The 55,426-nt window shown below is 70.1% G+C and carries 61 protein-coding genes and 1 tRNA gene (2 of these 62 running past the window's edge); 42 read left to right on the top strand and 20 right to left on the bottom strand.

Translation table 11 applies throughout. The features are described from left to right. Both CLV67_RS08720 and CLV67_RS08715 read left to right on the top strand, forming a co-directional pair. Positions 1-116, top strand: partial view of a phage tail fiber protein gene (locus CLV67_RS08720; RefSeq protein WP_106316665.1) — the 3' end only. It extends 274 nt beyond the left edge of the window; only the last 116 of its 390 coding nucleotides appear in the window; its start codon lies beyond the left edge, outside the window; its stop codon occupies positions 114-116. Positions 117-192: 76 nt separating this feature from the next. Continuing rightward, the gene (locus tag CLV67_RS08715) at positions 193-636 is read left to right on the top strand and encodes a hypothetical protein (protein ID WP_146169017.1); all 444 of its coding nucleotides are present in this window, start codon (positions 193-195) and stop codon (positions 634-636) included. A 152-nt stretch (positions 637-788) separates the two neighbouring features. Here CLV67_RS08715 and CLV67_RS51740 read toward each other — a convergent pair whose 3' ends face one another. Next, positions 789-1,019 (bottom strand): hypothetical protein, encoded by a 231-nt coding sequence (locus CLV67_RS51740; protein ID WP_170153786.1) that lies wholly within the window; start codon positions 1,017-1,019, stop codon positions 789-791. Between CLV67_RS51740 and CLV67_RS08710 the strand changes: the two genes are divergently transcribed. The 15 genes from CLV67_RS08710 to CLV67_RS08645 are packed head-to-tail and all read left to right on the top strand — an operon-like array spanning position 955 to position 13,198. Next, positions 955-2,703 carry a DUF4082 domain-containing protein gene (locus CLV67_RS08710; RefSeq protein ID WP_307833861.1) on the top strand — a complete coding sequence of 583 codons (1,749 nt, stop codon included), beginning with the start codon at positions 955-957 and terminating at the stop codon, positions 2,701-2,703. The two genes, CLV67_RS51740 and CLV67_RS08710, sit on opposite strands and share 65 nt — an antisense overlap. A gap of 16 nt (positions 2,704-2,719) precedes the next feature. Continuing rightward, positions 2,720-3,400, top strand: coding sequence for a hypothetical protein (locus CLV67_RS53220; RefSeq protein WP_239166252.1), 681 nt, complete (start codon positions 2,720-2,722; stop codon positions 3,398-3,400). Further along, on the top strand, positions 3,397-3,744 hold the full coding sequence (locus tag CLV67_RS08700; RefSeq protein WP_106317104.1) for a hypothetical protein: 348 nt from the start codon (positions 3,397-3,399) through the stop codon (positions 3,742-3,744). The genes CLV67_RS53220 and CLV67_RS08700 overlap by 4 nt, the downstream gene beginning before the upstream one ends. A gap of 2 nt (positions 3,745-3,746) precedes the next feature. Continuing rightward, positions 3,747-4,112 (top strand): minor capsid protein, encoded by a 366-nt coding sequence (locus tag CLV67_RS08695; RefSeq protein ID WP_106316662.1) that lies wholly within the window; start codon positions 3,747-3,749, stop codon positions 4,110-4,112. 1 nt (position 4,113) lies between these two features. Beyond that, positions 4,114-4,566: a minor capsid protein gene (locus CLV67_RS08690; RefSeq protein ID WP_106316661.1), complete on the top strand. Its 453-nt coding sequence runs from the start codon at positions 4,114-4,116 to the stop codon at positions 4,564-4,566. A 9-nt stretch (positions 4,567-4,575) separates the two neighbouring features. Next, entirely contained in the window at positions 4,576-5,328 is a 753-nt protein-coding gene (locus CLV67_RS08685; protein WP_106316660.1) for a phage tail tube protein, read from the top strand. A gap of 1 nt (position 5,329) precedes the next feature. Beyond that, positions 5,330-5,839 carry a DUF7426 family protein gene (locus CLV67_RS08680; protein WP_106316659.1) on the top strand — a complete coding sequence of 170 codons (510 nt, stop codon included), beginning with the start codon at positions 5,330-5,332 and terminating at the stop codon, positions 5,837-5,839. Between the two features lie 20 nt (positions 5,840-5,859). After that, positions 5,860-6,051: a hypothetical protein gene (locus CLV67_RS08675; RefSeq protein ID WP_239166251.1), complete on the top strand. Its 192-nt coding sequence runs from the start codon at positions 5,860-5,862 to the stop codon at positions 6,049-6,051. Between the two features lie 9 nt (positions 6,052-6,060). Beyond that, complete coding sequence (locus CLV67_RS08670) at positions 6,061-8,520, top strand: hypothetical protein (RefSeq protein WP_106316657.1); 2,460 nt, start codon at positions 6,061-6,063, stop codon at positions 8,518-8,520. A gap of 14 nt (positions 8,521-8,534) precedes the next feature. Further along, positions 8,535-11,288, top strand: coding sequence for a hypothetical protein (locus CLV67_RS08665; protein WP_106316656.1), 2,754 nt, complete (start codon positions 8,535-8,537; stop codon positions 11,286-11,288). 10 nt (positions 11,289-11,298) lie between these two features. Next, positions 11,299-11,820, top strand: a complete 522-nt coding sequence (locus CLV67_RS08660; RefSeq protein WP_106316655.1) for a hypothetical protein — start codon at positions 11,299-11,301, stop codon at positions 11,818-11,820. A 10-nt stretch (positions 11,821-11,830) separates the two neighbouring features. Next, the gene (locus CLV67_RS08655; RefSeq protein ID WP_106316654.1) at positions 11,831-12,169 is read left to right on the top strand and encodes a hypothetical protein; all 339 of its coding nucleotides are present in this window, start codon (positions 11,831-11,833) and stop codon (positions 12,167-12,169) included. Next, positions 12,166-12,294 (top strand): hypothetical protein, encoded by a 129-nt coding sequence (locus CLV67_RS54185; RefSeq protein ID WP_275414896.1) that lies wholly within the window; start codon positions 12,166-12,168, stop codon positions 12,292-12,294. Before CLV67_RS08655 ends, CLV67_RS54185 begins: the two co-directional genes overlap by 4 nt. A 1-nt stretch (position 12,295) precedes the next feature. Then, positions 12,296-12,967 (top strand): M15 family metallopeptidase, encoded by a 672-nt coding sequence (locus CLV67_RS51735; RefSeq protein WP_170153784.1) that lies wholly within the window; start codon positions 12,296-12,298, stop codon positions 12,965-12,967. Positions 12,968-13,000: 33 nt separating this feature from the next. Further along, positions 13,001-13,198 carry a hypothetical protein gene (locus CLV67_RS08645; RefSeq protein WP_106316653.1) on the top strand — a complete coding sequence of 66 codons (198 nt, stop codon included), beginning with the start codon at positions 13,001-13,003 and terminating at the stop codon, positions 13,196-13,198. 23 nt (positions 13,199-13,221) lie between these two features. Here CLV67_RS08645 and CLV67_RS08640 read toward each other — a convergent pair whose 3' ends face one another. Further along, complete coding sequence (locus CLV67_RS08640) at positions 13,222-13,500, bottom strand: hypothetical protein (protein ID WP_106316652.1); 279 nt, start codon at positions 13,498-13,500, stop codon at positions 13,222-13,224. 121 nt (positions 13,501-13,621) lie between these two features. Here CLV67_RS08640 and CLV67_RS08635 point away from each other — a divergent pair, with 121 nt between their 5' ends. Together CLV67_RS08635 and CLV67_RS08630 are read left to right on the top strand one after the other, a co-directional pair. Continuing rightward, complete coding sequence (locus tag CLV67_RS08635) at positions 13,622-13,870, top strand: hypothetical protein (protein WP_146169016.1); 249 nt, start codon at positions 13,622-13,624, stop codon at positions 13,868-13,870. A gap of 113 nt (positions 13,871-13,983) precedes the next feature. After that, positions 13,984-15,150, top strand: a complete 1,167-nt coding sequence (locus CLV67_RS08630) for a helix-turn-helix domain-containing protein (protein ID WP_106316650.1) — start codon at positions 13,984-13,986, stop codon at positions 15,148-15,150. A gap of 187 nt (positions 15,151-15,337) precedes the next feature. Here the strand turns inward: CLV67_RS08630 and CLV67_RS08625 are convergent, their stop codons facing one another. Beyond that, positions 15,338-15,556 carry a DNA-binding protein gene (locus CLV67_RS08625; protein WP_239166250.1) on the bottom strand — a complete coding sequence of 73 codons (219 nt, stop codon included), beginning with the start codon at positions 15,554-15,556 and terminating at the stop codon, positions 15,338-15,340. Between the two features lie 212 nt (positions 15,557-15,768). Here CLV67_RS08625 and CLV67_RS51730 point away from each other — a divergent pair, with 212 nt between their 5' ends. From CLV67_RS51730 to CLV67_RS08615, 3 genes are read left to right on the top strand one after another with little or no spacing between them, the layout of a single operon-like run. Continuing rightward, positions 15,769-15,921: a hypothetical protein gene (locus tag CLV67_RS51730; RefSeq protein WP_170153783.1), complete on the top strand. Its 153-nt coding sequence runs from the start codon at positions 15,769-15,771 to the stop codon at positions 15,919-15,921. Next, positions 15,918-16,169, top strand: coding sequence for a hypothetical protein (locus CLV67_RS08620; protein WP_146169015.1), 252 nt, complete (start codon positions 15,918-15,920; stop codon positions 16,167-16,169). Before CLV67_RS51730 ends, CLV67_RS08620 begins: the two co-directional genes overlap by 4 nt. Continuing rightward, positions 16,166-16,462, top strand: a complete 297-nt coding sequence (locus CLV67_RS08615) for a hypothetical protein (RefSeq protein ID WP_146169014.1) — start codon at positions 16,166-16,168, stop codon at positions 16,460-16,462. The genes CLV67_RS08620 and CLV67_RS08615 overlap by 4 nt, the downstream gene beginning before the upstream one ends. Here CLV67_RS08615 and CLV67_RS08610 read toward each other — a convergent pair. Together CLV67_RS08610 and CLV67_RS08605 are read right to left on the bottom strand one after the other, a co-directional pair. After that, positions 16,414-17,988, bottom strand: coding sequence for a type IV secretory system conjugative DNA transfer family protein (locus tag CLV67_RS08610; RefSeq protein WP_239166249.1), 1,575 nt, complete (start codon positions 17,986-17,988; stop codon positions 16,414-16,416). The two genes, CLV67_RS08615 and CLV67_RS08610, sit on opposite strands and share 49 nt — an antisense overlap. 155 nt (positions 17,989-18,143) lie before the next feature. Further along, complete coding sequence (locus CLV67_RS08605; protein ID WP_239166248.1) at positions 18,144-18,947, bottom strand: ABC transporter permease; 804 nt, start codon at positions 18,945-18,947, stop codon at positions 18,144-18,146. A gap of 126 nt (positions 18,948-19,073) precedes the next feature. Between CLV67_RS08605 and CLV67_RS08600 the strand changes: the two genes are divergently transcribed. Beyond that, positions 19,074-19,310: a helix-turn-helix domain-containing protein gene (locus tag CLV67_RS08600; RefSeq protein ID WP_106316646.1), complete on the top strand. Its 237-nt coding sequence runs from the start codon at positions 19,074-19,076 to the stop codon at positions 19,308-19,310. Positions 19,311-19,385: 75 nt separating this feature from the next. Here CLV67_RS08600 and CLV67_RS08595 read toward each other — a convergent pair whose 3' ends face one another. From CLV67_RS08595 to CLV67_RS08570, 6 genes are all read right to left on the bottom strand, one after another. Continuing rightward, on the bottom strand, positions 19,386-19,745 hold the full coding sequence (locus tag CLV67_RS08595; protein ID WP_106316645.1) for a hypothetical protein: 360 nt from the start codon (positions 19,743-19,745) through the stop codon (positions 19,386-19,388). A gap of 215 nt (positions 19,746-19,960) precedes the next feature. Continuing rightward, positions 19,961-20,911, bottom strand: a complete 951-nt coding sequence (locus CLV67_RS08590) for a tyrosine-type recombinase/integrase (RefSeq protein ID WP_106316644.1) — start codon at positions 20,909-20,911, stop codon at positions 19,961-19,963. 175 nt (positions 20,912-21,086) lie between these two features. Further along, a tRNA-Val gene (locus CLV67_RS08585) sits at positions 21,087-21,158 on the bottom strand. Between the two features lie 48 nt (positions 21,159-21,206). Next, positions 21,207-21,665, bottom strand: a complete 459-nt coding sequence (locus tag CLV67_RS08580; RefSeq protein WP_106316643.1) for a peroxiredoxin — start codon at positions 21,663-21,665, stop codon at positions 21,207-21,209. A 94-nt stretch (positions 21,666-21,759) separates the two neighbouring features. Further along, positions 21,760-22,191 (bottom strand): DUF3052 domain-containing protein, encoded by a 432-nt coding sequence (locus CLV67_RS08575; RefSeq protein ID WP_106316642.1) that lies wholly within the window; start codon positions 22,189-22,191, stop codon positions 21,760-21,762. 111 nt (positions 22,192-22,302) lie between these two features. After that, on the bottom strand, positions 22,303-24,534 hold the full coding sequence (locus tag CLV67_RS08570; RefSeq protein ID WP_106316641.1) for a transketolase C-terminal domain-containing protein: 2,232 nt from the start codon (positions 24,532-24,534) through the stop codon (positions 22,303-22,305). Positions 24,535-24,721: 187 nt separating this feature from the next. On the opposite strand from CLV67_RS08570, the gene CLV67_RS08565 reads away from it, so the two are divergent. Both CLV67_RS08565 and aceE read left to right on the top strand, forming a co-directional pair. Beyond that, a complete protein-coding gene (locus CLV67_RS08565) occupies positions 24,722-25,126 on the top strand; it encodes a YjbQ family protein (protein ID WP_106316640.1) in 405 nt (134 codons plus the stop codon). Between the two features lie 169 nt (positions 25,127-25,295). After that, on the top strand, positions 25,296-28,034 hold the full coding sequence (aceE, locus tag CLV67_RS08560; RefSeq protein ID WP_106316639.1) for a pyruvate dehydrogenase (acetyl-transferring), homodimeric type: 2,739 nt from the start codon (positions 25,296-25,298) through the stop codon (positions 28,032-28,034). A 42-nt stretch (positions 28,035-28,076) separates the two neighbouring features. Here the strand turns inward: aceE and CLV67_RS08555 are convergent, their stop codons facing one another. Continuing rightward, positions 28,077-28,616 (bottom strand): dihydrofolate reductase family protein, encoded by a 540-nt coding sequence (locus tag CLV67_RS08555; RefSeq protein ID WP_106316638.1) that lies wholly within the window; start codon positions 28,614-28,616, stop codon positions 28,077-28,079. Between the two features lie 95 nt (positions 28,617-28,711). Between CLV67_RS08555 and CLV67_RS08550 the strand changes: the two genes are divergently transcribed. The 3 genes from CLV67_RS08550 (at position 28,712) to CLV67_RS08540 (ending at position 33,247) form a co-directional block, all read left to right on the top strand. Beyond that, positions 28,712-30,817: a methyl-accepting chemotaxis protein gene (locus tag CLV67_RS08550; protein WP_239166247.1), complete on the top strand. Its 2,106-nt coding sequence runs from the start codon at positions 28,712-28,714 to the stop codon at positions 30,815-30,817. Between the two features lie 26 nt (positions 30,818-30,843). Then, entirely contained in the window at positions 30,844-32,250 is a 1,407-nt protein-coding gene (gene gltX / locus CLV67_RS08545; RefSeq protein WP_106316636.1) for a glutamate--tRNA ligase, read from the top strand. A 331-nt stretch (positions 32,251-32,581) separates the two neighbouring features. Then, positions 32,582-33,247: a hypothetical protein gene (locus tag CLV67_RS08540; RefSeq protein WP_239166246.1), complete on the top strand. Its 666-nt coding sequence runs from the start codon at positions 32,582-32,584 to the stop codon at positions 33,245-33,247. Here the strand turns inward: CLV67_RS08540 and CLV67_RS08535 are convergent. Together CLV67_RS08535 and CLV67_RS08530 are read right to left on the bottom strand one after the other, a co-directional pair. Next, complete coding sequence (locus CLV67_RS08535) at positions 33,228-33,830, bottom strand: TetR/AcrR family transcriptional regulator (RefSeq protein ID WP_106317099.1); 603 nt, start codon at positions 33,828-33,830, stop codon at positions 33,228-33,230. The genes CLV67_RS08540 and CLV67_RS08535 overlap by 20 nt on opposite strands. A 69-nt stretch (positions 33,831-33,899) precedes the next feature. Beyond that, the gene (locus tag CLV67_RS08530; RefSeq protein WP_106316635.1) at positions 33,900-34,124 is read right to left on the bottom strand and encodes a hypothetical protein; all 225 of its coding nucleotides are present in this window, start codon (positions 34,122-34,124) and stop codon (positions 33,900-33,902) included. A gap of 313 nt (positions 34,125-34,437) precedes the next feature. Here CLV67_RS08530 and CLV67_RS08525 point away from each other — a divergent pair, with 313 nt between their 5' ends. The 5 genes from CLV67_RS08525 to fabF all read left to right on the top strand — a co-directional run bounded on the left by CLV67_RS08525 (position 34,438) and on the right by fabF (position 39,198). Beyond that, positions 34,438-35,592 carry a PucR family transcriptional regulator gene (locus CLV67_RS08525; protein ID WP_239166260.1) on the top strand — a complete coding sequence of 385 codons (1,155 nt, stop codon included), beginning with the start codon at positions 34,438-34,440 and terminating at the stop codon, positions 35,590-35,592. A gap of 201 nt (positions 35,593-35,793) precedes the next feature. Next, the gene (locus CLV67_RS08520) at positions 35,794-36,723 is read left to right on the top strand and encodes an ACP S-malonyltransferase (protein ID WP_106316634.1); all 930 of its coding nucleotides are present in this window, start codon (positions 35,794-35,796) and stop codon (positions 36,721-36,723) included. Then, the gene (locus tag CLV67_RS08515) at positions 36,720-37,670 is read left to right on the top strand and encodes a beta-ketoacyl-ACP synthase III (protein ID WP_106316633.1); all 951 of its coding nucleotides are present in this window, start codon (positions 36,720-36,722) and stop codon (positions 37,668-37,670) included. Before CLV67_RS08520 ends, CLV67_RS08515 begins: the two co-directional genes overlap by 4 nt. Positions 37,671-37,727: 57 nt before the next feature. After that, the gene (locus CLV67_RS08510) at positions 37,728-37,970 is read left to right on the top strand and encodes an acyl carrier protein (RefSeq protein WP_106316632.1); all 243 of its coding nucleotides are present in this window, start codon (positions 37,728-37,730) and stop codon (positions 37,968-37,970) included. 1 nt (position 37,971) lies between these two features. Then, complete coding sequence (fabF, locus tag CLV67_RS08505) at positions 37,972-39,198, top strand: beta-ketoacyl-ACP synthase II (protein ID WP_106316631.1); 1,227 nt, start codon at positions 37,972-37,974, stop codon at positions 39,196-39,198. 1,351 nt (positions 39,199-40,549) lie between these two features. Here fabF and CLV67_RS08500 read toward each other — a convergent pair. Together CLV67_RS08500 and CLV67_RS08495 are read right to left on the bottom strand one after the other, a co-directional pair. Next, the gene (locus tag CLV67_RS08500) at positions 40,550-42,280 is read right to left on the bottom strand and encodes a glycoside hydrolase family 3 protein (protein WP_106316630.1); all 1,731 of its coding nucleotides are present in this window, start codon (positions 42,278-42,280) and stop codon (positions 40,550-40,552) included. A gap of 92 nt (positions 42,281-42,372) precedes the next feature. Beyond that, on the bottom strand, positions 42,373-42,864 hold the full coding sequence (locus tag CLV67_RS08495; protein WP_093611019.1) for a DUF3145 domain-containing protein: 492 nt from the start codon (positions 42,862-42,864) through the stop codon (positions 42,373-42,375). 245 nt (positions 42,865-43,109) lie between these two features. On the opposite strand from CLV67_RS08495, the gene CLV67_RS08490 reads away from it, so the two are divergent. After that, complete coding sequence (locus CLV67_RS08490) at positions 43,110-43,436, top strand: hypothetical protein (RefSeq protein ID WP_106316629.1); 327 nt, start codon at positions 43,110-43,112, stop codon at positions 43,434-43,436. Positions 43,437-43,511: 75 nt separating this feature from the next. Here CLV67_RS08490 and CLV67_RS08485 read toward each other — a convergent pair whose 3' ends face one another. Beyond that, positions 43,512-44,129, bottom strand: a complete 618-nt coding sequence (locus CLV67_RS08485) for a carbonic anhydrase (RefSeq protein ID WP_203737041.1) — start codon at positions 44,127-44,129, stop codon at positions 43,512-43,514. A gap of 180 nt (positions 44,130-44,309) precedes the next feature. Here CLV67_RS08485 and CLV67_RS08480 point away from each other — a divergent pair, with 180 nt between their 5' ends. After that, positions 44,310-45,251, top strand: coding sequence for an alpha/beta fold hydrolase (locus CLV67_RS08480; RefSeq protein ID WP_106317096.1), 942 nt, complete (start codon positions 44,310-44,312; stop codon positions 45,249-45,251). Positions 45,252-45,455: 204 nt separating this feature from the next. Further along, entirely contained in the window at positions 45,456-47,579 is a 2,124-nt protein-coding gene (locus tag CLV67_RS08475) for a HelD family protein (protein WP_106316628.1), read from the top strand. Between the two features lies 1 nt (position 47,580). Here CLV67_RS08475 and CLV67_RS08470 read toward each other — a convergent pair whose 3' ends face one another. Beyond that, entirely contained in the window at positions 47,581-48,507 is a 927-nt protein-coding gene (locus CLV67_RS08470) for an SMP-30/gluconolactonase/LRE family protein (RefSeq protein ID WP_106316627.1), read from the bottom strand. 132 nt (positions 48,508-48,639) lie between these two features. Here CLV67_RS08470 and CLV67_RS08465 point away from each other — a divergent pair, with 132 nt between their 5' ends. The 3 genes from CLV67_RS08465 to surE all read left to right on the top strand — a co-directional run bounded on the left by CLV67_RS08465 (position 48,640) and on the right by surE (position 51,485). After that, positions 48,640-49,557: a cation diffusion facilitator family transporter gene (locus CLV67_RS08465; protein ID WP_106316626.1), complete on the top strand. Its 918-nt coding sequence runs from the start codon at positions 48,640-48,642 to the stop codon at positions 49,555-49,557. A 120-nt stretch (positions 49,558-49,677) separates the two neighbouring features. Further along, positions 49,678-50,622: a PfkB family carbohydrate kinase gene (locus CLV67_RS08460; RefSeq protein ID WP_239166245.1), complete on the top strand. Its 945-nt coding sequence runs from the start codon at positions 49,678-49,680 to the stop codon at positions 50,620-50,622. 26 nt (positions 50,623-50,648) lie between these two features. Further along, positions 50,649-51,485 (top strand): 5'/3'-nucleotidase SurE, encoded by an 837-nt coding sequence (surE, locus tag CLV67_RS08455; RefSeq protein WP_106316625.1) that lies wholly within the window; start codon positions 50,649-50,651, stop codon positions 51,483-51,485. Between the two features lie 55 nt (positions 51,486-51,540). On the opposite strand, the gene CLV67_RS08450 is transcribed toward surE, so the two are convergent. Next, on the bottom strand, positions 51,541-51,885 hold the full coding sequence (locus CLV67_RS08450) for an STAS domain-containing protein (protein WP_106316624.1): 345 nt from the start codon (positions 51,883-51,885) through the stop codon (positions 51,541-51,543). Between the two features lie 286 nt (positions 51,886-52,171). On the opposite strand from CLV67_RS08450, the gene CLV67_RS08445 reads away from it, so the two are divergent. The 3 genes from CLV67_RS08445 to CLV67_RS08435 all read left to right on the top strand — a co-directional run bounded on the left by CLV67_RS08445 (position 52,172) and on the right by CLV67_RS08435 (position 54,890). Next, positions 52,172-52,549 carry a hypothetical protein gene (locus CLV67_RS08445; protein WP_106317094.1) on the top strand — a complete coding sequence of 126 codons (378 nt, stop codon included), beginning with the start codon at positions 52,172-52,174 and terminating at the stop codon, positions 52,547-52,549. Positions 52,550-52,655: 106 nt separating this feature from the next. Continuing rightward, entirely contained in the window at positions 52,656-54,119 is a 1,464-nt protein-coding gene (locus CLV67_RS08440; protein ID WP_106316623.1) for a serine/threonine-protein kinase, read from the top strand. Between the two features lie 147 nt (positions 54,120-54,266). Further along, a complete protein-coding gene (locus tag CLV67_RS08435) occupies positions 54,267-54,890 on the top strand; it encodes a sulfite exporter TauE/SafE family protein (protein WP_106316622.1) in 624 nt (207 codons plus the stop codon). Positions 54,891-55,000: 110 nt separating this feature from the next. Here the strand turns inward: CLV67_RS08435 and CLV67_RS08430 are convergent, their stop codons facing one another. Then, positions 55,001-55,426: the 3' end of a bifunctional metallophosphatase/5'-nucleotidase gene (locus tag CLV67_RS08430; protein ID WP_106316621.1), read on the bottom strand. Its footprint extends 1,359 nt past the window's final position; 426 of the gene's 1,785 nt are visible here — the last part of the coding sequence; its start codon lies beyond the right edge, outside the window; it ends in the stop codon at positions 55,001-55,003.

The following is a 55,426-nucleotide window of genomic DNA, read 5'->3' as shown; positions in this document are numbered from 1 at the left end:
CCCTGACCTCTGGGAACTTCCAGATTTCGGGGCCGCTGGGGGCGAACAAGACGGTGGCAAACGGGGATACGCTGTCGATCACGCCGACGGCGACGCAGGGCGGGCTGGCGGCCTGACGTGCTCGGGACGATTGTTCTGACGCCGGGGGCGGCGACGCTCCCGGACGGGTCTGCCAGCAACCTGGCGCCGGGCATGAGCGTGACGAAGTCGTCGGCAACCGCGCCGGGTGTCTACACGCTCAAGCTGCTTTTCGACGCCAGCAGCGAAGAGTGGTGTGTCTGGCAGTTTCGGATGCCGGACGACTACGCGTCGACGCCGGTCGCGAAGCTGCAATGGCTGGCCGCGAGCGCCACGAGCGGTGCGGTGGTCTGGGACGTGCGGATCTCCGCGACCAGCCCCGGCGACTCGACGGATGTGGACGCCCAGGACTTCGGGTCGGCGAACACCGGGACGACGACGGTGCCGGGAACGGCCGGGTACCTCGCCGAGACCAGCATCACGCTGACCAACGCGGACTCGTTGGCGGCCGGGGACCTGGTGGTGGTGCGGGTGGCTCGGGCAGCAGCTGACGGCTCCGACACGGCCACTGGCGACGCCGAACTTCTGGCGGTGGGGCTCAGCTACACCACAAGCTAGGGGGCCTGAGTGGCACGGACATTCTCCAACGGAGAGGTCATTCTGACCGCCGGAACGTTCGGGTTCACCGACGGGTTCGCTGCGGCCATCATGGTGCGCTTCACATCGACCTCCGGCACCCAATATCCGTACTCCTCCGCCGGCGCATCTGATCAGGCCGTCAACATCCGGATTGCGGGCGGGGGTGCATTCACCGCCCGCATCAACGCTTTCGACAGGTCCCCAAGCTCTGCCATCACGCTGGCCATCAACACCTGGTACCTGTTGGTTGTCAGCAAGACGGCGGGCAATACACCAGCTCGGTTCCACGCGCTCAACATGAGTACAGGCGTATGGACACGTTCAAACTCGGTGTCCTTCACGATCACGCCGATGGCGATCACAGGCCTAGGGCTGGGGGACTGGGTTTCGGGTGTAGCACGCCTAGTTGGGGACATGGAGTGTGCTGCCGCTTGGACCCGCGCGCTCTCTGACGACGAGGTATCGACGCTTGCGGCCTCACTGGGGGCCTGGCTATGTACCGGTCCGGCTGGGTTTTGGGTACTTGACCAGGCGGCCGTTTCTATTCCTGTACGCGACTGGACCGGTGGTGGCGCGAACCAGGTTTCGACGGTCGGGACCTCCGTCTCGGCTAACTCGGTCCCGATCGGCTACGGCCATCCGATCGGCCCGCCCACCAGGGCGTCCGGCGCGGAGCATCTGTTCCGTAACCAGACCCCGGCGGTTATCAACGCGTCCGACGGCACGCCTGGCATCACCGTCGCTACGACGATGCGGTTCGCCGCTGACGGTCAGGTCACCGCGATCCGCTGGTTCGCCACCACCACCGTCTCCGGCGTCTACACCGTCGCCCTCTGGTCCGTAGACACCAGCGACCCCGGCACCGGCACGCTGCTCGCCAGCGCCACCATGGGCAGCGCCCCGAACCCGGGCACGTGGAACACGGTTCCGATCGGCCCGGTCTCCGTCACCGCCGGAACCGCGTACCGGGCCAGCGTGTTCTCCGGTGACGGCCGGTACGTCGCCACCACCAGTTTCTTCGGCAGCGACCTGGTCAACGGCAACATCACCGCCGACGCCGACGGAGACACCGTCGCCGGGAAAACCATCTCCCAGGGCACGTTCCGGATCAACGCGTCGGCGGGCTACCCGAACAGCCCCGGCAGCCAGACCAACTACTTCGTCGACGTCGACTACACCGCCGGGGCGGGCGGCCCGGTCACCCACAACGCCGACGCCACGCTGGCAGCCACCGGCACCCTGTCCGGGGCGGCGACCCGCGACACCAGCACCACCGCCACCCTGGCCGCCAACGGCACCCTCACAGGCACCGCTACCAAGACCACCAGCGGCACAGCCGCCCTGGCGGCGACCGGCACTCTGGCGGCAACCGGCGTCCGCACCCAGGACGCCACAGCCACCCTCGCCGCAACCGGCGGCCTCTCCGGCACCGGACTCCGCACCACCGACACCACGGCCACACTCGCCGCCACCGGAGCACTCACCGGCACCGCCGCCCGCACCCAGGCCACCACGGCGGCCCTGGCCGGGCTCGGCGAGCTCACCGCCACCGGCACCACCGGCGGCGACCAGACCGCCACCCTCACCGCCACCGGCAGCCTCACCGCCGCCGGCGAACGCACCGCAGCCACGACCGGCACCCTGAGCGCCACGGGGGCACTCACAGCCACCGGCACCACCACTCGCCTCGGCACGGCGGTTCTGTCCGCCACCGGGACACTCACCGCGGCAGGCGACGTCACACCACCAGGCGTCGAAACCGCAACACTCTCCGGCACCGGCGCACTCAGCGCCACGGCAGTGCGCACTGCCGTCGACACCGGCCTCCTCGCCGCTGTTGGTGCCCTCACCGGCACCGTCGCCCGCGCCACCTCGGCCATGGCGACCCTTGCTGGTCTCGGCAGCCTGACTGCCACGGCGATCATCGTTCCGCCTGACGGGGCCACCTCCGCGCCCACCAGCGCGCTCCGCACCACCACGAGGCCAACCGTCCTGGCGACGGTCTCCCGGCCGCTGGTTCTCCGCACTGGCCGACCACCCACCTGACCGCCTGGAGGCGCCCGTGCCCAGATACCTGCTCGGCCAGGGCGTCAACCTGGAGCACACCGTCTACGACCGGGACGGCGCCCTGGCCGCCGCGACCGTGGTGTTCACTGCCACGCCCACCGTCGGCAGCCCGGTCATCCCATCCGTCGCCTCGCCGAGCCTCGGCATCTACCGGGCCGCCACCTTCGAACCCACAGACCTCGGCCAGTGGACCTACAAGGTGGCCGTCACCGGCCCCGTCACCGACGCCCGCTTCGGCGCCTTCCAAGTCGTCGACGGCTCCACCCTGGCGGTCCCGCCGACCGGCGCGTACGCGTCCCAAGCCGACCTGTCGGACATCCTGTCCCCGCTGCCCGACAACGCCGACCAGCTGCTCATCCGCGCCGCCCGGGAGATCGACCGGGCACTCCTCGCCGCCGTCTACGACATCACCGACCCGGTGTACGTCGAGGCGCTGCGGCAGGCCTCGCTCGAGCAGATCGCAGGCAACGCCCAGGACGGCGACTCCACTGGGCTCGGCGGCATCCTCACCACGATCACCAGCTTCACGATCGGCAAGCTCCAGGGCACCAAGGCCGCGACGCCCACCAGCCCGGTCCCGCGCACCAACGGGCTCGTCGACCAGGCCTGGCTCACCCTGCAGGCCGCCGGCCTCACCGGTGGCCAGCCCGGCGAACCGTGGGGGTACTGCTGGTGACCTGGGAAGAGTTCCTCGCCTCCGTCGGCCTCACCCCGCACACCGTCACCGTTCAGGCCTGGACCGGCTCTGGCGCCTACGGCGACACCTTCGCGGCCGCCACCAGCCTCAGCCCCTGCTACATCGAGGACGTCCGCCGTGCCGTGACCGTGCAGACCGTCGACGCCTACGGCAGCGAGCACCTGAGCAGCACCACGGTGTTCGCCCCGCTCGACCCGGAGATCAAGCCGGGGTCGCTCGTCACCGTCCCCTGGCGGTCCCGGCCAGCCCGCGTGCTCGCCGCCGCCCGGCTGACCGCCCCCGGCCTCGCTCTTCCCGAGCACCAAGAGATCAACCTGGAGTAGCCGTGGACCGTGAGGCAAGCGACGGGTACCGGCTCGCATGGGACGACGACCGCATCCTCGCCGCCATCCGCGGCGCCTCCATGGAAGGCCTCGAACTCGCCGCCGAACACCTGCTCCAGGCGTCCTCCGTCCTCGTGCCGCTCGAAGAGGGCGACCTGGAGCGGTCCGGCGAAGTGTCCACCGATGCCGACGACCAGGCCGCCGCCGTCTCCTACGACCGCCCCTACGCCGTCCGTCAGCACGAGGAACTCACCTGGCGCCACGACGCAGGACGGCAGGCGAAATACCTCGAGCAGCCCATGACCGAGGAACGCGACACGATGCTGCAGCTGCTCGCCGGCCCGCCCCGCGACCTACTCGGAGGCTGACATGGCGATCGGCGACGGCTTCACCAGCCGGCTACTCGGCGGCCTTGCCGAACACCTCCAGGACGCGGGCATCGGCACCTGGGATCCCACCGGCGCCGCCTACTCGAGCAACGCGACGGCGATCGTGATCCGGGACATCCCCGCCCAGCCGGACCGGCTCATCACGCTCGCTGCGTACCCGCTCGGCACGAACCTGCCGGGCATGGCCGACCACCGGCTCGGCGTGCAGATCCGGCTGAGGGCCGGCCAGGACCCACGCGACTGCGACGACCTCGCCGACCAGATTTTCGACCTGCTCGACGGCGCATCCGGGCTCACCTGGGGAGGCATCCCCGTCAAGGACATCGTCCGCTCCTCGTACACGTCGATGGGCCGCGACGGCTCCCGGCGCTGGGAGCGGTCGGAGAACTACCACGTGGACGCCATGCGTCCGACCAGCAACAACACCGACTAGGAGGTCCGCATGGCCACCACACCCAGCACCCGCGTCACCGTCCTCGCCCGCAAGTACCGCATCGACCTGGACACCGCCACGTTCCCCGCCAGCAGCTACTTCCAGCTGATGGGTGTGGAAGAGGCGAAGCTGACGGAGACGCTGCGCACGGAAGACGACGAGGCGTACGAGGACGGTGGCGCCGCCCGCGACGCGGTCACCGGCTACAGCTGGCAGATCGAGGGCAAGATCGCCTTCTCGACGAACGCGGCCGGATCGGCTGTCGACACGCAGCACGCCTTCCTCCGGACCAAGTACAAGGCCCTCCGATCCGCGAGCGCCCAGGCCTCGGAGTTCGGGGTGCGGTTCTACAACCGCGACGGCCTCGACGACGGGCACAGCTCCGAGGGCCGCGCGTACGTCAAGGAGTGGAAGCAGTCCGGCGGCAAGGGCCGCGAGGTCATCGACTTCGTCCTCATGGGACAGGGGCCGCTCGCCGACATCGCCAATCCGCTCGCCTCCGCGCTCCCGGCCATCACCAGCCTGTCCCCGGCCGCGGCCGGAACCGCCGCGGGTGGCCTGATCCAGATCTTCGGCCAGAAGTTCACCGGCGCCACCGCGGTGACCTTCGGCGGCGTCGCCGCAACCACATTCGTCGTGAACAACGACGGGCTGATCACCGCGCAGAAGCCCGCGCTCACCGCCGGCACCCGGGACGCCGTGGTCACGACACCGGCCGGCGCCAGCCCGAACACCGCCGCCGACGACCTGGTGATCAGCTGACGTGGCATTCGAGGAACTCACCAACTACCTCGTCGCCGAGCCACTGAAGCTGCCCGTCAAAGGCCGGACGTACGAGGTCCCGCCCGCGTCGGCGGAACTCGGCCTGTGGTGCCGCTCCATCTACTCGGCTGGCGTCGCCGAGGACGAGGACGAGGAGCGCGAGGCGAGGGCCCTGGCGCCGAAGCTGCCGGGAAGCATGACGCTCTCGCAGCGGGTCCTCGGCCCGGTCTGGGACGCCATGGTGCGTGACGGTGTCGAGGACGAGTACATCGAGTTCTGCGGCAGCACGGCGTTCATCTGGATCGTCCGGGGCGAGGAAGCCGCCGAGCTGTTCTGGAAGTCCGCTGGGGACCCGGGAAAACTGCAGAGCCCGGCGAACCGCCAGGAGCGTCGGGCAGCGGAGAGGACTGGCGCGACCAGTACGGGCGGGGCCAGCGAGACCCCGTCACCGGGCTCTACGAGTGGTACGAGATCCCGCCGGAAGTCCAGGCGCGGGAGTCGGCCCCGGTAACCACCTGGGCCGACCTGCTCGTGCACTGGGCCGCGATCGAGGCCGACCTGCATTCGGAGTATGGCATCGACGTCGAGGACCCGGGGCTGATGGCGTCCCGGTCCTGGCGCTGGCTCCAGACCCGGATCGTCGGCCTGCTCAGCATGCCCAAATCCAGGCTGTCTCTCGCGATGAAACCCCCACCTGAGCACGAGCCCGTGCCCGACGAGTAGGAGGCCGGGATGGCGCTGAAGCTGGGCGAGCTTGTCGCCATCCTGAAGACCGACGACCGGCCCTTGGAGAAAGGGTTGGGCGACGGCAGGCGCAAGGTTCGTGCGGCTGGGCAGGCGATGCAGGCCGACGCCGCGACCACGGCGGCCGGGATCGCCCGTAACTGGGGCTCTGCTGGTGCCCGGGGTGCGGACGCGTTCACCCGCGACGCCGGCGGGCGGCTCCGGGACACGAAGGGCCGGTTCGTCACCGCTGCCGAGCAGGCTGCGATCGAAGCGGCGATCGCCATGGGCCGTGCCGGCCGGGAGGGCGGCGAGGGCTTCACCCGGGACGCGAACGGCCGGCTACGTGACGGCCGGGGCAAGTTCGTCAGCGAAGGCCGCAACCTGGGTGGTGCGGCTGCCGAAGGCATCGGCGGTGGGATCCGGGGCGGGTTCGGCGTCGTCAGCGGCGCGATGTCGTCGTTGATGGGTGTGATCGCACAGTCCGGCGGGCCGATCATCCAGACGCTGGCGTGGTTCGCTGCTCTCGGTGCGGCGGCGGCCAGCTCGGCTTCCGCGATCGGTGTCCTCGGTGGTGCGCTCGGTTCGCTGCCCGGCCTGATCGGCGGCCTCGGTGCCCTCACCGGCGTCCTCGGGCTCGGGTTCATGGGGCTCGACGACGCCTTCAAGAAGGTCGGCGGTGGGGGCGGATCCGGTGCGGCGATGGTCGACCGGGCTTACCAGATCGCCCAGGCCGAGCGCCGGGTCCGGGACGCGAACGAAGAGGTCACGGCCAGCCAAGAGAACCTGACTCGCGCCCGTGTCCGTGCCAAGGAGGCACAGGAAGACTTGGCCCGCGCGGAACGGCGTGCGGCCGAGAACCTTCAAGATCTCAGCCGGGATCTGGCCGGGGCGAAGCTCTCCCAGGAGTCAGCTGCGCTCCGCGTGACGGAAGCTGAGGTCGCCTACCAGGAAGCGCTGCGCCGTCCGTGGGAGCCGCTCGCCATCCAGCGCGCCGAGCTCGCGCTCCGGGAGGCTCAGCACGCGGCCGAGGAGTCCAAGGACCGCGTCGAGGACCTGGGCGAGGAGCACGCTGAGGCGGCCAAGAAAGGTATCAAGGGCAGCGACGAGGTCAAGGCCGCGCAGGAGCGGCACCGGGCCGCTGTCGACGAGGTGGCGGCTGCCCGTAAGCGGGAACGTGCCGCGGTCGAGGGTGTCGCGGATGCCGAGCATGCGCTGCAGCAGGCACGCAAGCCCGTCGGTGGTGGCGGGGGCGGTGGCGCGGGTCAGGAGATCACAAAGCTCGCGCCGGCTGCTCAGGCCGCCGTTGACGCGATCAAGCGGCTCAAGCCCGCCTTTGAGGATCTTCGTCTGGCCGTTCAGGAGCGGCTGTTCAAGGGCGTGGGTGACCGGATTACCTCGGTCGCTGAGAAGTGGAAGGGCACGCTCAAGTCGCGGCTGACCTCCATGGCCGGCATGGTGAACGGGCTGTTTCACAACCTCGGCGAATCGGTCTCTAAGAAGTCGTTCATCAAGAACATGGATGCCGGGATGGCGTCCTTTGAGCGCATGATCGGCCGGATCGGTGAGGCCATCACGGGCCCGTTCATGGACGCCTGGGGGCGGCTCTCCGCGAAGGCGGGGCCCTTCATGGAGCGTTTCGGTGTACGGCTGGCCAACACCGTCGAGAAGTTCTCGGAATGGATCCGCAAGGCGGACGAGTCCGGCGCGCTGAAGAAGTTCTTCGAGGACAGCGCCGAGACGATGGAGAAGATCTGGGTCGTCGGTGAGGACATCGTCGAGGTCGTCGGGAAATTCCTGGCCATCATTTTCCCGGACGCCAAGGGTGCCACGGATTCGGTGCTCGACGGGGCGCACGTCACCCTGGAGCGGATCTCCGCGTGGCTGGACCGGCCGGAGAACCAGCAGAAGATCAAGGACATCATCGAGCAGGTCAAATCCTTGGTCAGGTGGTTCGAAAAGGCCGGTGAAAAGGTCGGCAGCTGGTACAACACGGCCAAGACCACCTATGACCGGATCAAGGCTGGTGGAAACGCCTTGATCACCTGGGTGCGCGGGCTCCCTGGCCGGATCTCTTCCGCCGCGTCGGGCATGTGGAACGGGCTCAAGGAGAGCTTCAAGGGGGCCGTGAACTGGGTGATCGCGAGGTGGAACAACCTCTCCTTCAGCCTGCCCTCCGTCAGCACGCCGTTCGGTGTCATCGGCGGCGCCCGCATGGACACCCCCAACATCCCGTACCTCGCCCAGGGCGGCATCGTGCCGGCCACCCCCGGCGGCCGGCTCGTCGGCGTCGCTGAGGGCGGCGAGGACGAGGCCGTCATCCCGCTCAGCAAGCTTCGGGACCTAATGGGCCGCACCGTGCTGGAACTCCGCTCGTCCGGCGCCGCCATCGACGACCTACTCGTCGAGATCCTGCGCGGCGCGATCAAGTGGCGCGGCGGCGACGTCCAGGTCGTCCTCGGCCAGTAACAGGGGAGGCGCTCGTGGCCGACTTCGGTGCCCAGATCCAGATCGACGGGGACTGGATTGACGTCTCCGTCCTCACCTCCGACCCGGCCCGGATCACCGGCGGCCGGCAGAAAAACGCGGTGGTCGGTGATCCGACCCGGTGCTCGTTGACGCTGCGCAACGACGACGGCGACCTCAGCTCCCGGAACCCGAGGTCGCCGTACTTCGGCTACCTCGGCCGGTCCACGCCGATGCGCGCGTGGGCGCGAGACGACACTCACCTGTGGATCAGCGTCTCCGGTGACATCGCCTCGACCCCGGACGCCGCGGCCCTGGATATCACCGGGGACCTGGACGTGCGGATCGACGTGGAGCCGCTGACCTGGGACCTCGACTCCATCCTCAGCCTGTGCGGGAAGTACAACACCACCGGGAACCAGCGGTCGTGGGCGCTGTGGATGCGCTACCTCGCCCCTACCTTCCGCTGGTCGCCGGACGGCACGCTGGCGTCGGCGATCACGGTCGAGGCGACGGAGAACATCGTCCCGGCTGGGTCCGGGCGGTGCGCGATCCGCGTGACCTTGGACGTCAACAACGGCAGCGGCGGCTGGACCGTGGTGTTCTACACCTCCGACACGATCGGCGGCACGTGGACGCAGCTCGGCGATCCCGTCACCGGTGTCGGGGTCACGAGCGTGTACTCCGGGACTGCGCCGCTGCGGGTGGGCTACAACGACCTGGCCTCGGCGGACGGGACCGGCCGCTATCACGCGATGCAGCTGCGTAACGGCATCGCTGGCTCGGTGGTGGCCAACCCGGACTTCACGGCCCAGACGCCCGGGGCGACGTCGTTCGCGGACTCCACCGGCAAGACCTGGACGCTCACCGGTGCCGAGCTCCGCAACTTCGACGTCCGCGTCTGCGGCGAGGTCGCCGACTGGCCCGTCCGCTGGGTCACCTCCGGCCGGCGCAAAACCGCGCCGGTGGAAATCGGCGGCTGGCTGCGCCGCCTGCAACAGCCGTCCGAGCCGCTCCGGTCCCCGCTCTACCGCGAGGCCACCGCCGCGGCGAACCTGCCGCTGATGGTCGGCTACTGGCCCTGCGAGGACGGCTCCGACGCCACCAGCATCGCCTCCGCCCTCGCCGGCGGCACCGCCATGACCATCACCGGAGAGCCGGACCTCGGCTCGTCCGAAGCCATCCCCGGCAGCGCCCCGCTACTCGGGTTCACGTACGGCACGACGCTGACCGGCAAGCCGAACACCCACACCGGCACCGGCGTGATCGCGATGCGGATGGTCGCCGACGCCCCTGCCACCGGTTGGCTCGCCGACGCCGTCCTTGCCGAGGTCCGGGCTGTCGCCGGATCCGCCACGCGGTGGGTTCTCGAGGTCAGCAGCACGGGCCAGCTGCGGCTGCGTGGCCTGGACTCCACCGATACGGAGATCGCCGACACCCTCTACATCAACTTCGACGTGCTCGGCCGCCGTCAGATGATCGGCTGGCAGCTCACCCAGACCGGCAGCGACATCTACTGGCAGGTCTTCGTCCGGCGTATCAACGCCGACCTGACGGTGACCGAGCTTGGGCTCGACGGGACCTTCAGCTCCCGGACGGTGGGCCGGTCCTCGCAGGTTCGGATTTCCCCGAAGGGCGAGCTGGAGGGCGGAGGTGCCGGGCACGTCATGCTCGGCACCTCCGCCACCCTGGCCGCGGGCATCGACACGGCGATCGTCGGCAACGACGGCGAAACCGCCGGCCGGCGCCTGCTTCGTCTCGGCGAGGAGCTCGGCATCCCGGTCCGGATCATCGGCGACCCGGACAACACCGAGCGGATGGGCCCGCAGCAGCCCGGCAAGGCGCTTGAGCTGTTCACCTCGTGCGCGGCCGTCGACCGCGGCCTGCTCGGCGAGGCCCGCGACGCGATGATGCTCGAGTACCGGACCAGGTACAGCCTCTACAACCAGGTGCCGCGGGCAACGCTGGAGTACGGGCAAGAGGGCGAGTCCCCGCACCTGGAACCCGACGAGCCGACCGAGGACGTTGTCAACGATTACACCGCCGAACGTCGGGCGGGCAGTAGCTACCAGGCGACGGCGACGGCCGGCAGGCTCAGCATCCAGGAACACCCCGTCGGCGTCGGCCGGCGGCCCGGCAGCGACACCCTGGACCTCGAGACCGACGACCAACTCCACGACGTCGCCTGGTGGGAGGTCCACCTCGGCACGTGGGACGAGTACCGGTACCCCGTCGTCCGGATCCCGCTGACGCGGCTGGTCGACGCGGGGAAACCGGAGGTGGCGCGGGCGATCGCGGCCGCCGGACCGGGCGACCGGATCGTGATCACCGATCCGCCGGATTGGCTGCCGCCGTCGCCGATCGACCTGCAGGTCCACGGCTGGGCCGAGACGATCCGCCCCCGGCGTCGGGAGATCCAGTTCAACACGGTGCCGCACGGACCGTGGGTGGTCGGCGTGGCGGGTGTGGACCTGGCCGACTCCGACGGCACCACGCTCGTCTCCGGCCTGGCGGTGGTCACCCCCGGCACGTCCCAGGCCGTGAGCGTTGCCGTGGTGGGCACGCCGTGGTCGCTGGCCTCGGTGGTGCCGATGGTGATGTGGGTCCTGCACCCGTCCGGCGCGAAAGCAGAGCGCGTCACCGTGACGGCGGTCAGCGGGGCCACCAGCCCGCAGACGTTCACGCTCACGCGCGGCCTGGACGGCTACACCCTGGCGCACTCTGCTGGCGCCGCTCTCGTGCTTGACCAGCCGTTGCGCTGGGCCCGATAGGAGGACGTCTGTGGCCATCATTCCCGGCCTGCCGGTCACACCGTCCAGCCTGGACGACATCGACGAGCGCATCCCGGCCACGACGGTCAAGACCACCTCGGAGACGAGGACGTCGACGACCACGCTGGCCAACGACGGCGAGCTGTTCGGCATCACCCTCACACCGGGCATCTGGGAAGTCGACATGCTCCTGGCGATGATCGGCGGCGCGGGCGCGATCGCGATCAAGACGCGGTGGAGCTTCACGGGCACGTGGAACGTGCCCGTCCGCTACGTCACGGGCCCGACCGCCGCGAACACGACCGGCCCGAACGGCGCCGTCTCCACCCAGACAGCGCTCTACGCCGCGAACGTCGACGCCGTCTACGGCCTCACGTCGTCGGCGATCTGGCAGGGCGTCCGCGAGCAGTCCCGCTGGGTGGAGGTCACCGTCACCGGGCTCCTGTCCCTGCAATGGGCACCGAACGTCTCCTCGGCCACCTCTGGCGGGCTCCGCCAGAGCTCCACTGTCACCGTCCGCAAGATCTCGTAGGAGCAGCTTCATGTCCAAACTCACCTGGCAGGCCGTGGGCCTGACCGCCGTGATCGGCGCTCTCGGCGTCGCCCTGGCCACGCTGGCCGCGTGGCCGGCCAGTGACGTCATCGCCGTCTGTGCGGTTCTGGCCGGGATCAGCGGCGGAGCGCTCGCCGGCACCGCAGCGGTGAGTGGTGTTCAACAGCAGGTCGCCGCGGTACATGCCGAGACGACCGCGCAGACCGGCACGCTCCAGACGATCGAGCACCGAACGAACGGGGAGCTGGACGCCCGGATCCGCGCCGGCTCGCGTGACGCTGCGGACCAGGTGCTCGCCGAGCTCCGCGAGCAGGGCGTGATCCGATGACCGCCGCAGACGTCGGTGCCCTGCCGCCGGTCGACCTGGTCGAGGTTGCCCCAGACTCGGCCGACCAGGTTGGTCCGCCGCCGCACTGCCCGGGCCACGACGACGAGGACCAGGAGGAGGCCTGAGATGGCGACGCTGCTCGGCTTCACCGTCCCCGCGCCCGGCGCCGCGGTGGCCACGTACTTGGTGCCCGGCACCAGCATCAAGCTGACCCTCGCGCGTGAGGTCGCGCCGCTGCTGCTCGGCCTTGCCAGGGATTTCGACCGTGAGGTGGAGGAGTTGATCCCGGGCCAGTGTGGGGGCTTCAACCCGCGCCGGATCGCCGGTACGTCGTCCTGGTCGCGGCACGCGATCGGTGCCGCGGTGGACCTGAACTGGCTGGTGCACCCGCAGGGGCGGCGGAACACTTTTACCCCGTCGCAGCGGGCCAAGATCCGGGCCATTCTGGGTCGGTACTCGCACAACGGCGTCAAGATCATTCGCTGGGGCGGTGACTACTCCCGCCCCGACGACATGCACTTCGAGATCAACGTGTCGCGCACCGCGGCGATCGCCGCGGCCAAGGCACTGCAGGGCAGCGGTAAGCCGGCCGGCGGACCGAAGCCGGGCAGCCGCACCCTGCGCATCGGCGCGGTCGGCCCGGACGTCGCGTTCCTGCAGCGGTGGGTCGGGGCGAAGGACGACGGCCGGTTCGGCCCGGCCACCCAGGATCGGGTGCGCCGCTACCAGCGGATCGTGGGAGTCCCTGTGACCGGCGTGGTGGACGCGCGCACCTGGGACAAGATCCTCGGCCGGTAGCCCGCTGCATGCCGCCCGGCGCACACTGGCCGCATGGGCGGCGACAAGATCATGAGCCCGGAGCTGTGGCAGTGGGTGAAGGCCCGCGCGGACCGGGACTACGGCGGGGACTGGCGCCCCGTCGCGGTGGAAGCGCTGGAGCGGATGCGGGCTGCGGAGACTTCACCGGACCCGTGGGCCGAGGTGGAGGCCGGCGCCCTCCACCGGGCCCGGAACCGGCCTGATCGGTAGGGCCGGTCTCCCGGCCCCGGCTCTCAGCCCCAGACGACCAGGCCGACCGTGTCGCGGCCGAGCGGGATCTGGCAGGCCCGGTCGTCCTCCGTCTGCTCGAGGCGGGCGGGATCGTGGGCGGCGGTGAAGGTCGGCTCGGTGCGGAGCAGGTGGCGGACGCCGGCGGCGGCCTCGTCGAGGCTGAGGTCGGCCCGGCGGAAGATCTCGACGGTGCGCATCCAGCCCTCGCCGCCCTGGGTCTTCCAGGTGCCGTAGGCCTGGCGGATCTCGGTGGCGGCCTTCTCGGCGGTCATCTCGCGCATCTCGTTCTCCCTCGCTCGTTTGCATCCTCAGCTTAGGCCCAACGTTGGGCCCAACGCTAGGCCTAACTGTCCCGCGAATGGATGACACCACTAGGCCCAACGTTGGGCTAACGTGGAGACCATGAGCGAGCACGACACCACCCGCCTCCAGGACCTCGGCAAACGTCGGCAGCGGCTCGCCGCGCAGATGGCAACCCTCGACGAAGAGCTGAAGCCCGAGATCTTTGCCGCCGCTCAGGCCAAGGTGCCCCAGAAGCTGATCATCGGCTGGACCGGCATGGCACGCGAGAGCGTCCGGCTCGCCAGCATGACCCCCGAACAGCGCGAGGACGAGCGAGCCAAGCGCCGTACTGCCGCGAACCGAAACTGAGAGTCGCCCTCGTCACCAGGCCCAGCGCCTGGTGACGAGGGCGCTTTCGTCGTTTCTGAGTACCGTCGATATCAGCCGAGATCCGCACCCCGCCCACAACCAGGGGAGCACCAATGCCCGCCACCATCGGCGAACCACAGAACATCGGCGCCCAGGTCGCCTACTGGCGCAAACGCCGCGGCCTCAACCAGCGCGCCGCCGCAGGCCTCGCCGGCATGAGCCAGCCGTACCTCAGCCTCATCGAGCGCGGCATCAAACCCGTGAACAACCGCTCCACCCTCGTTGCTCTCGCCCAGGCCCTGAACGTGTCCATCGCCGACCTCACCAGACAGCCGGGCGACCCCACCGACGCCACCAAGGCGGCCGCGGCCGCGCACGTGCCGGCCATCCGGGAGGCTCTGATCCGGCGCGAGGTCGGCGAGCTCGTCGAGCCGCACCACGACGTCCGCGAGCTGATGATCGCGGGCGGGGCGTACGACTTCGCGACCGTCGCCCCGCAGCTGCCGAACATGCTCGGCGGGCTCCGCGGCGGGGACCTGGTCCAGGTCGCGCACGTCGGCGTCTACACCCTCAAGCACCTCGGCTACGCCGATCTCGCCCGGGACGCTGCCCGGCTGGCCGTCCAGGAGGCACGCGAGGTCGGCGACCCGGCCTGGATCGGCATCGCCGAGTTCATCCGCATCCTGGCGATGCCGCCGGAGATGCCCGGTGCCCCGACCCGCCTCGCCCAGCGCATCGCGGACGAGATCCAGCCGCACATCGGCGATCCGGAGGTCCGGCAGGCGTACGGGATGCTCCACCTCCACGCCGCTCTACGCGCTGCTGTGGACCGGCGTGGGGACGTCGCGCACGACCACCTGCGGGAGGCGGAGGAGGCTGCACAGTCGCTCGGTGAACCCGTCGACCTGGGTCTTGCACGGTTTGCGTTCGGGCCGACGAACGCCGGTTTCTGGCGGGTGGCCGTCGAGCTCGAGTTGGGTGAGCCTCGGCGGGCGATCGAGGCCTCGGAGCTGATCGCGCCGGGGCGGATCCCGCTGGCGAACCGGCAGGCCCCCTACTTCGCTGATCTTGGGAATGCCTACGTCCAGACGGGCAGAGACCACGAGGCCATCGCGATGATGCTCCGGAGTGAAGCCGCCGGCCCGCAGTGGTTCCGCCTGCGGCCGACCATCAAGGACTCGGTCGGTTCGATCGTCAGGCGGACCAAGCGGAACGCGCTGACCAAGCAGATGCGTCACGCTGCCGTCGCTGTTGGACTGTCCGACCTGGTCAAGGACTGATAACCGGAAGTCATCAACGCACCCGGTGTGCGCTCGTAGCGTGCCATTCGCGACGGCGCCCAAGGTGTGGGCCGGGAGGTGGCCGTCGCCGCGGCGGTGGGTCTGGCGTCCAGCAGCGCCGGCCCGCCGCCGCCCTAACTCCCGGATCTCGGTGGAGGCGGCCATGGTGGCGCACACGGTCCATCAATCAGTTCTCGGGGTCCTCGGCGATCGGCTGTTGCGGGTGTCGAGCGATCCAGTCCTCGACGTCCTCGATGAGCCACACCTGGACCCCGCCCGGCAGGGTGTCGAAGGGCTCCGGGAAGTTGCGCCGGCGGTCGTTGGTGATCTGCAGGGCGTATTGGCGGGTGACGCTGAGTCGCTTGGCGATGTCACCTGTCGTCCACAGCTTCCGCGCCTTCGCCACGATGATCACCGTAAGCACCACGGCAGTCCACCGTGGACGTTACCAGCGTGTTTACCATCGACAACTGCCCGTGTAGCCTCGATCGCACGGGTAGCGGCCGGCCGGTTGAAAGTGGGCCCGGCTGCGCCGCACCCACTGGCGGTGGGCCTCGCCGCCCACACGGTGAGGCCCACCGCCGTCCCATCCCCGAGCACCCCTCGGAGGAGCTGGGCATGACCACCTACACCCTGAGACACGGCCGCATGCGGCACATCCTGCGGCCCTGGCGCGTGGACTGCCGCTGCCGCTTCGAGGTGTTCCCCTGCCCGCCGGTACGCATGGGCGTCGCCCGGCCAGCCGTGCTGACGGCCTGGCGGCTGTGGTGACCAGCCACGAGCCGCTCTGGCCCCAAGGGCTGTGCGCCGGCTGCGGCCTGCTCTGGCCGTGTGAGCCCGTCGTCGCCCAGCTCGTCGACGAGCACGGGCTCGGCCTTCCCCTGTCCGCGGCCCTGTGGAAGCTGTTCGACCAGGCCGCGCACGCCGTCCCCACTGCCCCGGTGCTGGCGCTCTACGAGCAGTGCATCCGCCAACCGCTCGCCTTGGCCGAGAAGCTGAACAGAGGTGACCGACGATGAGAGACTTGAGACCCGGCGACATGGTCCGGCTCGGCAAAGCCGCGTCCGTCCAGTTCGCGACCCCGATCCTGTTCCGCATCATCCGGGTGCTGCCGCGGCAGACTTACGTGGGCTGGGTGTGGCTGGACGGCTACGAGATGAGCGGCGGTATCGCGGTCGAGCGGCGCGAGGTCTTCGTCCAGTGGCTCGGGATCGAAGCGATCGGCTACGGCCCCTCCCGCCGGACGCGGAACGACGGTCCGGCTCAGCGACGTCCGCTCGCTGCCCAACGCTCCAAGTCTGACCGCGTGTAGAGATCGGCCTTACCCCGCTTGCCGCGCTTGGCCGGCACCTGGCCGACGTTCCGAGCCAGCCGCTGCCTCGCCGCTGAGTACTTCCAAGGCAGCACACCGGCGTCGATGGCGTCCTGCAACGTCATCATGTCACTGTCACCTGTGACATCCCTGCTCAGGCCCTCATCAGGCTCTTTTGTGACCTTTGCTAGGGCACGTGCCTCTGCGGTTGTCAGGTAGGCCACCTGGACCTCTGTCGCAACCCCGCCGATGACGATCTGCCACCGGCCGAGCGTGCGGCTGGCCCTGGGCATGCTGGCCTCGGGAACCAGCATCTTCCAGGCGTTCGCCGTGTACCTAGCGAGGCAACGGATGCCGAAGTTTTCTCTGGCCTCGGGGCCTCCGATGGCTCGTGCGGTGAGCATCTGCGCGATCGCCAAAATGTTGACCTTGGCACTGCGGCCCATGAAGAGCAGGTCGCCCAGCGCGGCGATCGCTGGGCTCTTCTTCGGATCCCCCTTGCCGCGGATCTCCGCCCAGTAGTTGGCGAGCATGCCGATGGTGGCGTTGAGCTCTTCGCAGATCACTAGGATGCGCGGGCCCGGGTCCCAGTCGTCGGCCTCGCTGAACGCCATGTCGTTGCGGAGATCGGCGATCTCAGCTGCCTCGATCAGCGCGTTGTGCATCTGCGCTGGCTTCGTGCAGTACGTGACGCCGTCGAGGTTCCGCGCCCAGCGGTGGCTGCCCTTGCGGTCGAGGATGATGACCTGGCCGCCGCGGCGAAGCACCTGCACGGCAATGTCCATAGCGAACACGCTCTTACCGGCGCCGGTTCCGGCCGACACGGCGATGTGGGGGCTGTCGTCCTTCAGGCTCAGGATGACCGGCCGGTCACCGGCGCCCTGGCCGATGTAGAACTCCCACTCTTGCAGCCGCGGCAGGTGCTCGAGCAGCTGGTCGACGCCGACAGACGAGGGCGGCCTCTGCCTCACAGTCCACCGGGCGCGCACGTTTGCGCCGACCTGGTGCCACGACTCGACCAGGTCACTGACGGGGATCTTGGCGGTGATGATGGCCGACACCAGCTGCCGCTGTTCCTTCGTCAGGTAGGGCGTGGCTGCGGTCAACTCGATCCTGGGGCCGAGCTTCTCGCCGGGCCGGCGGAACCAGTCCAACCGCTTGGTGAGCGGATACACCCAGCCCTGAACCGTCCAGACGGCCCGCTGGATGTGTTCCGGCAGCCACCGCAGGATCGGCTCCAGGTACGTGCCGTACCGGACACGCACCCACTCCTCTGCCGGTGACAGCGGCTTCGCGAGACGGGGTGTGAGCTGGCCGAGGCCGGGGTCGACATGCAGGTCGACGCGTACGTCTTTCAGCCCGAGAGCCGGGCCGATGGCGGCAAGGGTGGGTGTCACGTATTCATTCCGGAACCGGATGCGACCCCACCGGCGCCGGGCGCGCCAGAGGGCGACGGCCGCGAGCATCGCAACGACGGCGACGGACTCCTGCGGCCACGCCCACACCACGCCGGCAAGCGCGGGCATGCCGATCCGGAGCGCCTGCCGCTGGTAGCCGGCCAGCTGGCCGAGCCCTGGCCGGAGGTAGGGGTATCCGTCCGCGCCGCAGAGCGGCTGACCGGACAGATACCGCAGTACGAGAACGTCCAGGACGTCCCGCTGCTTACCGGATGCCTCGTCGGTCACGCTGGCGAGCGGACGAGGTGCGCGAGAGCTGCGCCCATGCCGAGGACTGCGACGGGGATGCAGGAGACGATGGTGGTGATCCACCAGGGGGCTGAGGTCCAGCCGGCGGCGACCATCAGGTGGTAGGCGACCTGGCCGGCCGCGCCGAGGGCGAGGCTGCCGATGGCGGACCAGCGAGCGAATGTCAGTGCCCGGCCGTGGATTCGTCCGGACAGCCACACGTAGAGCGCGAATGCCGCGTACGTCTCCAGGCCCACGGGCAACGTGATGGCGGTGTTGATCTGGATCCGGTCGGCGCCGGGAATGCCGGGGAACGGGCGGACGACGCCGAAGCCGGTGAGCCGTCCGAGGTCGACCCAGCCGGACCAGATCGCGACGAACGCGGGCAGGATCAGGCCGAGGACCGGCCACGTCCGGACCGGGGTCGGGGCGGCCGGGACCGGATCGGCGACCTTGATCTTCTGGACCGTCTCGGGCTCCACCGGTGTGGGGGCCAACGTCGGCATGGTGGCCGGCTCGGGGGCGGGGGCGAGACGGGGCCGGGATGGCAGCCGGAGGTGCCGAGGGCGGGGCCCCCGTGCCTGGACACGGGCCATGGCGGCGCGGAGGCCGCGCTTGCGCTCGGACTGGTGTTGCTCTCGTTCGGACGTCAGACGATCGTGAATGTCGGTGGCCGTCTGCCAGCCCACCCCGAGGATCTTGCGTAGGGCGGTGCGTGCCGGGATCGGGCCGGTGCCGACGGCGTCACGGGCCTGCTTCAGGGCGGCCTCCGGGATGCGCGTGCTGGTGTCGGTCGACATGCGCCCCATGATGGCACAGATGGAACAGTTGGAACATTAGAGGGTCTAGGCGGGTGTATCACCAGGGCGTACGGGGTGGACCGATACGATCGGCGCGATCGGAACACTCGAGACAGGGGCGCGTGCATGGCGGACCAGCCGGACCTGGAGGCACGCGCCCGGGCGGGCGAGTGGCTACGACCCGGCGACGCGGCCCAGCTGCTCGGTATCGGACGCACGACCATGCACCGGCGGCTTGAGGACGGCACGATCGGCTGGCGGCTGCACGCTGGCGGGCATCAGCGGCGGGTCAACCCGGCCGACGTCATTCGCCTGCTGGAGCAGGCCCGGGCCGAGCACCGCGGTGAGATGCCACAGGCGTAGACGCGACTGCGCCCGGGGCCGTGATCGGTCGGCACCCGGGCGCAGCCTGGAGTGAAGCCAGAGGATCGAAATCGGTCAGCGCTGGTCGGCGGATCCTTCGTCGTCGCCGACGCTGGCGCCGGTGAGCCGGTCAGTGACTCCACGCAGGTAGCCGGTGGCGTATCCCTCGTGAAACGCCGCCAGGGTCTGTTGCTGGCGGCCAGCGGCAGTGGAGTGCCTCCACGCCAGGTAGGCCGGCCAGGAGGCGAGCACGACGGCCAGGAACAGCCAGCTCAGGCTGTGGGTGACCTCCAGCGGCTCGAACTGGCAGAGCCAGAGCGAGCCGGCCGCGCCGGTGGCCGCGAAGAGCCCGGCCTGGATCCACCTGGCGGCCCGTTTGTCTCGGCGGGGCGTGTCGAACTCTGGTGCGCGCTGAGCCTCCGGTCGTGCTGACATACCCCGTCCCTCGTCCCGATTGCGGCCTGGTCTCCCCTGGTTACGACCCCTCGTTACCTGCGGATTGTTGAACCCTAAAACGGTTCAATGATCCAATCGATCATTCGTGCGATCCGCAGACCCGAACCGGTGGGCGGGTGATTGAAAACGGTCGGACTACCCCTATCGGGGGACGTCGCACAACCGGTGCTCGTTAACGGCCCGGAAATATTCGGCTAAATGTCGCCCATAACATTCACGCGATCGTATCCGCGTCGCGCCCGGGCGCTCCGGGCGCTGCGGCCGTACCGCCGAAGCATCTGGGGAGAGTCCCAGCCGTTCAGCTCCATGACGTCGCCCTCGCTGCCCTCATTGTCGAGGTACCGGTGCGTGAAGGTATGCCGGAAAAGATGCGGATAGATCTTGAGATTGCAGGCCTTTCCCCGTCGCACGATCGCCTGATAAAGACCGTCTTCTGTCATCCGGACGAAACGCCGATGCCCGATCCAGAGAGCGTTGACAGCATTCTCGCCGAACTGACCGCCCAGTTTGATGAGCCTCTGCTGCCGCATCCGCAAATAGCGGTCCAACGCGATCGCGGTCTTGGCGTCAAACTTCACGGTACGGGTGCGGTCGGCCTTGCCGGTGACCCGCACCTCCCGCTTCTGCAGGTCGAGGTCGGCCAGGTCGATGCCGGCCAGCTCGCCCAGGCGGATGCCCGTCGACCCGAGCAGACGCAGCACGGCGGCGTCGCGGCGGCTGGTGTAGTCACGCTTGCTCTCCGCGCTCCGGATCAGGGTGCGGAGCTCGTCCTCCTCGATCACCGGCGGGGGGTTGTCGTCGAGCTTCGGCGGCGACGGGATCTTCATCCCGGCGATCGGGTTAGGTGCCTCCTCCTCGAGCGCGTACCAGTTCCACCACTGCTGGAGTGCTCTGCCGATGTTGTTGACGTAGGACCGGCCGTAGCCCTGGCAGCCGGCGATCGGCGGGGAGGCTGGGTTGATCCGGTGAGGGCACGGCTGGCCGCCGGATTGGAGCCAGACGAAGAACAACCTGAGGTGGCTCTTGCGGACGTCGGCCCAGTCGTCGACTGCGGGTTCGTGCGCGTGGATGAGCCAGCCGGCCAGGAGGACGGCTACGTCGGTGTACGTCTCGACGGTTCGGCCCTTGAGGCCTTCGGCTCGCATGCTCAGTTCCCACGACGCGATCCAGGCTCTCAGGGGTCCTGGATCGGCCCTCAGTACCTTTGGATGCTGGCTCATTGGAGATCACCAGCGGACTGCATAAGCGAGTGGTGTCCGTGCATCGTGCTTTCACTCTCCTACGGCAACTTGTTGAGTTTCCGCAGGTGAGAGGGGTCTGTGGGCGCGGTAGGTTTCGAACCTACGACCCCCCGCTTGTAAGGCGGGTGCTCTCCCACTGAGCTACGCGCCCGGTATCAATCACCGGAGCCGTCATCCTACCCTGCCGCTGATCGAGGGATCAGAGGGCGGCGAGGGCGGTACGCCAGGCGGTCTGGTCGCGGGCCTCGCCGGGACCGTTCATCTCGGCGTAGGCGATCGTGCCGGCCCGATCGATCAGGAACGTGCCGCGGTTGGCGAAGCCGCGCTCAGCGTCGAAGACGTCGTATGCCAGCGCCACCCCTCCGTGCGGCCAGAAGTCGGCCAGCAGTGGGAAGTCGAAGTTCTCCTGGTCGGCCCACACCTTGTGGCTGTAGGCCGAGTCCACACTGACGGTCAGGACCTGGACCCCGTCGTTCGCGTAGTCGGCCAGGTTCTTCTGGATCTCGGTGAGTTCGCCGTGGCAGCGGCGACTGAACGCCAGGGGGTAGAAGACCAGCAGGACCGCCTTGCGACCACGGAAGTCACGGAGGCGTACTTCCTGATTGTTCTGGTCCTTGAGGACGAAGTCCGGGGCCTCGGCGCCCACCTCGATCGGCATCCGCCCAGCCTAAACCAGACGCCAGTACAACCAGACCAATGCCGCGTGGTCGGCGCCCGTCTCGGGCGCCGACCTGGAGTGGGGTGGCAGTGAGCTACTTCTTCTTGGTGCCCCGTGGGGAGACCAGGCGTGCACCGGTCCAGTCCTTGCCGGCATTCACCGTGGAGGTCTGCTGCAGGCCCGCGGTGGGGGCCGACTCGCTGATCTCGCTCGGCTCGACGTGTCCGTCGCGGCCGGCCTTGGGGGTCAGCAGCCACACCACGCCGTTGTCGGCAAGGGGGCCGAGAGCATCGGTGAGAATCTCGAAAAGGTCACCGTCGCCGTCGCGGTACCACAGCAGCACCGCATCAACGACCTCGTCGGTGTCCTCGTCGACCATGTCACCGACGCGTTCGGTCAGGGCGTCACGGAGGTCCTCGTCGACATCGTCGTCGTATCCCATCTCCATGACCACCATGTTCGGCTCCAGGCCGAACCGGTCCGCCAGGCTACGTACGCCGTCGGCCTGACCCGCGGTCGCGCTCACTGTCCAAATCCTCCTAGCCGTCAAAAAACACCGTCAAATTGCACCGGAACCTGGGGGTAGTCCACACATTCCAGCGCCGGTGCGCAAGTGGCGCACCGAGTGTGTGGCAATTTACCGTGCCAGCAGGGCGTGGGCACCCTGTGTGATGGCATCCTCTCCCACCAGGACCTCCTGGGCTGCCGGACCCAGCGGAACCGGCACGTCAGCGGCCGCGACCCGGCGCACGGAACCGTAGAAAGATCCGTCCACGAGAGCGGCGAGGACTCCCTCGCCGACGCCGCCGGAGCGCCGCGTCTCGTCGACGATCAGTACGCGCCCGGTCACGGTGGCCTCCCGTACCAGGTCAGCGGTGGGAAGCGGGTTGAGCCAGCGCAGGTCGACGACCCGGGAGCCGTATCCTTCGGCGGCGAGCTGAGCGGCGACACGCAGCGCCATCCGGACGCCGTTGCCGTACGTCACGATGGTCAGGTCCTGGGCGGTGCCGAGCCCGTAGGTGCGGGCGCGGCCGATCGGAACGTGATCCTCGGCCCACGTGCCGGGGGCCGGATAGCTCGCCAGCCACTCGTTGTCGCCTTGTTGATAGAGGTCCCTCGTCTGGTAGAGGGCGACCGGTTCGAGGAAGACGCTGACGGTGCCGTCGATCTCCGCGGCGGCGAGGCAGGAGCGCAGCATCGGCGCGGCGTCGGACGCCCGGGCCGGCACCGCGACGACGAGGCCGGGCACGTCGCGCAGCGTGGCCACGGTGTTGTCGTTGGCCAGGTGACCGCCGATCCCGAACGGGCTCGCGAGGCCTGGCACACGCAGCACCATCGGATTCCGATAGGCGCCTGCCGAGAGGTACGCCAGACCGGCCGCCTCGGTCCTCAGCTGTTCCGCCCCGCCGTGCAGCGCCGAGAGGCAGTCGAGTTCCGGGACCGGGAGCAGTCCGGCCAGCCCGGCGCCGGCGGCGAGGCCGAGGATCGTGGTGGTGTCGGGCGGGCTGTCGAACACGTGAGCCCCGGAGAGCCCCGTGGTGACGCCGTGCCGGCCGCCACGGGTGGTTGCCGGGCCGAAGACCAGCATCCCGGGGTCGGCGGCGAGAGCGTCGATGAGGGTGGCGCCGATGGCCTGCGCGAGGGTCATCGGGCCGGCGTCCTCGGGCAGCCGTCCGCCGAAGACACGCAGCCGGGTGGGCGCTCCGGCGCCGAGGGCCCGGCCGGCGTGCTCGGAGACGGCGTGCGCGACGCGCAGCGGGCGGCGTGGGGCCAGGGTGGCGACGACCTCTGCGGCGGAGGCGAGTTTGGCCTCGCCCAGCACCTCCTCGGCGGCCTTGCGGACCTGCCAGCCGACCTCGTCGTAGCGGGTGAGGACCTCGTCCGGGCCGTACAGCCCGGCCTGGACGAGGAGCCGGGCGGCGGTGATCAGCGGGTCGCGGTCCAGCCCGTCGGCGGGGTCCGGGTCGCCGGGGCTGCCGAGCAGCAGGACGGTGGACAGGTGCAGGACGGCGGGACGGCGCTCGGTGCGTACGAACTCCGCCGCCTCGGCCGCCGCGTCGTACGCCGCGGCCAGGTCGCAGCCGTCCGCGAACGAGTACCGCAGGCCGGGCCGGCCGCGCAGGGCCGCCGCCACCCAGCCGTCCGGGTCGGGCCCGCCGGGTGTGTTGTCCTCGCAGATCAGCAGCAGCGGCACGCGCTGACCGGCGCGTTCGAGCCGGCCGGCCGCGTGCAGGGCGGCGGAGGCGGCGGCGCCACCGGCCCCGCCGTCGCCGAAGGAGGCGGCCACGATCGCGTCGCCGGGCCAGGCCGTCTCGCCGGCCCGGGTGAGCGCGTGCGCCAGGCCGACGGCCCGGGGCAGGTGGCCGCCGGGCGCCGAGACGGCCGGTATCAGGTGCAGGGCGGGGTTGCCGAAGATCTTGGCGCGGCCGCCGGTCGCCGGGTCGCGGACGGAGGCGACGACGCCGCGCAGGACGTCGCGGGCGGCTTCCTCGAGGCGCCGGGCCGTGTCGTGCCCCGACATGCCGGGGTGGTTCGCCGCCCGTACGCAATAGAAGGCCGCGGAGCGGTGATGGAGAAGGGCCGGGTCGTCGCCGCGCAACGCCGCGGCGACCGCCGCATTGCCCTCGTGCCCGGCGGAGCCGATGGTGTGGAATCCCTCGTTGAAACTGCGCAGCCAGCGCGCGGCGAGGTCGAGGTGGCGGCTGGTCAGCTGGGCGTCGAAGAGTTCCCGGGCACGGGCGCCGGTCAGGCCGGCCCCGTCGCGGATCGGGTCGCCGGAGGGACGTCCGGAATCCGGTGGCCGGAGGGCCGAGACCGCATCGCGGAACCGCTCGTCGAGGCTTTGCGGAGTCGTCACGCAATTCAGCATTGCCGACCGCGGCCGGTGATGCCACTGCGAGAAGGATCGATCTGGCGCGCACGGGCCGTCACCCGGTGGTGTACTCAGGGACATGATCTTGTGGTACGCCGCCGCACGCCTGGCACAGTGCGTGTGCTGGCTGACCGGCACCGCGTCCGCGTTCCTGCTGCTCGATCTCTACATTTAGGCTCGTCGGATGCGTACCGAACTGATCACCGTGCGGACCGGCGGCTCACCGGCCGTCGTGGACATCACCCGCGAGGCGGCGAGCTTCGTGCAGTCCGAGAAGGACGGCCTGCTGCACGTCTTCGTCCCGCACGCGACCGCCGGCCTGGCGATCATCGAGACCGGCGCCGGGTCGGACGACGATCTGCTGACGGCGATCGACGATCTGCTGCCCACCGAGGACAAGTGGGTGCACCGGCACGGCTCGCGGGGGCACGGACGCGATCACGTCCTTCCGGCGTGGATTCCGCCGTACGCCACATTGCCGGTGATCAGCGGCCAGATCGCACTCGGCACCTGGCAGTCGATCTGCCTCGTCGACCCGAACGGGGACAACCCCATCCGCCAGGTTCGTTTCTCCTTCGTCAACGGCTGATCAACGGGGACGTCCAAAAGTTACTGGTCAGTACGTGTGTCGAGCGTCGCTGAGACGGCCCGTAGGCGTGACGGACCCCACCGTAAGGGGGCAGGATGGAGACCTATTCCGCGCGATTCGTTACCTAGGGGTCGCACGGACGTCCGACACTCAACCAAGAGGATTGCCTGTGGCCACGGAGCGCAAGCGCCCGGTGATCAGCGATGGCCTGCCGAGCCAGCTTCCCGACATCGACCCTGAAGAGACCAACGAATGGGTCGAGTCGCTCAACGGAGTCATCGACGAACGCGGCGCGAAAAGAGCCCGTTATGTGATGTTGCGCCTTCTGGAGAAGGCTCGGGAGCGACAGGTCGGCGTTCCGCCACTGACGTCCACGGACTACATCAACACCATCCCGCCGGAGCAGGAACCCTGGTTCCCCGGTGACGAGTTCGTCGAGCGCCGGATCCGGGCCTACATCCGGTGGAACGCGGCGATGCTGGTACACCGCGCGCAGCGGCCGGAGATCGGCGTCGGCGGTCACATCTCGACGTACGCGTCGAGCGCCAGCCTCTACGAGGTCGGCATGAACCACTTCTTCCGCGGCAAGGAGCACCCGGGCGGCGGCGACCACATCTTCTTCCAGGGGCACGCGTCCCCCGGCATGTACGCACGGGCCTACCTGGAGGGTCGTCTCACCACCCACCAGCTCGACGGTTTCCGGCAGGAGCTGTCGCACCCGGGTGGCGGCCTCCCGTCGTACCCGCATCCGCGGCTCATGCCGAACTTCTGGGAGTTCCCGACCGTCAGCATGGGTCTCGGCCCGCTGAACGCGATCTACCAGGCGCGCTACAACCGCTACCTGCACAACCGCGGCATCAAGGACACGAGCCAGCAGCACGTCTGGGCGTTCCTCGGCGACGGCGAGATGGACGAGGTCGAGTCGCTCGGCGCGATCGGCCTGGCCGCCCGCGAGGAGCTGGACAACCTCACCTTCGTGGTCAACTGCAACCTGCAGCGCCTCGACGGCCCGGTCCGCGGCAACGGCAAGGTCATCCAGGAGCTGGAGGCCTTCTTCCGGGGCGCCGGATGGAACGTGATCAAGGTCGTCTGGGGCCGCGAGTGGGACGGCCTGCTCGCCGGTGACACCGACGGCGCGCTGGTCAACCTGATGAACGTGACGCCCGACGGCGACTACCAGACCTACAAGGGCGAGTCCGGGGCGTACGTCCGGGAGCACTTCTTCGGCCGTGACCCGCGCACCCGCAAGCTCGTCGAGGGCATGACCGACGACGAGATCTGGAACCTCAAGCGCGGCGGGCACGACTACCGCAAGCTGTACGCGGCGTACAAGGCGGCCACCGAGCACACCGGCCAGCCGACCGTGATCCTCGCCAAGACGATCAAGGGCTGGACGCTGGGCTCGCACTTCGAGGCCCGTAACGCCACGCACCAGATGAAGAAGCTGACCCTGGAGGACCTCAAGGGCTTCCGGGACCGCCTCTACCTCGACATCAGCGACAAGCAGCTCGAGGAGAACCCGTACCTCCCGCCGTACTACCACCCCGGCGAGAAGTCCGACGAGTACGAGTACCTCCAGCAGCGCCGGCGCGAGCTGGGCGGTTACGTGCCGTCGCGGCGTACCAAGGCGAAGTCGCTGGCCATCCCGGACTCGAAGGCGTTCAGCGGGATCAAGGGCGGCAGCGGCAAGCAGAAGATCGCCACCACGATGGCGTTCGTCCGCCTGCTCAAGGACCTCATGCGTGACAAGGAGTTCGGGGCCCGCTGGGTGCCGATCATCCCGGACGAGGCCCGCACCTTCGGCATGGACTCGCTCTTCCCGACCAAGAAGATCTACTCGCCGCACGGCCAGACCTACACCTCCGTGGACCGGGAGCTGTTCCTGTCCTACAAGGAGTCGACGGACGGCCAGATCCTGCACGAGGGCATCAACGAGGCGGGCTCCACGGCGAGCTTCATCGCGGCCGGCACGTCGTACGCGACACACGACGAGCCGATGATCCCGCTGTACATCTTCTACTCGATGTTCGGCTTCCAGCGCACCGCCGACGAGCTGTGGGCCGCGGCCGACCAGATGACGCGCGGCTTCCTGCTGGGCGCCACCGCCGGGCGGACCACGCTCAACGGTGAGGGCCTGCAGCACGAGGACGGGCACTCGTTGCTGATCGCGGCGACGAACCCGGCCGTGGTGGCCTACGACCCGGCCTTCGGGTACGAGATCGCGCACATCATCGAGAACGGCCTGCACCGCATGTACGGCGAGGTGCAGGAGAACGTCTTCTACTACCTGACGATCTACAACGAGCCGGCCGTCCAGCCCGCCGAGCCCGCCGGCCTGGACACCGAGGGCCTGCTCAAGGGCATCTACCGCTTCAGCGAGAGCTCGCAGAAGGACGGCCCGAAGGCGCAGCTGCTCGCCTCCGGCACCGGCATGCGGTGGGCTCTCAAGGCGCAGGAGCTGCTCGCCCAGGACTGGGGGGTGAGCGCCGACGTCTGGTCGGTCACCTCCTGGACCGAGCTGCGCCGCGACGCGATCGAGGCGGAGGAGCACAACCTGCTCCACCCGAGCGACGCGCCGCGCAAGCCGTACATCCAGCAGAAGCTGGAGGCGACCGAGGGTCCGTCGGTGGCGGTCAGCGACTGGATGCGGGCCGTGCCCGACCTCATCGCCCGCTGGATTCCGAACGGCTACACCTCGCTCGGCACCGACGGCTTCGGCATGAGCGACACCCGGCACGCGCTGCGCCGCCACTTCCACGTGGACGCCGAGTCGGTGACCGTGGCGACGCTGCGTGAGCTGGCACTGCGGGGCCAGATTCCGGCGCACGTGCCGGCCGAGGCCGCCAAGAAGTACGCGATCGACGACGTCAACGCCGCGCCGGTGGGCGAGACCGGCGGCGACTCGTAGGACCCTTCCGGGAGGGGCCGCACGGCCCCTCCCGGAAACCGCTCACGCCGGCACGTAGTTGATCACTTCGACGCCGGTGGCCGAACGCCAGCTGCCGGTGTGGGCCAGGGCGATCCGGGTGCCGGGCTCCCAGAGCTTGCGGCCCTCGCCGGCCACCACCGGGAAGATCATCAACCGGTACTCATCGATCAGATTGTGCCTGGTCAGGAAGTTGACCAGGGAAGAGCTTCCGTTGATCAGCAGGTTCTCCGAGCCGGTCTTGAGCTTCGCCACGGCCTCGGCCACGTCACCCGCGAGGAAGGTGGCGTTCCACTCCGCCTCGGCGGAGGTGAGCGTCGTGGTCGCGACGTGCTTCGGCATCCCGTTCATCTTCGCGCCGAAGTCACCGGTCTCGGCGGCCATCTGGGGCCAGGCCGCCTTGAATCCCTCGTAGGTCTTGCGGCCGAGCAGCAGCGCGTCGGCCTCCCGCAGGTTGTCGGCCTGCCAGGCGCCGAGCTCCTCGTTGAAGTACGGCCCGCTCCAGACCGGCTCCTCGAACACACCGTCGAGGGTCACGTACTCCACCGCCACGATCTTGCCCATGGTTTCCCACCTCGTTGCTCGCCGGGCCAATTGAAAACGGCAACGAGCGGGCGGCAAGGTGGTAGCGGCGTAATGATCCAGTGGTGGGATTCCGCATGAGCCACAAACTGCTCCTTCTCGGCCTCGGGAGCGTCCTGGTCACCGCGATCGTGCTGGTGGCGGTCGGCGCCTGGCAGAGCGGCCGGTTCGCCGACAGCACCGAACGCGAGGTGCTACGGCAGAACCAGGCCGCGCTCGCGGAGAGCGCCGCGGACGTCAACGCCCTGGTCCGGACCGTCGGCGACGAGATCCAGCAGAGCATGGACCGGAGCATGAACAGCGCCTCGGTGTTCCTGGCACAGAGCGGCGGGATGCGGTTCGCGGCCCGGCAGGTCGCCTGGACGGCCGTCAATCAGGTCGACCAGGAGGCGACGACGGTCCGCCTGCCCCGCGTCGAGATCGACGGCGCCTGGCTCGGGCAGAACACCGACCTGAAACGGACCACGCCGTTCGTCGACGAGGCCAAGAGGTTGTCCGGCGCGACCATCACCGTGTTCCAGCGGATGAACCCGGCCGGTGACCTGCTGCGGGTCGGCACGACGGTGAAGTCGGCGAAGGGCACCCGCGCCATCGGGACGTACATCCCGGCCACCGCGGACGGCAAGCCCAACGCCGTGGCCGCCGCGATCAAGGACGGGAAGCAGTACCGCGGCGTCGCGGCGGTGGTCGGTACGCCGTACGTCTCCGTCTACGACCCGATCAAGAACGCCGCCGGCGCCGTGATCGGTGCGCTCTACGTCGGCGTCCCGCAGGCCGAGGCGCTCGTCAACATGACCGAGACGATCGGCGAGCTGAAGATCCAGACGAACGGGTGGGTCTCCATCTTCAGCACCGCCGCCGCCGACCGCGGCCGGATCGTCGTCTCCAACATCGAGGGCATGGCGGGGCAGAACCTGCTCGACGCCGCCGACGCCGACGGCACCAAGTACGTCGAGGAGATCGTCACCGCGGCCCCGGAACTCGCCGACGGTGGAACCTGGCAGGCGAAGTATCAGCTGCCGGGCGCCGCCGGGGCACCCGCCGGGGACACCACCACCACGGTCGGCTACTACGCGCCGTACCAGTGGGCGGTGACCGTGGGTGGCTACGACGCCGATGCCGCGGCCGCCATCGACGCGGTCCGGGAGGGCCGCGGCACGATGCTGACCTCTTTCGTCATCGCCGCGGTGCTGCTGGCCCTGGCCGGGGCGGCGGCCGCGTATCTGCAGGCGTCCCGGATCTCACGGCGCATGGCCACGCTGACCGGGGCGCTGACCCGGCTCGCCGGCCGCGACCTCACCGTCCGGGTCGAGGACCGCGGGCGCGACGAGATCGGCGAGGCCGGCACCGCGCTCAACACGGCCGCGGCCGAGCTGCGTACCGTCATGCGGGAGGTCACCGGCGCCTCCGAGGAGGTCGCCGGAACCGCCCGGCGGGTCACCGCCACCGGCGGCGAGATGTCCGCCGCGGCGGACACCGCCGCGAACCGGGCCGGCTCGGTGAGCGCCTCGGCGGAGTCGGTGTCACACGTGGTGCAGACCGTGGCGGCCGGCGCCGATGAGATGGGCGCCTCGATCACCGAGATCTCGCACAACGCCCAGGAGGCCGCACAGGCCGGCCGGGACGGGGTCGGGCTGACCGCCGCGGCCGCCGACGTGATCACCGAGCTGCGCGCCTCGACCGCCAAGATCACCGATGTGGTGCAGCTGATCGCCACCATCGCCGAGCAGACCAACCTGCTCGCCCTGAACGCGACCATCGAGGCCGCCCGGGCCGGGGAGACCGGCAAGGGCTTCGCGGTGGTCGCCGGCGAGGTCAAGGAACTGGCCCAGGAGACCGCGCGGGCCACCGAGGACGTCACCGAACGGGTGGCCGCGATCAACGCCGACACGGCCCGCGCCGTGACCGCCATCGACGCCATCTCGGCGCGGATCGCCCAGGTCAACGACTACCAGACGGCCATCGCCGCGGCCGTCGAGCAGCAGGCCGCGACGACCGCCGAGATGGCCCGCAACATCGCCGAGGCGGCCGGGGGCAGCCGGGACATCGCCGACGGGATCGGCACCGTGAGCGGGGCGATGCAGAGCACCCGCGAGTCGGTCGCGGTGTCCCACCAGGCCGCCGACGAGCTGACCGCGACGGCGAACCGGCTGACCGGGCTGGTCGGGCGGTTCACCGTGTGAACCGAACCATCGGTACGCTGGGGTGCGTGACTGTTCGCGTACGTTTCGCACCCTCGCCGACCGGGATGTTCCATGTGGGCGGCGCCCGCACAGCGCTGCAGAACTGGATCTATGCCCAGCAGCACGGCGGTGTCTTCGTGCTCCGGATCGAGGACACCGACGCGGCCCGCAACAAGCCGGAGTGGACCGAGGGCATCCTGCAGGCCCTCGACTGGATCGGCATCGAACGCGGGACGTACGAGGGCCCCTACTACCAGTCCTCCTACGCGGCCGACCACACGGCGGCGGCGACTCGCCTGTACGGCGAGGGCCGGGCTTACTACTGCGACTGCAAGCGTGACGACGTCATCGCGCGCACCGGCAACACGCACACCGGCTACGACGGCTTCTGCCGTGAGCGGGCTCTGGGGCCGGGCGAGGGGCGGGCGCTGCGCTTCCGTACCCCCGACGAGGGCGAGACCGTCGTCGAGGACCTGGTCCGTGGCAAGCCCACCTTCGAGAACAAGCTGCTCGAGGACTTCGTCATCGCCCGCAGCGACGGCTCGGCGGTGTTCCTGCTCGCCAACGTGGTCGACGACATGAGCCTCGGGATCACGCACGTGTTCCGCGCCGAGGAGCACCTGCCCAACACCCCGAAGCAGCAGCTGCTCTGGGAGGCGCTGGGCGCGACCCCGCCGATCTGGGGTCACGTGCCGGTGATCGTCAACGAGAAGCGGCAGAAACTGTCGAAGCGCCGCGACAAGGTCGCCCTGGAGTCGTACCGCGACGAGGGCTACCTGGCGGCCGCCATGCGCAACTACCTGATGCTGCTCGGCTGGTCCCCGACCGGCGACCGGGAGATCGTCCCGTGGTCGGTCATCGAGGAGGAGTACCGGATCGAGGACGTCAACCACGCTCCGGCGTTCTACGACGTCAAGAAGCTGCGGGCGTTCAACGGCGAGTACATCCGCGCCCTGACCCCGAGCGAGTTCACCCAGGTCTGCGCGCCGTGGCTGACCGGCACCGAGACCATCCCGGCCCCGTCGTGGGACCCGGAGAAGTTCGACGCCGACGTCTTCATGGCGATCGCCCCGCTCGCGCAGACCCGGATCGGGGTGCTCGCCGAGATCGTCGAGAACGTCGACTTCCTCTTCCTGGACGAGCCGGTGCACGACGAGGCGTCGTGGGCCAAGGCCATGAAGGAGGGCGCGGCGGAGATCCTGGACGACACCGCGGCCGCCTTCGGCGCCCTCACGGACTGGTCGGCCGAGGCCTTGAAGACCACGCTCGAGGCAGTCGGGGAGACGCGAGGTCTCAAATTGGGAAAGACCCAGGCGCCGGTACGCGTAGCTGTGACGGGCCGCACGATCGGTCTGCCGCTGTTCGAGTCGATCGAACTACTCGGCCGGGAGCGTACGCTCGCCCGTATCTCCGCTGCTCGCGCCCGCCTCTGACGATCTCGACCAGTTGACGAGCGCTTGACAATCGTCTTATCGCATTCGACGACCGGAAGGCCATAGCCGGTCGTCGAATGCGGTGATGCTCTCCGTCACCAGGGTGACCACCGCCCCCATCGATTGCGGGGAGTGGGTACTATTCGGCCGCTGATCAACGGCCCGTTGCACCTTCCTCGCCATCCCTCACATGGTTCCAATTCACCCTGCCTCGAGATGCGGCCGGGGCGGAGTCCGGGAAGGCTAGGGCATAGGCCGTGTACCGGTTCCACCGACCGGGTATGAGCAGCGGTCAGTGATCCATGTCCATCCACGGGGGCGGGGAGGTCGGATGGTGCGGGGGACGATCACGAGGCTGGTGACGACGATCACGGCGGTGGCCGTGGCGTTGACGCTGGCGTTCGGAGCGGCACCGGCCGCGGCTCAGGCCGCGCCGAAAGCGCCGCCGAAACCCGATGCGTTGCAGCTGGTCGGCACCGGCATCGAGGAAACCATCCTGGTTCAGCAGGACGACCGGCCGAAGCTCTTTCAGATGCTGCTCAGCGAGGTGAACTGGCTCGCTCAGGCCTCGGCGTCGACGAGCGCCGTGCCGAAGGCCACGAAACTGGGCCCGAAGTTCACCGTGACCCTGCTGGTCAAGAACGCGCCGAACCAGGTCTACAACCTCTATCCGCTGGCCGAGGGCGGTCCGCGGGCGCACCGGCCGGCGAAGCAGCCGTCCGGCAAGAAGACCGAGGCCTGGTTCTACGGACGGCTCTCGATGCCGGAGTCGCTGCGACTGGGTGGTGCTCCGATCGAGGGCAAGCCGGACATCGTGCAGAGCGGCATCGGTGGCGGCATCGGCACCGACCTGAAGGTCAAGGAGGTGAACCCGGTCGAGGAGGTAGCGCTGGCGTTCACCGAGTTCCGGCGGCTGTTCCTGCTCAACGGGGCGGTGCTGCTGGTGATCCTGACCGGTCTGGCCGGTATGGCGTTCCTCATCCGCCGGCGGGTCTGACACCCTCCGGCAGGTCGGCGCTCTTACGGGGCGTCGCCGAGTTCTCGATCAGGCGGACCAGGTCCTCCAGATCGGCGTCGAACTCGGTGGCGCCCTCGAGCATTTCCGAGGCCGCTCCGGGCAGCCCGCCGGTGACCTCACCGGTCGTGTAGCCGAGCAGGAACGCGCAGATGAGCCGGGCCTGCCGCGGCACCTCGGAGGAGGGGACCCCGGCGTCGGCCAGGATGCCCTGCAGCGCGGCGGCGAGCCAGGCGGCCGAGGGCCCGGCCGCGGAGCGGTTCAGAAGCAGCGGGAAGGCGCTCGGATGGGCCCGGGCCAGTGAGCGGACGGCACGGCCGAGCGCGCAGAGCCTGCGCCGCCAGTCCAGGTCGGCCGGGTCCTCGCCGATCGCGGTGCCGAGCTCCAGGTGCAGCAGATCGACCAGACCGTCGAGGAGCGCGTCCTTGCCCCCGACGTACGGGTAGAGCGCCATCGAGGTGAGCCCGACCCGCTCGGCCACGGCCCGCATCGACATCGCGGCCAGCCCGCGCTCGTCCACGAGTGCGAGCGCCTGGTCGAGGATCTGCCGTCTCTTGTCGTCCACCACGCCAACCTGACCAGTCCGGCGGCCCGAGAGCCCGGAAACGCGCCCGTCACTCACCCGTACGTGGACTCAGCACCAGCGGCCGGGGGGACGGCCACGGCCGGCCGCACGCCGGCGCGGCCGGACCGCGCCGTGCAGGTGGGCCCCGGCCCACCCACGCAGTTCGGTGCGACAACCGACCCGCCCGGTCTGCGGGTCCACGATCAGCTCCTCATCGGCCGGCGACGTCGCCGGCGAATCGTCTGGGGCGGGATCCCTGTCGGAGCACGCGAACGCGTCGTCCCGTTCCATCATCTCGCCTCCTCGATCCGTGGCCTCGGCGCAAGTCTCCGTCGGCGCCGACTTTTCATCGGCACCGCAACGCCCGGTGTTAACTCCCGACGGACCGCCGTCCGACACCTTGCCAGGTCACCGACCGAAATCACGGGAGAGGCGCACCGCTACACCGGTCAAATGTCATAAAAACCCCTAAACAGTGCATAAAACTCGTTTCCGGCACATGTCATGCGGATTCCGGTCTCGGGCCCCGGCGTGACACGCTGGGCCGGTGGCAGACACCGACACCGGCTCAGCGGCCGGGGGAAGGCCGGAGACCCCGGCGAAACCCCTGGCCCCGGGCACTCTGCGCCGCATCGAACGGCAGGCCGGCGCACTCGCCAGCGCGGCCGTCGCCCGCATGGATGAGACGCTGCCCTGGTTCCGCGCGCTCCCGGCCGATCAGCGTTCCTGGGTGATGCTCGTCGCACAAGCGGGCGTTCGGTCATTGGTGGAGTGGTTGCGTTCCGGCGGGACGGTGGCCGCCAGCACCGAGATCTCCGACGAGGTATTCGCGGCCGCGCCCCGCGCGCTGGCCCGGGTGATAACGCTGACCCACACCGTGCAGCTGATCAAGGTGACCGTCGACGTCGCCGAGGCCGAGGTTCCCGGCTATGCCGAGTCCGGCGAGCAGGAGGCACTGATCCAGGCCATCCTGCGGTTCTCCCGGGAGATCGCCTTTTCGGCCGCACGCGTCTACGCGCGGGCCGCCGAATCCCGCGGCGCCTGGGACGCCCGGCTACAGGCACTGCTCGTCGACGCCCTGCTGCGCGGTGACTCCTCCGACGTGCTGGCCAGCCGCGCGGCGGCTCTGGGCTGGGCGGACGCCCCGCCGGTCGCCGTGGCGGTGGGCCGCTCCCCCGGCGGCGACATCACCGCGGTGCTGCACGCCGTCTACCGGGCCGCCCGGCGCGCCCGGCTCGAGGTGATCGCCGGGGTGCACGGCGACCGGCTCGTGGTCGTGGTCGGCGGCGCGACCGACCCGGTGGCCGCGGCGTCGGCACTGGGCGGAGCCTTCGGCGAGGGGCCGGTCGTGGTGGGCCCGGCGGTGCCGTCGCTGGACCAGGCCACCGCGTCGGCGCGGGCCGCGCTGGCCGGCTTCCGGGCCGCCTCGGCCTGGCCCGGGGCGCCGTCCCCGGTGGCGGCCGACGATCTGCTGCCCGAGCGGGTGCTCTCCGGGGACATGGACGCCCGCCGCAAGCTCCGGCACGACGTCTTCGGCGCGCTGGCCCGGGCCGGCAGCGGGCTGCTCGAGACGCTGGATGCCTTCTTCGCCTCCGGGGGCGTGCTGGAGAGCGCGGCCCGCGAACTCTATGTCCATCCGAACACGGTGCGTTACCGGTTGCGCCGGGTCGCCGAGGTCACGGCACTGTCCCCGCTCGACGGCAGGGACGCCTTCGCCCTGCGGATGGCGCTCACCATCGGCCGTCTGGACCCCGCAACGTGACCCGGATCTCCCGTCACCAGTACGGACAGCCGCGAGACGTGACCCGGATCTCTCACCATCCGCGACGTTAAGGGGAGGTATAAATGGGGATGAAGTTACCCAAGAATACCCCTGTTTTGTAGGAAACCTACAACGGGAGTCGTAGGGTTTGGTTGCGCCCGGCTACCGCGCAAAGGCGTCCGATCCGGAAGAGTCGAGGACGTGCTCGCCGTACTCTCGCCCGGCCAGGGTTCCCAGAAGCCCGGCTTCCTCACCCCCTGGCTCGATCTCCCCGGCGCCGAGGCCCGTCTGACCGAGTGGTCCGCCCTCGCCGGCGTCGACCTGCTGCACCTCGGCACCCGCGCCGACGCCGAGGAGATCAAGGACACCGCCCGTACCCAGCCGCTGCTGGTCGCCGCCGCGCTGCTGGCCGGCGAGCACCTGCCACTGGAACGGGTCGGCGTAATCGCCGGACACAGCGTGGGCGAGCTCGGCGCCACCGCCCTCGCCGGTGTGCTGACCCCCGCCGACGCCATCACCCTGGCCGGTGTCCGCGGCCGCGAGATGGCCGCCGCCTGCGCCCTCGAGCCGACCGGCATGAGCGCCGTCCTCGGCGGCGACCCGGACGAGGTGGTCGCCACCATCGAGAAGCACGGGCTGTTCCCGGCCAACCGCAACGGCGCCGGCCAGATAGTCGCCGCCGGCGCGCTGCCCGCGCTCGCCGAGTTCGCGGCCGCGCCCCCGGCCCGGGCCCGGGTGATCGCGCTGCAGGTGGCCGGTGCCTTCCACACACCGTTCATGGCGCCCGCCGAGACCGCGCTGGCCGCCGTCGCGGGCGGCGTCACCACCGGCGCCCCGGCCCGGACCCTGCTGTCGAACCTGGACGGCACCGCGGTCGGCGACGGCGCCGAGATGCTGCGACGGCTGGTCCGCCAGGTCACCGCGCCGGTCCGCTGGGACCTGTGCATGCGGGCACTGAAGGACCTCGGCGTCACCGGCGTCATCGAGCTGCCGCCCGCCGGCACCCTCGCGGGCCTGGTCAAACGCGAACTCAAGGGCGACGGTGCCCCGGAGATCGTCACGCTCAACACCCCGGACGACCTGCCGGCCGCCCTCGACCTGATCTCCCGTACCGAAGGAGAACCACGATGACCGCGGGTTCCCGCATCCTGGCGATGGGCCACTACCAGCCGTCGCGTGTGATCACCAACGACGACCTGGCCAGCACACTCGACACCAACGACGCCTGGATCCGGGACCGGGTCGGCATCGCCGAACGGCGGGTCGCCGACGGCGAGTCGGTCGCCGACATGGCCACCTTCGCCGCTGAGAAGGCGCTCGCCGCGTCCGGTCTCACCGCGTCCGACATCGACCTCGTCATCGTCGCCACCTGCTCGGCGATCGACCGCTGCCCCAACGTGGCGACCCGCGTCGCGGAGCGGCTCGGCATCAACGCGCCCGGCGCGTTCGACGTCAACACCGCCTGCTCCGGTTTCTCCTACGCCCTCGCCACCGGTGACCACGCGATCCGCGCCGGAGCCTCCCGCAACGCCCTGGTGATCGGCGCCGAGAAGCTGTCCGACATCACCGACTGGACCGACCGTACGACCGCCGTGCTCTTCGGTGACGGCGCCGGAGCCGCGGTCCTCTCCGCGGTGCCGGACGGTGAGGAGGCCGGGATCGGCCCGGTCGTCTGGGGCTCCACGCCGGAGAAGGGCGACGCCCTGAAGATCGCCGGCTGGCAGCCCTACATCAAGCAGGAGGGCCAGGCGGTCTTCCGCTGGGCCACCACCGTTCTCGCCCCGTTCGCGAAAGAGGTGTGCGACAAGGCCGGGATCGCCCCGTCCGAGCTGGCCGCCTTCGTCCCGCACCAGGCCAACACGCGCATCATCGACGGCATCGTGAAGCGGCTCGGCCTGAGCCCCGACGCGATCGTCGCCAAGGACCTCGTCGAGTCGGGCAACACATCTGCCGCGAGCGTCCCCCTGGCCCTGTCCAAGCTGATCGAGCGCGGGGAGCTGCCCTCCGGGGCGCCCGTGCTGCTGTTCGGCTTCGGCGGCGGCCTCACCTACGCCGGCCAGGTAGTCCGCTGCCCTTAAGGGCCAGGACGCCTGACCGTCGCCAAACCCGCACCATCGAGAGGAAAGATTCCCACAATGGCAACTCGCACAGAGATCACCTCCGGCCTCGCCGAGATCCTCGAGGAGGTCGCCGGGGTGAACCCGGACGACGTCGCCGAGGAGAAGTCCTTCACCGACGACCTGGACGTCGACTCGCTGTCCATGGTCGAGGTCGTGGTGGCCGCCGAGGAGAAGTTCGGCGTCAAGATCCCGGACAACGAGGTGCAGAACCTGAAGACCGTCGGTGACGCCGTCACCTACATCGAGGCGAACCACTGACATGAGCAACGTAGACGTCGTCGTCACCGGGCTCGGCGCGACGACCCCGCTGGGCGGGGACGTCGCGTCCACCTGGGACGCCTTGCTCGCCGGCCGCTCCGGGGTGGGTCACCTCACCCAGGAGTGGGCCGGTTCCCTCCCGGTCCGGATCGCCGCCCAGCTGGCCGTCGACCCCTCCGAGGTGCTCGAACGGGTCCGGCTGCGCCGGATGGACCGTTCCGAGGCGATGGCCGTGATCGCGGCGAAGGAGGCCTGGGCGGACTCCGGGCTCGCCGACGCCGGACTGGACCAGGAACGGCTCGCGGTCAGCTTCGGCAGCGGCATAGGTGGCGCGATCACCCTTCTCGACCAGGACGACATCCTCGAACAGCACGGTCCGCGGCGGGTCAGCCCGCACACCGTGCCGATGCTGATGCCGAACGGCCCCGCCGCGCACATCGGGCTGGACCTCGGCGCGAAGGCCGGCGTCCGGGCGATGGCCAGCGCGTGCGCCACCGGCGCCGAGGCGGTGGCGCTGGGTCTCGACCTGATCCGGCTCGGCCGCGCCGACGTGGTGGTGGCCGGCAGCACCGAGGCCGTCATCCACCCCCTGCCGGTGGCCGGTTTCGCCTCGATGCGGGCCATGTCGACCCGCAACGACGAGCCGGAACGCGCCTCCCGCCCGTGGGACAAGAACCGCGACGGTTTCGTCCTCGGTGAGGGCGCCGGCGCCCTGATCCTGGAGCGGGCCGACCACGCGGCCGCCCGCGGCGCCCGGATCTACGCGCGTCTCGCCGGCGCCGGCATCACCTCGGACGGATACGACATCGTCCAGCCCGACCCCGAGTGCCGCGGCGGCATCCGTGCCATGCGGATGGCGATCGAGGACGCGGGCCTGACCGGCGCCGACATCCACCACGTGAACGCCCACGCGACCTCGACCCCGGTCGGCGACATGGGCGAGATCAAGGGCATCCGCGCCGCCATCGGAAGTCACCCGATCCTGACGTCGACCAAGTCGATGACCGGCCACCTGCTGGGCGCGGCCGGCGCACTCGAGTCGATCGCCGCGATCCTGGCTCTCCGGGACGGCATCATCCCTCCGACCATCAACCTCGACGACCCCGACGAGCGCCTCGACCTGGAGGTGGCGGCCCACAAGGCGCGGACCGCCGACATCCAGGCGGCGATGAACAACTCGTTCGGCTTCGGCGGCCACAACGTAGCCCTGGTCTTCACCCGCGCCTGACCCGGCCTGCTCCTCGGGCGTCGTTCCTGCCTCCGGCCGGACCACGACCCCGAGGAGCGCCACTTTCGCGTCGGACGATGTCTCGGCGTCTCTGCATCCCCGGCCCGGCCGCTCTCTCCCGGTCGGCCTCGTCAAGGGCCTCAACCCCTTCATCCGGTACGGCCAGTGCACCCACAACCGCACCACCGCGAACCGGGGCCACGCCACGCGAGGCGGCGACCACTCCCGCCCAACAGCGCGGCTCACGGGCTGAAGCGACACTCACCGCCAACCCCAGGCCCGCTCCGCCCAGCCCCACCCTCCGGCCTCCTACCCAGCACCACCAGCGGCCCGCCCCACCCAGCCGTCCGACCTCCCACCCAGCACCACCAGCGGCCCGCCCCACCCAGCCGTCCGACCTCCCACCCAGCACCACCAGCAGCCCGCCCCACCCAGCCGTCCGACCTCCCACCCAGCACCACCAGCGGCCCGCTCCGCTCAGCCCCACCGTCCGACCTCGCGCCCAGCACCACCGGCCGTACTTCAGCCACGCAATCCAGCCCGGACTCCCCGTCTGCCCGGCGGCCGGCGGCCCTCAACCCCCACCCGTGCTCGGCTCATAGCCGCCCGCGGCAGATCTTGTGGGTTTCCGGCTGCCAGCGGGGCGAAAGCTCACAAGATCGCATCGAGCAGGCTGCACGCTTCCGCAGACCTCGCCAATCTTGCGAGATTGGGGTGGTGGGAACGGCCAAAGCTCACAAGATCTGAACGGTGGGCGCGCAACAAGAGCGACACGGTCGAACGGCGTCAAATCGTGGCGAACACGATGCACGCTTCCGCAGACCTGGCCAATCTTGCGAAGTTGGGGCGGTAAGGGCGGCCGAAGCTCACAAGATCTGAACGGTGGGCGCGCAACAAGAGCGACACGGTCGAACGGCGTCAAATCGTGGCGAACACGATGCACGCTTCCGCAGACCTGGCCAATCTTGCGAAGTTGGAGCGGTAGGGGCGGCCAAAGCTCACAAGATCTGAACGGTGGGCGCGCAACGAGGGCGGCACGGTCGACCGGCGTCGCCGTCAGGTGGCGACGCCGGTCGAACGGCGGCGCGATCAAGCGGCGACGCGATCGAGTGGCGACGCGATCGAGCGGCGACGCGATCGAGCGGCGCGCGTCCAAGCGGCGGCGCGATCGGAGTGGCGGCGCCGTCGAGTGGCGGCGCCGTCGAGTGGCGGCGCGGGGAGTCGGCGGTGAGGGCACGCCCTCAGCCCGTGAGTGGCCTTGGGGCCGCGACGGACCGCCCGCGCCGCCTACGTGGCCCCGGCCACCCGACCGGTGCGGTTGGGGAAGGCGACGGCCGTACCGGAGAAGGGGCTATTTCGCGCAAGCGCTCCGAGGCAGCTTGCCCACCGCGATGGGTGACCGCCCAGGCGCCTTGGCCTTGCCCGCGATCACGGCGGCCAATGCGTCGAGGGACAACTTGCTGGACGAGTAGGTCGCGATGAGGGTGGGCGTCCCGGCTTGGGCGAGCAGTCCGGGCGAGTCCATCATGACGGTGATCCCGGCCGAGTCGTCGAGGTCGACGCGCTGGTCGCCGTAGCCGACGAGGCGGATCACGGTGCCGCCTGAGGCCTGGACCTGCATTCCGGCTTCCTGCAGGGCCTTGACCAGGTTCACCCGGGCCACCTCGCGGTTGGCGGGAGCCGAGACGGAGACCGGGCCTCGGGCCAGCGGGCCGGAGCAGGCCCCGCGGAGGACGGTGATCGCCGATGCGTTGAGTGACGACACGGCCTGCTGGTGGGCGGGTGAGCCGACTACGGAGAGTTCCGGCTGCGGGGTCTGCGCGGTCCGGAACTTGAGGGTCAGGATGCGCGTGACCGCTTCGGTGAGGCGTTCGCGCTTGAGGCTGCCGTTCTTGAGGCCGTTGACGATGCCGTCGCGGGCGGCGCCGATGTCCGGGGGCATGAGCAGCATGTCGTTGCCGGCATTCAGGGCCCGGACGGCGGCCTCCCCGGCGGGCCACTTCTTGGCGGGGGCCATGTTCATGGCGTCCGTGACGGCCACGCCGGTGAACTTGAGGCGGCCGCGCAGCTCGTCGGTCATGATCTTGCGGGAGAAGGTCGCGGGTACGCCCTTGTCGATCGCCTGCAGGTTGAGGTGTCCGGACATGACCAGGCCGGCTCCGGCGTCGACGCCGGCCTTGAACGGGGGCAGGTCCTGCTGTTCCCACGCCTTGCGGCTCTGGGCGATGAGCGGCAGCTCGTCGTGGCTGTCGGCGGTCGTGTGCCCGTGGCCGGGGAAGTGCTTGAGGGCCGCCGCCACGCCGGAGGACTGCAGGCCTCGGACGGCGGCGGCCACCTGCTGGGAGTTGGCCTTGGCGTCGCTGCCGAAGGCACGGGAGCCGATCACGCCGCCGCCGGCCGGGTTGAGGGTGTCGGCGACCGGGGCGAAGTCGACGGTGACGCCCATCGCGGCGAGCTCGGTGCCGGCGGCGCGCCATGCCTGCTCGGTGAGGGCCGGCTGGCGGGCGGCGCCGAAGGCCAGCGCGGACGGCAGCATGGTGACGCCGGTGGTGACCCGGGTCACGATGCCGTACTCCTGGTCCATGCCGATCATCAGGGGAGCGCCGGCCGGTAGTTTCGCGGCGGCGTCCTGGAGACCGGCGGTCAGCGCACGGACCTGCTCCGGGTTGTCGACGTTCGTCGTGGGGTTGGTCTTGCCGGTCGGGTCGCCGGGTGTGAAACCGACCAGGATCAGGCCGCCCAGGCGGTACTTGGCGATCATCTCGGCCGGGGTGTCCACTCCGGCCAGCTGCTGATTGCCCTGCTTGTTGAGCTGGTCGACCTGGGTGGCGGAGCCGCCGTAGGCGTAGGGCATCAGGACCTGTCCGGCCAGGTCCTCATCGCTGAGGCGGGCCACCACCTCGGCGGCGCGCGCGGCCGGGTCGCCGGTCGCGGCGGGCGGGGCGCTCGCGGCCGCGGTCGGCGAGGCCGGGGCTGCGGGCGGCGGTGTGGTCGCCGTCGGCGCCGGGTCGTCGCCACAAGCCCCCAGAGCCAGAAGCAGCGGTACGGCCAGCGCGCGCGACAGGTTTCTCACGATCGCCATCGAACCAGTTCACGGCAAACGTCGCCACTTCAACCCGCCATCGCGTTTTGGGCACGCTTGAGGACGATTTGCCCCGCCATGGTGGGGCGCTGTCAGCCGACCCGGGTCAGCAGCGTGACCGGCGCGCCGTCGCCCGCGTAGCGATAGGGCTCCAGCTCCACGTCCCAGGCGGTGCCGAGCGCCTTCTCCAGCGCATGCGACAGCGCCTCGGGCGCACGGACCGAGGACATGATGGCGCGCAGCCGGTCCTCGCCGATCTGGATGTCGCCCGAAGCGCCCATGACCCCGTGGAACAGCCCACGACCGGGAACGTGCATGAAACGTTCCCCGTCGACACCCGGGCTGGGTTCCTCGGTTACCTCGAATCGGATCATGGGCCACTGTCGCAGGGCAGCAGCCAGCTCGGCGCCAGTGCCGGCCCGGCCGGTCCAGCTGCACTCGGCTCGGCGCATGCTCGGATCGACTGGTTGCACGGTCCATTGCAGGTTGACCGGCGCGGTCAGGACGCGCGCGATCGCCCACTCGACATGCTGGCACACGGCGAGTGGGGTCGAGTGGACGTATACGACGCCACACGTTGGCACGGTGACCTCCCGGAGACCGAGGTGCGTCTTCCCCTACGACCTCGACCGCGGTTGATCGTGTCCCATGATGCCGGGTGGTACGGATGGTGCGCCAGAGAATCCGCAACATCGACTATGGGAGCTGCCGTAGTGGCATACCCTGCCCAACGCTGTTACCTGCTCCGACGGTATGGTTGACGGGCCGTCGTGTAGAGTTGCCACGGCCTTTTTTCTACTCTCTCAGCTTTCCTTCAAGGAGTACCGCCGTGGCGAGCAACACTTCAAAGACCGCCCGCGCATCAGTCCGCGCCGGCCAGGGCACCGGTGGCGCCCTCAGCGTGCTCGGTGAGTACAAGTACCTCATCCCGCTCGCCAACGGCCGCTACGCGTACGTGCGCAACCTGACCAACGGCAAGACCCAGCACCTCTCGACCAACTCCGACGCGTTCGTCGAGGAGATCCGGGTGCTGGCCGCGGCCGGGCACGGTGCCAAGATCCGCACCGAGCTGACCAACCTGCACACCACCCACCCGGAGCACGGCTGGAACGAGACCGAGAAGCGTCTCGTCGACGCCGGTGTCTTCGAGGGCTGATCTTCGAAAAAAGCGCCGCCCGGTCGTGACCGGGCGGCGCTTTTTTGCATGATCCGTTTTTGCATGATCCGCGGATCAGGGCAAGAACTCCACCCAGCCACTGTCCAGGTCGTAGACGGCGCCCGCGACCTTCACCCTGCCCCCGGCAATCGCCTCGGCCAGGCCTGGCACCGCGCGCAGCCGCTCGGCCGTGCGGATCACGTTCGCCCTGACCGCCTTCTCCGAGGCGTCCTCGTCCTCCAGGCCGACCTCCTGCACGGCCGGGGCCAGCTCGTCGACCAGGTACCCGACGGGGCTGGTGTCGCCGCCCGGGACGGCGCCGGCGCGCAACGCCTCGACCGTGGCGTGCACGGCCCCGCAGCGCTTGTGACCGACGACGAGCACCAGGGAGACGCCGAGCTCGGCGACCGCGAAGTTGATCGAGCCGATCAGCGAGCGGTCCAGCACGTGCGCGCCGGAGCGGGCCACGCAGATCGAGCCGAAGGTCTGGTCGAAGATCGCCTCGAGCGGCACCCGCGAGTCGATGCAGCCCAGCACCAGCGAGTGCGGCTTCTGCCCGTTGGCCGTGGCGGCGGCACGTGCCACGTCGTGGCCGTACCGCGGCCGGCCGTAGACGAAACGCTTGTTACCCGCGATGAGCTCGCTCATGGCGGCGGCGGGTGTACTGACCAGGGCGTCACGAGTTGCCGTCATGTTAGGGATTTTCGCTGCCCCAGCCGTGGGGAGAAGTAATTGCGAGCTAACTCACTGTCCCCGGCGGGGCGACCGGAAGGGCCACAAGTCTTTAAGAAACATGCTGGTAATACTGGAGATCGCGAGTGATGATTATTACCCGCGGGTACAGCGGGGGGCGTGACCCTCACGGAGGTACCCATGCTCACTCTCGCCGACGGCGTTCGGCTGCACGTCTCCGTGTCCGGCCCCGAGGACGCGCCCATCACCGTGGTGCTGTCGCACGGCTGGTGTCAGGACCGGCGCACCTGGCGGCACCAGATCGCCGCCCTCGGCGAGATGGGACGCAAGGCTCCGCGGGTCGTGGCGTACGACACCCGTGGTCACGGCCGCTCCAGCGCCACCCGCTTGCGCGGCGCCACCCTGGCCCAGCTGGGCGACGACATGGCCGAGGTGATCCGCCGGTACGCCCCGTCCGGCCCGGTCGTGCTGGCCGGCCACTCGATGGGCGGCATGACCATCATGGAGTACGCCCACCGCCACCCCGAGGAGTACGCCTCCCGCGTCTCCGGCCTGCTGCTGGTCTCGACCACGGCCGAGGGCCATACCCATACCCGGTACGGCCTGCCCCCGCAACTGGCGAACGTGCTGCGCATCGGCGAGACCCTCGGCGCCGGCCTGCTCGCCCGCTCCGGGGCCTGGCGCCCGCACCGGGCCGTGCTGCCCGCCCTGCGCCCGGCCCTGCGCTGGCTGCTGTTCGGCGACGAGTGCGCCGAGGAGGCCATGCTGCTGACCATGCGCGGGCTGGGCCGGGCGCCGCTGCGCTCGATCGGCGGCTTCCGCGAGTCGATCGGTACTCAGGCGCGGCTCGACACCCTGGCCGACCTGGGCGACCTGCCGTCCGCGGTGCTGGTCGGCGGCCGGGATCGGCTGACCCCGCCGGCGTGCGCCGAGTCGATCGCCGGCGCGCTGCCCGGGGCCGACCTCACGGTGGTGCCGGGCGCCGGGCACATGCTGCCTCTGGAGCGCCCGCGCGAGGTGTCCGACGCGTTGATCACGATCGTGCGCCGGGTGGCCCGTCAGGCGAAGCGCAACCGTCGTCAGATCGCCACTCCCACCCGCCGCTCCCAGAAGGCCGCGTAGTCGTTTTCCGGGGAAATGCACACCTCCGCGGTGGTTCGGCGACGATCCTGGGAAGTTCGAGCTTCCGCGTGACTCCCGGCCCCGCGCGACGCGGGCGGGCGGGCATTCGACGCGGGCGTACGGGCAGGAGTAAGTTCGATTGCCCCCTTCGCGCGAGCAGGTCCGCGTGTTCGGTGGTGCGCCACGAGAGGGAGAGCAGCGGACTTGAGCGACACCACCGTCCTTGAGCAGGAGATCGCGATCGAGCAGCAGCACGTGGATCGGGTCTATGCCCGCCTCGCCGAGCTGCGCAGGGACGCGTCCCGAGCCGAGAAGGAGGGCTATCAGCTCGCCGGCGTGGGCACGTTCGGCGCGCTGGTGGAGCGCGACGCGATGGTCTTCCACGCGGCACGACGCCGGCACGCTCTGGACACCGAGTACGAGGGCCTGGTCTTCGGCCGGCTCGACCTGCTGACCGGTGCCACGCACTACGTGGGCCGGATGGGCATCCGCGACGACGGCTCGAAACCCCTGGTGGTCGACTGGCGCGCGCCGGCCGCGGCCGCGTTCTACCGGGCCACCCCGGCCGACCCGCTCGGTGTGGTGCGCCGCCGGATGATCCAGTCGAGCCGGGAGAAGGTCACCGGCATCGAGGACGACCTGCTCGACCCGGACGCGGCTCCCGAGGGCATGCGCGTGGTCGGTGACGGCGCTCTGCTGGCCAGCCTGGCGAAGGCGACCGGTCGCGGCATGCGCGACATCGTCGCCACCATCCAGCGCGAGCAGGACGACGCGATCCGCTCCCCCGCCTCCGGCGTGACGATCGTCACCGGCGGACCCGGTACCGGCAAGACCGCGGTGGCGCTGCACCGGGCGGCGTACCTGCTCTACTCCGACCGCAGCCGGTTCGCCGGCGGCGGCATCCTGGTGGTCGGCCCGTCCGGCGTCTTCGTGGACTACATCGCCACCGTCCTGCCCTCGCTCGGCGAGGAGACGGCGACGCTGCGCTCGCTGGGCTCGCTGGTGCCGGGCTGGGACGCGACCCGGGTCGACTCCGGTGAGGTGGCCGCGATCAAGGGCTCGCTGCGGATGCGGCGGGTGCTGGAGCGAGCCTCGCACGACGCGGTGCCGGGTGCGCCGACCGAGCTGCGGCTGCTCTACCGCGGCACACTGCTGCGCCTGGGCGCGAAGGATCTGGATCGGATCCGGCGGGCGGCGCTGCAGCGTGGGGCGCGGCGCAACGAGGTTCGCGGGCACGGTTTCGACCGGGTGTTCAACGATCTCTGGGCGCAGGCCCGGGACGCGAAGGTCAGCGGGTTGCCGGAGAAGCGTGAGTTCGAGGCGGAGCTGGCCGACCGCACGGACTTCCGGGAGTTCCTGAAGGCGTGGTGGCCGCGGTTCACCCCGATGCGGGTGCTGCGCTGGCTGGCCGATCCGGGACGGCTCCGGGCGTACGCGAACGGGGTCCTCTCCCGGGACGAGATCGCCACCCTGCAGGGCTCGTTCGACGCGCTGGCCACCGAGGGACCGACGATCTCCGACGTGGCGCTCCTCGACGAGCTGGACGAGCTGATGGGCCGTCCCCGCCGGCCGCAGAAGAAGTCGAAGAACCCGTTCCACGTGCGCGACGGCATCCAGGAGGTCAGCACCTTCGCCGACCGCCAGGCCGCGACCCGCGCCCAGCAGGTGCAGCGCGACGAGGACTACCGCGACTACGCGCACGTGGTGGTCGACGAGTCGCAGGACGTGTCGCCGATGCAGTGGCGGATGATCGGCCGGCGCGGGCAGTACGCGTCGTGGACGGTCGTGGGTGACCCGGCACAGACCGCCTGGTCCGGTGACCCGGCCGAGCTGGACCGGTCGCGGGACCGGGCGCTGGGCAGCCGCAAGCGCAACAGTTACGCCCTGACCACGAACTACCGGAACTCGTCGGAGATCTTCGAGGTCGCGGCGAAGGTGATCCGGACCATCATGCCGGACCTTCCGCTGCCGTCGGCCGTGCGCAGCACCGGCGTGGAGCCGGCCGACGTCGTGACCGACGCGCGGGGACTGCCGGAGACCGTCCGTGAGCTGACCGAGAAGCAGCTCAGTGAGGTCGACGGCACGATCGGCCTGATCACGCCGGTGCCCCGGCGCGACGAGATGGCCGAGTGGGTCGCCGGGCTGCCGGAGCGGGTCCAGGTGGTCACCGCACTCGAGGCCAAGGGCATGGAGTACGACGCCGTCGTGCTGGTCGAGCCGGCGCAGATCGCGACCGACCTGGCCGGTGTCCGCACCCTGTACGTGGCCCTGTCGCGTGCGACACAGCGGCTGACCACGGTGGGTACGGACCCCGGCTGGCTCCCCTGACTCAGGGGATGGGCACGGAGACCGCGTTGTAGGTGGTCTCCGGGGTCGGTGGCGTGGTGAAGCGTGCGTTGGGCAGGTAGAACCGCTTGCGGTACTCGGCGATCGTGGTCGGCACGTCGAACGCCGCGTCTGAAGTACGGGAGATCACCGTGCCGGAGGTGGCGCGGCGGTCCAGGGCCACCTTGGTGATCACGTTGAGGCGGTTCTGCACGACATAGAGGTCCTTGCCGCGCAGCCACAGGCCGTCGCCGTTGACGACGGTCTCGGTCCCCAGGTCGATGCGCGAGGTGACGCCGGAGGTGGAGACCCGGAAGAGGAACCCGGTGTTCGACTGGACGATGATCAGCCCGCGGCCGTCCGGCGTACTGCTGATGCCGTTGGCGTTGTTGCCGGTCTCCAGCTTGATGTCGCCGGTGAGCGGGACCGTGACGGCGGACTCGGGCAGCCTGCCGTGCCGGCCGAACGGGATCTTGAACAGGACGAGGTTGCGGGAGTCGGTGAACCAGGCGGCGTCACCGGTGACGATCACGTCGTTGATGAACGTGTTCGAGCCGGTCGGCTGGAGCTGGTAGGACTTGAGCACGGCGCCGGTCCGCAGGTCGATGACCCGGGCGTCGCCGCCGGCGCCACCGGCCACGAAGAGCCGCCCGTCGTCGATCTTGAGGCCTAGCGAGGCCGTCCCGGGGCCCTCGCTGAACGTGGCGCCCGCGCCGGTGCGCAGGTCAACGCGGTAGATGTCACCGTCGACGCGTGAGCCGAAGTAGGCGTACGGCTTCGAGCCGATGGCGATGCCCTCCGGCTGGAAGCCGCTCGGCAGGGTGATTGTGGTGGGCAGTGGACGGGATGCCGCCGCCGCGGCGGGCGATCCGGTTACGGTCACCGCCAGAGTGGTGAGGCAGAGAACGTTCGCAAGGGTACGCCGAAGCACGAAACTTCCTTTCCGTTGCAGAACGGGTCAACAAGATTGTCTTCGCGCGTGAAGGCACACACAACCGATTGCACATATAGCAATGTCCGCATACATTGGCGACGGCCTGCCGGACGACGGAAGGTGAACGACATGGGAGCCGGCCACGACCACGGGACCCGCGACCTGCTCAGAGGTGGGGCCGGGCATCGGCGGCGCCTCTGGTGGGCGGCCGGGCTGCTGACCGCGTTCATGATTCTCGAGGCGGTCGCGGCCGTGATCACCGGATCACTCGCGCTGCTCTCCGACGCCGGACACATGTTCACCGACGTGCTGGCCATCGCGATGACCCTGGCCGCGATCACCGCCGCCCACCGCGCCGGGACGGACTCCGGCCGCACCTACGGGCTCTACCGGCTCGAGGTGCTGGCCGCGCTCGCCAACGCGGCGCTGCTGACCCTGGTCGCCGGTTTCGTCCTGGTGCAGGCCGTACGCCGCTTCACCGACCCGCCCCACGTACCGGCCGACTGGATGCTGCTGGTCGCGGTCGGCGGCCTGGCGGCGAACCTGGTCGCGTTCGCGCTGCTGCGCTCGGGCGCCAAGGAGAACATCGGGGTCCGCGGGGCATACCTGGAGGTGCTCGGCGACCTGCTCGGGTCGGCCGGAGTCATCCTGGCCGCTCTGATCATCTGGTGGACCGGCTGGGCGTACGCCGACCCGATCGTCGCCGTGGTGGTCGCCCTGATGATCCTGCCCCGCACGTTCGCCCTCGGTCGCTCGGCGATCCGGATCCTGGTCCAGGCCGCCCCCGAGCACCTCGACATCGCCGCGGTCCGCGACCGGCTGGCGGCCGTCCCCGGCGTCTGCGATGTGCACGACCTGCACGTCTGGACGCTGACCGAAGGCATGGACGTGGCCTCGGCGCACCTGAGCCTCGACTCGCGGGCTGAGCTGGGCGCCGTACTCAGCGTGGCCCGCGACGTCCTGCACGAGGACTTCCACATCGACCACGCCACCCTTCAGGTGGAACCGGCCGACGCGGGACGGCACTGTACGCCCATCAGCTGGTAGCGATCATTCGTGCCGGCGGGGGACCATCGGTCCATGGCACCGCGGGGCGCGAGGGTTCGAGCCATAAAGGGCGTCTGTACTTTTTGCGATCCGCCACGCCGGATGCGCAAAAAGATAACAATGCGAGACATGAGTGACGGGCGGGTCATGGTCTTCGCACCGGCCCCACAGCTGACAGTGACCATCGAGCAACACCACGACGAGCCGGAACTGCACGTTCATCCAGGCGGCCAGGGCATCTGGCAGACCCGGATGATCACGGTGCTCGGTGCACAGGTGACGCTCTGCACTGCGGCCGGGGGCGAGGTGGGGCGCGTGCTCGCCCCGCTGCTCGGCGAACTGCCGGGCGTGACACTGCGGCTGGTGCGGCGTGAGCACGGCAGCGGGTGGTACGTACACGACCGGCGCGGAGGGAGCCGTCAGGAGATCGCCGAGCGGCCCGGCAGCCCGCTGTCGCGGCACGAGCTCGACGAGCTCTACAACCTGACGCTGGCCGAGGGCCTGCGCGCCGGCATCGCGATCCTCAGCGGCCCGGCCCATCCCTCGGTGATCAAGCCGGAGGTGTACGGCCGCCTCGCCGCCGACCTGCGGTCCAACGGCTGCCAGGTCATCGCCGACCTGTGCAGCCGCCACCTGGCGGCGGTCCTGGAGGCAGGCATCTCGGTGCTGAAGATCAGCCACGAGGAGCTGATCGCCGACGGAATGGCCCCGGACGGCAGCACCGGCGCCCTCACCAAGGCGCTCGTCCAGCTGCACGAGGCCGGCGCCGAGACGGTCCTGGTGTCCCGGGCCGACATGGGCGCGCTGGCCCTCTTCAACCAGGAGATCTACACGGTGGCGCTGCCCCGGCTCACCGCGGCCGAGCATCGCGGCGCCGGCGACTCGATGACGGCCGGAGTCGCCGCCACCCTGGCCAACGGCGGCCCGATGGACGAGGCCGTCCGGACCGGTGCGGCGGCCGGCGCGCTCAACGTCACCCGGCACGGCCTGGGCACCGGGCACGTCGACGCGGTCCGGGTCCTCACCGAACGGGTCCGATTGACCCCTATAGGGAAGGAATCATGACTCCCACAGCGGGCAATCACCAGCGAATGCGAATTCTCATCACCAACGACGACGGCATCGAGTCACCCGGTATTCGCTGGCTGGCCCGTACGGCCGCGCACGCCGGTTACGACGTCGTGGTGGCCGCGCCGCTGAGCGAGTCGAGCGGTGCCAGCGCCTCGATGACCGCGGTCGTCCAGGACGGGAAGATCGTCTCGGAGCCCCGGGAGCTGGCCGGCTGCAAGAACATCCCGGCCTTCGGGGTGGCCGCCTCCCCCGCGTACATCGTCCTGCTGGCCCTGCGCGACGCCTTCGGTCCGGCCCCGGACATCGTGCTCTCCGGGATCAACCGGGGCGCCAACGCCGGGGCCGCCGTGGTGCACTCCGGCACGGTCGGCGCGTGCCTGACCGCCGCGCACGCCGGCCTGCACGGGCTGGCCGTCTCGCTCGACGTGCTCACCCCGGCCGCCGCCAGCGCCTCGAGCGGCGGCGCCGCCATCGCCGCCCTCAACAAGATCGACGACGAGCAGCACCACTGGATCAGCGGAGCCGAGATGGCGGTACGGCTGCTGCCCTCGCTGATGCACACCCCGCCCGGCACGGTCCTCAACCTCAACGTCCCCGACCTGCACGTCGACGGCATCCGTGGGTTGAAGCAGGCGTCGCTCGCCCGGTTCGGCCAGGTGCAGATGAGCATCGCCGAGGCGGGCGACGGTTACGTCCGGACCGCCGTGCAGGCCGCCGAGGAGACCGTCGACCCGGGCACCGACCTGGCCGCGCTCGCCGAGAACTTCGCCGTGGTCACCCCGATCCGCGCACCTCACGAGGACCGTGAGGTGCGGGTCAACATCGAAGGGGTCGCCGTGCAGAGTCCGGCGTACTGACCAACGCCGGACTGACCAACGCCGGACACTGAACGACGTCAGGCGGCGAACGACGTCAGGCGGTGACCGTCTCCTCGTCGAACGGCTGTGGGTTGCCGAAGAGGCCGAGCAGCCCGGTCACCCAGAGCTGCCGATGCGCGAAACGGCTGGGCCGCGTCACCACGAGCTTCACCCCACTGACCCCGGCCAGCTGGAACGCCGCGACGAGGGCGCTGATGCCGACCGAGTCGATGAAGGTCACGTGCCGCATGTTCAGCTCGATCCGGATGGGTGATCCGCCGGACAGCTGTGCCGCCACTGCCTCACGGATCTCGTACGCGTTCTCGACATCGATCTCGCCACGCGGGGAAACCTCCACCGCGCCGTCGGCCAGCGTCGACGTCGTTATCGACAGCGTCACGTCTTTCCCTCCACCCACCCGGCAGATCCGGGTGCTGTTCCTCTATACGCGGGCGGCCTCAGCGCCGTCCTTGGACGGGGCGGCGAGGGTTACCCTCGAAAGGTTCGGTGAAACTGCCCGAAAGGTTAGGCCCCGAACCTGTTAGTCACCTGAGTGGCTCGTGTGAACCTGGTCAACAGTACTGCGGGACGTCAAATCGTTTTGGAACCGTGATGACGTCCACACCGGACGTTTGTGCCGGCCCGAGGCGGGAACAGTGACGATGAACGCGCAGGAGGTGACGGACATGTTCGCTGGGAAGAACCGGGCGGAACGGACCGCCGAGGAGGCCTGGGAGCACCTGTCCAGCGCCTGGAGCACGGCCGGGGACAACGCCGGCCGGGCCGGGCGACGGGGCCGGCGGCTCGCCGCACGCGCCGGCGGCAGGGTGAGCTCTGCCACCGACGAGGCGCTGACGCGCGCCTCCGCGGCCGCCGACGCGCTGGCCGGCCGGCGTCCGGCCCGCCCGTGGGGACTGATCGTCGCGGTCGGTGTGATCGGCGCGGCGGCCGGCTGGGCGCTGGCGAGCGCGGCCCGCGCGGCGCTGGAACGGCAGGCCGAGAACGAGGAGATCGAGCTGGCCGAGACGGCCGTGGTGGTCACCCCTACGTACGACGACCACTGACCCGCGCGTGCCGTTCTGGCAGGCCCTTGCTGCTCTCCCATGTTGAGCCCGGGCTCTGTACAGTTGAGCGGCATTCGGCTTGAACTCCTACAGATAAGGTCCGCTGGTGCTCAGTGCAGGAAGCCTCCTGGACAACCGCTACCGGTTGGACGACCGCGTCGCCACCGGCGGCATGGGTGACGTCTGGCGCGGCACCGATGTCGTGCTGGGCCGCACCGTCGCGGTGAAGGTCCTCCGGACGGCGATGCTGGAGGACCCGGAGTTCGCGGCCCGGTTCTACGGTGAGGCCCGGATGATGGCCGCCTTCCGGCACCCGGGTGTGGTCGAGGTCTACGACTACGCGAGCGACGGCGACTACGACGGCCCCGAGCAGGTCGCCTATCTGGTCATGGCGTTCGTCGAGGGCGACCCGCTCTCCAGCCGGGTCAAGGAGGGGCCGATCGGCGTCGCGGAGACGATGGCGATCGTCGCGCAGGCCGCCGACGCGCTGCACGCCGCCCACGAGAACGGGATCGTCCACCGCGACGTCAAGCCCGGCAACCTGATCGTGAAACCGACCGGCGCGGTCATCCTGGTCGACTTCGGCGTGGCCCGCTCAACGGCCATGACCAGCGTCACCGGCCTCAACGCGATCGTCGGCACGGCGCTCTACATGGCGCCCGAGCAGGTCGCCAAGGGCAACCTGACGCCGGCCACCGACATCTACGCGCTGGGTGCGGTGGCCTATCACTGCATCGCCGGGCGCCCGCCGTTCGACGGTGACAACGCGCTCCAGGTGGCACTACGTCACCTGGAGGACGATCCCGACCCGCTGCCTGACCACGTGCCCTATGAGGTACGCGACCTGATCGCCCGGGCGATGGCCAAGCAGCCGGCCGACCGTTTCCAGAGCGCGGCCGAGTTCGCCGAGGCGGCCTTCGCCGTCGCCGGCCCGATCGACTGGAAACGGCTCACCGGCACGTCGCTGACCGCGCCGGTCAGCCCGGCCCGGGTCGGTTCCGGGGCGTACCCTGCGGTCCGCCACCCGACCGGCGCCTACCCGATGCGCACCGGTTTCGGGGATCAGGGCGCGACCGCGCCGATCAGCCCGGCGGCGCCCCGGCCGCTGCCCGCTCAGCGCAGCGTCGCGACGCCGGCGCCGTTCCCGGTCTCCCGGCCGAGTCAGCCGCCGGCCCAGCGCATCCTGATGTTCGCGATCCTCGGCCTGTTCGTGCTGGCCGGTGGCCTCGGTGTGGCGTTCGCCTTCGACTCCGACGAGCCGACGGGCTCCAAGGGCACCCCGGTGAAGGAACAACCGGCGCTGGTGCCGGGCCCCTCCGACTCCGAGGAACCCGCCGTCGACCTGTCGCCGGACGAGTCGGCCTCGCCGCCGAGCCGGCCGCGGAACACGAAGACGAAGAACCCGGCGGCGAGCACCTCGACGAGCCCCTCGCGTTCACCCTCGCCCTCGCCGTCGCCGAGCCCGAGCAAGACGTCGTCGTCTCCGGATCCGACCGACCCCACGACCGATCCGACTACCGACCCCACAACCGACCCCACGACCACTGCCCCGGTGGGCGGCGGCGCCTGATCGTGGGGCGGCAACCGGTGCGCGGTGGCGCCTGACCAGCGGCGACAACTGAAATGCAACTAACCCTCAGCTAGGGCGGCCCGCGGCCGATGGTCCCGGCGGCACGGAGGAACAGCCGGGCCGATACGGGAAGAGGGTCGCACCACGATGACAGTCCAGACTCCGCAGGAGCCGGGGCACTACCCGAGCGCACCACCGTGGGCCGATCCGGAGCCCGTACCCGCACCGGCCGCGCCGGCCCCGCTGTACGGCGGGACGGTACCTCCCTACGACTCCCCCGACAACAAGCACGGTCAGCTGCTGGTCCGCTTCCCGGGAGAGGTGCACGCCGGGCACCGGCCGGAAGCGCCGTCGTGGCGGCCGGTCGTGGTGTGGACGTTCCTGCTCAGCGTGCTCGGCGTGATCTCGGTGCTGCGGCGGGCGTCACAGGCCCGGCGGTACGGCCGCAGCCGGCGCCCGTACTGGATCGCCTTCCTCGCGACACTGCTGGCCGGCGCCGCGTTCTGGACCGCGACGGTGGTGGTCGCTGCGATCCCCGTCTACGAGTACCGGGTGGAGTCGGGCATCACCGACCAGCTGCGCGACACCCTGGCGTCGGACGGCCGGGTGAAGAAGCAGTTCGGTGCGGTCTCCGGGGTGGAGTGCACTCCGGAGACCGACCGCAACGCCGAGGGCCTGCGGACCTATCTGTGTACGTTCCAGATGTCCAACGGCAAGACGAACGGCCTGTTCGTCAGCGCCGACACCGAGGGCAACTGGCAGGAGAAGTGAGACCCGACACCGAGGACACCGGCAGGAGAAGTGAGACCCGACACCGAGAACACCGGCAGGAGAAGTGAGACCCGACACCGCGGGCAACCGGCCGGAGAAGCGGTGACGGCTCAGAAGACCGGCACGCCCTCGCGGACCAGCCGCCAGTTACGGACGTAGAAGTCGGCCGGGTCGATGCGGCCCTTGGCCTGCGCCCAGTCGATGAGCAACTGACGGATCTCCTGCTGCTCGTTGTAGACCTGGGGCTTCACGATGCCCGGGAAGCTCCCGCCGCCGGAGCGCCGGTAGTTGTTGACCGCGACCACGAACTGCGCGTCGGCGGCGACGTCGGCACCGGCGATCTGCAGGCGGGTGATCCGGCTGCCGACCGGCTTACTGATGTCGATGTCGTAGTCGACGCCGGAGAGCACGTCGTAGTTGTAGTCCGGCACGGCCGGGTCGCTGATCGTGGCCGGGTCGACCGGGGCGCCGACGGCGTGCGTGACGAAGAACTTGACCGAGTACTCCAGGTACGCCCGTACCTCGGCGCCGGTCAG

The sequence above is a fragment of the Actinoplanes italicus genome, assembly GCF_003001815.1.
GTDB lineage: Bacteria > Actinomycetota > Actinomycetes > Mycobacteriales > Micromonosporaceae > Actinoplanes > Actinoplanes italicus.
The sequence above is the reverse complement of the archived record's forward strand: the minus strand, read 5'-3'. Positions and strand labels throughout refer to the sequence as shown.

Bases quoted from the DNA above. Each gene is read 5' to 3' on its own strand.
- CLV67_RS08605 (WP_239166248.1), bottom strand. From the start codon at position 18,947: ATGTCGACCGACACCAGCACGCGCATCCCGGAGGCCGCCCTGAAGCAG.
- CLV67_RS08460 (WP_239166245.1), top strand. From the start codon at position 49,678: ATGCGAGACATGAGTGACGGGCGGGTCATGGTCTTCGCACCGGCCCCA.
- CLV67_RS08565 (WP_106316640.1), top strand. From the start codon at position 24,722: ATGCGTACCGAACTGATCACCGTGCGGACCGGCGGCTCACCGGCCGTC.
- CLV67_RS54185 (WP_275414896.1), top strand. From the start codon at position 12,166: ATGACCGCCGCAGACGTCGGTGCCCTGCCGCCGGTCGACCTGGTCGAG.
- CLV67_RS08615 (WP_146169014.1), top strand. From the start codon at position 16,166: ATGAGAGACTTGAGACCCGGCGACATGGTCCGGCTCGGCAAAGCCGCG.
- CLV67_RS08580 (WP_106316643.1), bottom strand. From the start codon at position 21,665: ATGCCGATCGAGGTGGGCGCCGAGGCCCCGGACTTCGTCCTCAAGGAC.
- CLV67_RS08480 (WP_106317096.1), top strand. From the start codon at position 44,310: ATGCTCACTCTCGCCGACGGCGTTCGGCTGCACGTCTCCGTGTCCGGC.
- CLV67_RS08635 (WP_146169016.1), top strand. From the start codon at position 13,622: ATGAGCGAGCACGACACCACCCGCCTCCAGGACCTCGGCAAACGTCGG.
- CLV67_RS08655 (WP_106316654.1), top strand. From the start codon at position 11,831: ATGTCCAAACTCACCTGGCAGGCCGTGGGCCTGACCGCCGTGATCGGC.
- CLV67_RS08710 (WP_307833861.1), top strand. From the start codon at position 955: ATGAGTACAGGCGTATGGACACGTTCAAACTCGGTGTCCTTCACGATC.
- surE (WP_106316625.1), top strand. From the start codon at position 50,649: ATGCGAATTCTCATCACCAACGACGACGGCATCGAGTCACCCGGTATT.
- CLV67_RS08445 (WP_106317094.1), top strand. From the start codon at position 52,172: ATGTTCGCTGGGAAGAACCGGGCGGAACGGACCGCCGAGGAGGCCTGG.
- CLV67_RS08555 (WP_106316638.1), bottom strand. From the start codon at position 28,616: ATGGGCAAGATCGTGGCGGTGGAGTACGTGACCCTCGACGGTGTGTTC.
- CLV67_RS08530 (WP_106316635.1), bottom strand. From the start codon at position 34,124: ATGATGGAACGGGACGACGCGTTCGCGTGCTCCGACAGGGATCCCGCC.
- CLV67_RS08515 (WP_106316633.1), top strand. From the start codon at position 36,720: ATGACCGCGGGTTCCCGCATCCTGGCGATGGGCCACTACCAGCCGTCG.
- CLV67_RS08570 (WP_106316641.1), bottom strand. From the start codon at position 24,534: ATGCTGAATTGCGTGACGACTCCGCAAAGCCTCGACGAGCGGTTCCGC.
- CLV67_RS08590 (WP_106316644.1), bottom strand. From the start codon at position 20,911: ATGCGAGCCGAAGGCCTCAAGGGCCGAACCGTCGAGACGTACACCGAC.
- CLV67_RS08485 (WP_203737041.1), bottom strand. From the start codon at position 44,129: ATGACGGCAACTCGTGACGCCCTGGTCAGTACACCCGCCGCCGCCATG.
- CLV67_RS08550 (WP_239166247.1), top strand. From the start codon at position 28,712: ATGAGCCACAAACTGCTCCTTCTCGGCCTCGGGAGCGTCCTGGTCACC.
- CLV67_RS08610 (WP_239166249.1), bottom strand. From the start codon at position 17,988: ATGCCCGCGCTTGCCGGCGTGGTGTGGGCGTGGCCGCAGGAGTCCGTC.
- CLV67_RS08715 (WP_146169017.1), top strand. From the start codon at position 193: ATGAGCGTGACGAAGTCGTCGGCAACCGCGCCGGGTGTCTACACGCTC.
- CLV67_RS08690 (WP_106316661.1), top strand. From the start codon at position 4,114: ATGGCGATCGGCGACGGCTTCACCAGCCGGCTACTCGGCGGCCTTGCC.
- CLV67_RS08435 (WP_106316622.1), top strand. From the start codon at position 54,267: ATGACAGTCCAGACTCCGCAGGAGCCGGGGCACTACCCGAGCGCACCA.
- CLV67_RS08540 (WP_239166246.1), top strand. From the start codon at position 32,582: ATGGTGCGGGGGACGATCACGAGGCTGGTGACGACGATCACGGCGGTG.
- CLV67_RS08600 (WP_106316646.1), top strand. From the start codon at position 19,074: ATGGCGGACCAGCCGGACCTGGAGGCACGCGCCCGGGCGGGCGAGTGG.
- CLV67_RS08685 (WP_106316660.1), top strand. From the start codon at position 4,576: ATGGCCACCACACCCAGCACCCGCGTCACCGTCCTCGCCCGCAAGTAC.
- CLV67_RS08670 (WP_106316657.1), top strand. From the start codon at position 6,061: ATGGCGCTGAAGCTGGGCGAGCTTGTCGCCATCCTGAAGACCGACGAC.
- CLV67_RS08640 (WP_106316652.1), bottom strand. From the start codon at position 13,500: ATGCGCGAGATGACCGCCGAGAAGGCCGCCACCGAGATCCGCCAGGCC.
- CLV67_RS08510 (WP_106316632.1), top strand. From the start codon at position 37,728: ATGGCAACTCGCACAGAGATCACCTCCGGCCTCGCCGAGATCCTCGAG.
- CLV67_RS08500 (WP_106316630.1), bottom strand. From the start codon at position 42,280: ATGGCGATCGTGAGAAACCTGTCGCGCGCGCTGGCCGTACCGCTGCTT.
- CLV67_RS08595 (WP_106316645.1), bottom strand. From the start codon at position 19,745: ATGTCAGCACGACCGGAGGCTCAGCGCGCACCAGAGTTCGACACGCCC.
- CLV67_RS51735 (WP_170153784.1), top strand. From the start codon at position 12,296: ATGGCGACGCTGCTCGGCTTCACCGTCCCCGCGCCCGGCGCCGCGGTG.
- CLV67_RS51730 (WP_170153783.1), top strand. From the start codon at position 15,769: ATGACCACCTACACCCTGAGACACGGCCGCATGCGGCACATCCTGCGG.
- CLV67_RS08645 (WP_106316653.1), top strand. From the start codon at position 13,001: ATGGGCGGCGACAAGATCATGAGCCCGGAGCTGTGGCAGTGGGTGAAG.
- fabF (WP_106316631.1), top strand. From the start codon at position 37,972: ATGAGCAACGTAGACGTCGTCGTCACCGGGCTCGGCGCGACGACCCCG.
- CLV67_RS08630 (WP_106316650.1), top strand. From the start codon at position 13,984: ATGCCCGCCACCATCGGCGAACCACAGAACATCGGCGCCCAGGTCGCC.
- CLV67_RS08465 (WP_106316626.1), top strand. From the start codon at position 48,640: ATGGGAGCCGGCCACGACCACGGGACCCGCGACCTGCTCAGAGGTGGG.